At 61.4% G+C, this 52,511-nt stretch carries 69 protein-coding genes and 2 tRNA genes (1 of these 71 running past the window's edge); 23 read left to right on the forward strand and 48 right to left on the reverse strand.

Annotated features, from left to right (window positions below; all coding sequences use genetic code 11):
• Nucleotides 1–93 precede the first annotated feature (93 nt).
• A complete protein-coding gene (locus AC629_RS11200) occupies nt 94–735 on the forward strand; it encodes an O-antigen ligase family protein (protein WP_084804828.1) in 642 nt (213 codons plus the stop codon).
• A gap of 249 nt (nt 736–984) precedes the next feature.
• Complete coding sequence (locus AC629_RS11205; protein WP_084804829.1) at nt 985–2,757, forward strand: site-specific integrase; 1,773 nt, start codon at nt 985–987, stop codon at nt 2,755–2,757.
• Here AC629_RS11205 and AC629_RS11210 read toward each other — a convergent pair.
• From AC629_RS11210 to AC629_RS46680, 3 genes are all read right to left on the reverse strand, one after another.
• Nucleotides 2,741–3,544 carry a hypothetical protein gene (locus tag AC629_RS11210; protein WP_084804830.1) on the reverse strand — a complete coding sequence of 268 codons (804 nt, stop codon included), beginning with the start codon at nt 3,542–3,544 and terminating at the stop codon, nt 2,741–2,743. The genes AC629_RS11205 and AC629_RS11210 overlap by 17 nt on opposite strands.
• 265 nt (nt 3,545–3,809) lie before the next feature.
• Nucleotides 3,810–4,103, reverse strand: a complete 294-nt coding sequence (locus AC629_RS11215) for a hypothetical protein (protein ID WP_084804831.1) — start codon at nt 4,101–4,103, stop codon at nt 3,810–3,812.
• Between the two features lie 171 nt (nt 4,104–4,274).
• Nucleotides 4,275–4,439 (reverse strand): hypothetical protein, encoded by a 165-nt coding sequence (locus AC629_RS46680; protein WP_168195449.1) that lies wholly within the window; start codon nt 4,437–4,439, stop codon nt 4,275–4,277.
• A gap of 195 nt (nt 4,440–4,634) precedes the next feature.
• Between AC629_RS46680 and AC629_RS11220 the strand changes: the two genes are divergently transcribed.
• Nucleotides 4,635–4,946, forward strand: a complete 312-nt coding sequence (locus AC629_RS11220) for a hypothetical protein (protein WP_084804832.1) — start codon at nt 4,635–4,637, stop codon at nt 4,944–4,946.
• 351 nt (nt 4,947–5,297) lie between these two features.
• On the opposite strand, the gene AC629_RS11225 is transcribed toward AC629_RS11220, so the two are convergent.
• The 8 genes from AC629_RS11225 to AC629_RS11255 form a co-directional block, all read right to left on the reverse strand.
• Nucleotides 5,298–5,846 carry a hypothetical protein gene (locus AC629_RS11225; RefSeq protein ID WP_084804833.1) on the reverse strand — a complete coding sequence of 183 codons (549 nt, stop codon included), beginning with the start codon at nt 5,844–5,846 and terminating at the stop codon, nt 5,298–5,300.
• Nucleotides 5,847–6,024: 178 nt separating this feature from the next.
• Nucleotides 6,025–8,319, reverse strand: coding sequence for a hypothetical protein (locus AC629_RS11230; RefSeq protein ID WP_143199056.1), 2,295 nt, complete (start codon nt 8,317–8,319; stop codon nt 6,025–6,027).
• Complete coding sequence (locus AC629_RS11235) at nt 8,306–8,650, reverse strand: gene transfer agent family protein (RefSeq protein ID WP_084804835.1); 345 nt, start codon at nt 8,648–8,650, stop codon at nt 8,306–8,308. The genes AC629_RS11230 and AC629_RS11235 overlap by 14 nt, the downstream gene beginning before the upstream one ends.
• Nucleotides 8,643–9,050: an HK97-gp10 family putative phage morphogenesis protein gene (locus AC629_RS11240; RefSeq protein ID WP_084804836.1), complete on the reverse strand. Its 408-nt coding sequence runs from the start codon at nt 9,048–9,050 to the stop codon at nt 8,643–8,645. The genes AC629_RS11235 and AC629_RS11240 overlap by 8 nt, the downstream gene beginning before the upstream one ends.
• A gap of 3 nt (nt 9,051–9,053) precedes the next feature.
• Nucleotides 9,054–9,995 (reverse strand): terminase TerL endonuclease subunit, encoded by a 942-nt coding sequence (locus AC629_RS50135; RefSeq protein ID WP_349531100.1) that lies wholly within the window; start codon nt 9,993–9,995, stop codon nt 9,054–9,056.
• Complete coding sequence (locus AC629_RS50140) at nt 9,961–10,497, reverse strand: terminase large subunit domain-containing protein (protein WP_349531101.1); 537 nt, start codon at nt 10,495–10,497, stop codon at nt 9,961–9,963. The genes AC629_RS50135 and AC629_RS50140 overlap by 35 nt, the downstream gene beginning before the upstream one ends.
• A 127-nt stretch (nt 10,498–10,624) precedes the next feature.
• Complete coding sequence (locus tag AC629_RS11250) at nt 10,625–11,029, reverse strand: phage terminase small subunit P27 family (RefSeq protein ID WP_084804837.1); 405 nt, start codon at nt 11,027–11,029, stop codon at nt 10,625–10,627.
• The gene (locus AC629_RS11255; RefSeq protein WP_143199057.1) at nt 11,029–11,334 is read right to left on the reverse strand and encodes an HNH endonuclease; all 306 of its coding nucleotides are present in this window, start codon (nt 11,332–11,334) and stop codon (nt 11,029–11,031) included. The genes AC629_RS11250 and AC629_RS11255 overlap by 1 nt, the downstream gene beginning before the upstream one ends.
• 47 nt (nt 11,335–11,381) lie before the next feature.
• Between AC629_RS11255 and AC629_RS11260 the strand changes: the two genes are divergently transcribed.
• Complete coding sequence (locus AC629_RS11260; RefSeq protein ID WP_084804839.1) at nt 11,382–12,023, forward strand: BAR domain-containing protein; 642 nt, start codon at nt 11,382–11,384, stop codon at nt 12,021–12,023.
• A 2-nt stretch (nt 12,024–12,025) separates the two neighbouring features.
• Here the strand turns inward: AC629_RS11260 and AC629_RS11265 are convergent, their stop codons facing one another.
• The 14 genes from AC629_RS11265 to AC629_RS11340 all read right to left on the reverse strand — a co-directional run bounded on the left by AC629_RS11265 (nt 12,026) and on the right by AC629_RS11340 (nt 21,141).
• Entirely contained in the window at nt 12,026–12,343 is a 318-nt protein-coding gene (locus tag AC629_RS11265; protein WP_084804840.1) for a head-tail adaptor protein, read from the reverse strand.
• Nucleotides 12,340–12,762 carry a DUF3168 domain-containing protein gene (locus AC629_RS11270; RefSeq protein ID WP_084804841.1) on the reverse strand — a complete coding sequence of 141 codons (423 nt, stop codon included), beginning with the start codon at nt 12,760–12,762 and terminating at the stop codon, nt 12,340–12,342. Before AC629_RS11270 ends, AC629_RS11265 begins: the two co-directional genes overlap by 4 nt.
• A 1-nt stretch (nt 12,763) precedes the next feature.
• The gene (locus AC629_RS11275) at nt 12,764–13,051 is read right to left on the reverse strand and encodes a head-tail connector protein (protein WP_084804842.1); all 288 of its coding nucleotides are present in this window, start codon (nt 13,049–13,051) and stop codon (nt 12,764–12,766) included.
• Nucleotides 13,052–13,702: 651 nt separating this feature from the next.
• Nucleotides 13,703–14,278 carry a phage tail assembly chaperone gene (locus AC629_RS47650; RefSeq protein ID WP_210419021.1) on the reverse strand — a complete coding sequence of 192 codons (576 nt, stop codon included), beginning with the start codon at nt 14,276–14,278 and terminating at the stop codon, nt 13,703–13,705.
• Between the two features lie 12 nt (nt 14,279–14,290).
• Entirely contained in the window at nt 14,291–15,424 is a 1,134-nt protein-coding gene (locus AC629_RS11295; protein ID WP_084804846.1) for a phage major capsid protein, read from the reverse strand.
• Nucleotides 15,425–15,444: 20 nt separating this feature from the next.
• Nucleotides 15,445–15,939 (reverse strand): HK97 family phage prohead protease, encoded by a 495-nt coding sequence (locus AC629_RS11300; RefSeq protein ID WP_084804847.1) that lies wholly within the window; start codon nt 15,937–15,939, stop codon nt 15,445–15,447.
• Nucleotides 15,939–16,181: a hypothetical protein gene (locus AC629_RS11305; protein WP_084804848.1), complete on the reverse strand. Its 243-nt coding sequence runs from the start codon at nt 16,179–16,181 to the stop codon at nt 15,939–15,941. The genes AC629_RS11300 and AC629_RS11305 overlap by 1 nt, the downstream gene beginning before the upstream one ends.
• A complete protein-coding gene (locus AC629_RS11310; RefSeq protein WP_084804849.1) occupies nt 16,178–16,507 on the reverse strand; it encodes a gene transfer agent family protein in 330 nt (109 codons plus the stop codon). The genes AC629_RS11305 and AC629_RS11310 overlap by 4 nt, the downstream gene beginning before the upstream one ends.
• Complete coding sequence (locus tag AC629_RS11315; RefSeq protein WP_084804850.1) at nt 16,507–17,184, reverse strand: tail assembly protein; 678 nt, start codon at nt 17,182–17,184, stop codon at nt 16,507–16,509. Before AC629_RS11315 ends, AC629_RS11310 begins: the two co-directional genes overlap by 1 nt.
• Nucleotides 17,184–18,314 (reverse strand): phage portal protein, encoded by a 1,131-nt coding sequence (locus AC629_RS11320; protein ID WP_283846319.1) that lies wholly within the window; start codon nt 18,312–18,314, stop codon nt 17,184–17,186. The genes AC629_RS11315 and AC629_RS11320 overlap by 1 nt, the downstream gene beginning before the upstream one ends.
• A gap of 384 nt (nt 18,315–18,698) precedes the next feature.
• A tRNA-Pro gene (locus AC629_RS11325) sits at nt 18,699–18,775 on the reverse strand.
• 101 nt (nt 18,776–18,876) lie between these two features.
• Entirely contained in the window at nt 18,877–19,386 is a 510-nt protein-coding gene (locus AC629_RS11330; RefSeq protein WP_084804852.1) for a DUF192 domain-containing protein, read from the reverse strand.
• 125 nt (nt 19,387–19,511) lie between these two features.
• Nucleotides 19,512–20,171, reverse strand: coding sequence for a cold-shock protein (locus AC629_RS11335; RefSeq protein ID WP_084804853.1), 660 nt, complete (start codon nt 20,169–20,171; stop codon nt 19,512–19,514).
• A 208-nt stretch (nt 20,172–20,379) separates the two neighbouring features.
• Nucleotides 20,380–21,141 carry an SIR2 family NAD-dependent protein deacylase gene (locus AC629_RS11340; protein WP_084804854.1) on the reverse strand — a complete coding sequence of 254 codons (762 nt, stop codon included), beginning with the start codon at nt 21,139–21,141 and terminating at the stop codon, nt 20,380–20,382.
• 264 nt (nt 21,142–21,405) lie between these two features.
• Here AC629_RS11340 and AC629_RS46690 point away from each other — a divergent pair, with 264 nt between their 5' ends.
• Nucleotides 21,406–21,570, forward strand: a complete 165-nt coding sequence (locus AC629_RS46690) for a hypothetical protein (protein WP_168195450.1) — start codon at nt 21,406–21,408, stop codon at nt 21,568–21,570.
• A 90-nt stretch (nt 21,571–21,660) separates the two neighbouring features.
• Here the strand turns inward: AC629_RS46690 and AC629_RS11345 are convergent, their stop codons facing one another.
• A complete protein-coding gene (locus AC629_RS11345; protein ID WP_084804855.1) occupies nt 21,661–21,951 on the reverse strand; it encodes a hypothetical protein in 291 nt (96 codons plus the stop codon).
• Between the two features lie 542 nt (nt 21,952–22,493).
• Between AC629_RS11345 and AC629_RS49800 the strand changes: the two genes are divergently transcribed.
• Entirely contained in the window at nt 22,494–22,619 is a 126-nt protein-coding gene (locus AC629_RS49800; RefSeq protein ID WP_143199059.1) for a hypothetical protein, read from the forward strand.
• On the opposite strand, the gene AC629_RS11355 is transcribed toward AC629_RS49800, so the two are convergent.
• From AC629_RS11355 to AC629_RS11370, 5 genes are all read right to left on the reverse strand, one after another.
• Nucleotides 22,616–22,813 carry a hypothetical protein gene (locus AC629_RS11355; RefSeq protein WP_084804857.1) on the reverse strand — a complete coding sequence of 66 codons (198 nt, stop codon included), beginning with the start codon at nt 22,811–22,813 and terminating at the stop codon, nt 22,616–22,618. The genes AC629_RS49800 and AC629_RS11355 overlap by 4 nt on opposite strands.
• Nucleotides 22,814–22,963: 150 nt before the next feature.
• Complete coding sequence (locus tag AC629_RS11360) at nt 22,964–23,314, reverse strand: GrlR family regulatory protein (protein ID WP_084804858.1); 351 nt, start codon at nt 23,312–23,314, stop codon at nt 22,964–22,966.
• 859 nt (nt 23,315–24,173) lie between these two features.
• Nucleotides 24,174–24,311, reverse strand: a complete 138-nt coding sequence (locus AC629_RS46695) for a hypothetical protein (protein WP_168195451.1) — start codon at nt 24,309–24,311, stop codon at nt 24,174–24,176.
• Nucleotides 24,312–24,767: 456 nt separating this feature from the next.
• Nucleotides 24,768–24,965: a hypothetical protein gene (locus AC629_RS11365; protein ID WP_084804859.1), complete on the reverse strand. Its 198-nt coding sequence runs from the start codon at nt 24,963–24,965 to the stop codon at nt 24,768–24,770.
• Nucleotides 24,966–25,184: 219 nt separating this feature from the next.
• On the reverse strand, nt 25,185–25,481 hold the full coding sequence (locus AC629_RS11370; protein ID WP_018323108.1) for an HU family DNA-binding protein: 297 nt from the start codon (nt 25,479–25,481) through the stop codon (nt 25,185–25,187).
• A gap of 486 nt (nt 25,482–25,967) precedes the next feature.
• Here AC629_RS11370 and AC629_RS11375 point away from each other — a divergent pair, with 486 nt between their 5' ends.
• The gene (locus tag AC629_RS11375; RefSeq protein WP_084804860.1) at nt 25,968–26,270 is read left to right on the forward strand and encodes a hypothetical protein; all 303 of its coding nucleotides are present in this window, start codon (nt 25,968–25,970) and stop codon (nt 26,268–26,270) included.
• 403 nt (nt 26,271–26,673) lie between these two features.
• On the opposite strand, the gene AC629_RS11380 is transcribed toward AC629_RS11375, so the two are convergent.
• The 4 genes from AC629_RS11380 to AC629_RS11395 all read right to left on the reverse strand — a co-directional run bounded on the left by AC629_RS11380 (nt 26,674) and on the right by AC629_RS11395 (nt 28,700).
• Nucleotides 26,674–27,123, reverse strand: coding sequence for a hypothetical protein (locus tag AC629_RS11380; RefSeq protein WP_084804861.1), 450 nt, complete (start codon nt 27,121–27,123; stop codon nt 26,674–26,676).
• A 233-nt stretch (nt 27,124–27,356) separates the two neighbouring features.
• Complete coding sequence (locus tag AC629_RS11385; RefSeq protein WP_084804862.1) at nt 27,357–27,980, reverse strand: ATP-dependent Clp protease proteolytic subunit; 624 nt, start codon at nt 27,978–27,980, stop codon at nt 27,357–27,359.
• A 49-nt stretch (nt 27,981–28,029) separates the two neighbouring features.
• Complete coding sequence (locus tag AC629_RS11390) at nt 28,030–28,389, reverse strand: SRPBCC family protein (protein ID WP_084804863.1); 360 nt, start codon at nt 28,387–28,389, stop codon at nt 28,030–28,032.
• Nucleotides 28,386–28,700, reverse strand: a complete 315-nt coding sequence (locus tag AC629_RS11395) for an ArsR/SmtB family transcription factor (protein WP_084804864.1) — start codon at nt 28,698–28,700, stop codon at nt 28,386–28,388. The genes AC629_RS11390 and AC629_RS11395 overlap by 4 nt, the downstream gene beginning before the upstream one ends.
• Nucleotides 28,701–28,911: 211 nt before the next feature.
• On the opposite strand from AC629_RS11395, the gene AC629_RS11400 reads away from it, so the two are divergent.
• Nucleotides 28,912–29,970 carry a hypothetical protein gene (locus tag AC629_RS11400; RefSeq protein ID WP_084804865.1) on the forward strand — a complete coding sequence of 353 codons (1,059 nt, stop codon included), beginning with the start codon at nt 28,912–28,914 and terminating at the stop codon, nt 29,968–29,970.
• 96 nt (nt 29,971–30,066) lie between these two features.
• Here AC629_RS11400 and AC629_RS11405 read toward each other — a convergent pair whose 3' ends face one another.
• Nucleotides 30,067–30,864: a helix-turn-helix transcriptional regulator gene (locus AC629_RS11405; RefSeq protein WP_084804866.1), complete on the reverse strand. Its 798-nt coding sequence runs from the start codon at nt 30,862–30,864 to the stop codon at nt 30,067–30,069.
• A gap of 91 nt (nt 30,865–30,955) precedes the next feature.
• Here AC629_RS11405 and AC629_RS11410 point away from each other — a divergent pair, with 91 nt between their 5' ends.
• Together AC629_RS11410 and AC629_RS11415 are read left to right on the forward strand one after the other, a co-directional pair.
• Nucleotides 30,956–31,234, forward strand: coding sequence for a hypothetical protein (locus AC629_RS11410; protein ID WP_143199060.1), 279 nt, complete (start codon nt 30,956–30,958; stop codon nt 31,232–31,234).
• Nucleotides 31,235–31,337: 103 nt separating this feature from the next.
• Nucleotides 31,338–32,627: a hypothetical protein gene (locus tag AC629_RS11415; RefSeq protein WP_143199061.1), complete on the forward strand. Its 1,290-nt coding sequence runs from the start codon at nt 31,338–31,340 to the stop codon at nt 32,625–32,627.
• A gap of 627 nt (nt 32,628–33,254) precedes the next feature.
• On the opposite strand, the gene AC629_RS11425 is transcribed toward AC629_RS11415, so the two are convergent.
• On the reverse strand, nt 33,255–33,665 hold the full coding sequence (locus tag AC629_RS11425) for a hypothetical protein (protein WP_143199062.1): 411 nt from the start codon (nt 33,663–33,665) through the stop codon (nt 33,255–33,257).
• A 581-nt stretch (nt 33,666–34,246) separates the two neighbouring features.
• Between AC629_RS11425 and AC629_RS11430 the strand changes: the two genes are divergently transcribed.
• Nucleotides 34,247–35,026: a hypothetical protein gene (locus AC629_RS11430; protein WP_143199064.1), complete on the forward strand. Its 780-nt coding sequence runs from the start codon at nt 34,247–34,249 to the stop codon at nt 35,024–35,026.
• Nucleotides 35,027–35,177: 151 nt separating this feature from the next.
• Here the strand turns inward: AC629_RS11430 and AC629_RS45195 are convergent, their stop codons facing one another.
• A complete protein-coding gene (locus AC629_RS45195) occupies nt 35,178–35,393 on the reverse strand; it encodes a hypothetical protein (protein WP_210419022.1) in 216 nt (71 codons plus the stop codon).
• 307 nt (nt 35,394–35,700) lie between these two features.
• Here AC629_RS45195 and AC629_RS11435 point away from each other — a divergent pair, with 307 nt between their 5' ends.
• The 3 genes from AC629_RS11435 to AC629_RS11445 all read left to right on the forward strand — a co-directional run bounded on the left by AC629_RS11435 (nt 35,701) and on the right by AC629_RS11445 (nt 38,097).
• On the forward strand, nt 35,701–36,510 hold the full coding sequence (locus AC629_RS11435) for a hypothetical protein (protein ID WP_084804872.1): 810 nt from the start codon (nt 35,701–35,703) through the stop codon (nt 36,508–36,510).
• A 203-nt stretch (nt 36,511–36,713) separates the two neighbouring features.
• Nucleotides 36,714–37,166, forward strand: coding sequence for a VOC family protein (locus AC629_RS11440; protein ID WP_084804873.1), 453 nt, complete (start codon nt 36,714–36,716; stop codon nt 37,164–37,166).
• Nucleotides 37,167–37,458: 292 nt separating this feature from the next.
• Nucleotides 37,459–38,097: a glutathione S-transferase family protein gene (locus AC629_RS11445; RefSeq protein WP_084804874.1), complete on the forward strand. Its 639-nt coding sequence runs from the start codon at nt 37,459–37,461 to the stop codon at nt 38,095–38,097.
• 136 nt (nt 38,098–38,233) lie between these two features.
• Here the strand turns inward: AC629_RS11445 and AC629_RS45200 are convergent, their stop codons facing one another.
• From AC629_RS45200 to AC629_RS11455, 3 genes are read right to left on the reverse strand one after another with little or no spacing between them, the layout of a single operon-like run.
• The gene (locus AC629_RS45200) at nt 38,234–38,401 is read right to left on the reverse strand and encodes a hypothetical protein (protein WP_143199065.1); all 168 of its coding nucleotides are present in this window, start codon (nt 38,399–38,401) and stop codon (nt 38,234–38,236) included.
• Nucleotides 38,402–38,407: 6 nt separating this feature from the next.
• A complete protein-coding gene (locus AC629_RS11450; RefSeq protein WP_084804933.1) occupies nt 38,408–38,653 on the reverse strand; it encodes a hypothetical protein in 246 nt (81 codons plus the stop codon).
• A 57-nt stretch (nt 38,654–38,710) separates the two neighbouring features.
• Complete coding sequence (locus AC629_RS11455) at nt 38,711–38,965, reverse strand: PilZ domain-containing protein (protein WP_084804875.1); 255 nt, start codon at nt 38,963–38,965, stop codon at nt 38,711–38,713.
• A 226-nt stretch (nt 38,966–39,191) separates the two neighbouring features.
• Between AC629_RS11455 and AC629_RS11460 the strand changes: the two genes are divergently transcribed.
• Nucleotides 39,192–39,266: transfer RNA gene (locus tag AC629_RS11460), tRNA-Glu, on the forward strand.
• A gap of 177 nt (nt 39,267–39,443) precedes the next feature.
• Here AC629_RS11460 and AC629_RS11465 read toward each other — a convergent pair.
• On the reverse strand, nt 39,444–40,223 hold the full coding sequence (locus AC629_RS11465) for an outer membrane protein (protein ID WP_084804876.1): 780 nt from the start codon (nt 40,221–40,223) through the stop codon (nt 39,444–39,446).
• Nucleotides 40,224–41,018: 795 nt separating this feature from the next.
• Here AC629_RS11465 and AC629_RS11475 point away from each other — a divergent pair.
• From AC629_RS11475 to AC629_RS11495, 5 genes are all read left to right on the forward strand, one after another.
• Entirely contained in the window at nt 41,019–42,026 is a 1,008-nt protein-coding gene (locus tag AC629_RS11475; RefSeq protein ID WP_084804878.1) for an acyl-CoA desaturase, read from the forward strand.
• 140 nt (nt 42,027–42,166) lie between these two features.
• Nucleotides 42,167–42,409, forward strand: coding sequence for a hypothetical protein (locus AC629_RS46700; protein ID WP_084804879.1), 243 nt, complete (start codon nt 42,167–42,169; stop codon nt 42,407–42,409).
• A 297-nt stretch (nt 42,410–42,706) separates the two neighbouring features.
• Nucleotides 42,707–43,747: a PrsW family intramembrane metalloprotease gene (locus AC629_RS11485; protein WP_074121986.1), complete on the forward strand. Its 1,041-nt coding sequence runs from the start codon at nt 42,707–42,709 to the stop codon at nt 43,745–43,747.
• A gap of 69 nt (nt 43,748–43,816) precedes the next feature.
• A complete protein-coding gene (locus AC629_RS11490) occupies nt 43,817–44,395 on the forward strand; it encodes an HdeD family acid-resistance protein (protein WP_084804880.1) in 579 nt (192 codons plus the stop codon).
• 237 nt (nt 44,396–44,632) lie between these two features.
• Nucleotides 44,633–45,718: a 3-deoxy-7-phosphoheptulonate synthase gene (locus AC629_RS11495; protein WP_084804881.1), complete on the forward strand. Its 1,086-nt coding sequence runs from the start codon at nt 44,633–44,635 to the stop codon at nt 45,716–45,718.
• A gap of 54 nt (nt 45,719–45,772) precedes the next feature.
• On the opposite strand, the gene AC629_RS11500 is transcribed toward AC629_RS11495, so the two are convergent.
• Genes AC629_RS11500 through epmA form a run of 3 tightly spaced genes read right to left on the reverse strand, consistent with a single transcriptional unit; the run spans nt 45,773 to nt 48,241 of the window.
• On the reverse strand, nt 45,773–46,051 hold the full coding sequence (locus AC629_RS11500) for a hypothetical protein (protein ID WP_084804882.1): 279 nt from the start codon (nt 46,049–46,051) through the stop codon (nt 45,773–45,775).
• Nucleotides 46,052–46,097: 46 nt separating this feature from the next.
• Complete coding sequence (locus AC629_RS11505) at nt 46,098–47,192, reverse strand: lysine-2,3-aminomutase-like protein (RefSeq protein WP_084804883.1); 1,095 nt, start codon at nt 47,190–47,192, stop codon at nt 46,098–46,100.
• Nucleotides 47,189–48,241 carry an EF-P lysine aminoacylase EpmA gene (gene epmA, locus AC629_RS11510; protein WP_084804884.1) on the reverse strand — a complete coding sequence of 351 codons (1,053 nt, stop codon included), beginning with the start codon at nt 48,239–48,241 and terminating at the stop codon, nt 47,189–47,191. The genes AC629_RS11505 and epmA overlap by 4 nt, the downstream gene beginning before the upstream one ends.
• Nucleotides 48,242–48,403: 162 nt before the next feature.
• Between epmA and efp the strand changes: the two genes are divergently transcribed.
• Together efp and AC629_RS11520 are read left to right on the forward strand one after the other, a co-directional pair.
• On the forward strand, nt 48,404–48,970 hold the full coding sequence (efp, locus tag AC629_RS11515; RefSeq protein ID WP_084804885.1) for an elongation factor P: 567 nt from the start codon (nt 48,404–48,406) through the stop codon (nt 48,968–48,970).
• Between the two features lie 35 nt (nt 48,971–49,005).
• Nucleotides 49,006–50,607, forward strand: coding sequence for a peptidase M23 (locus AC629_RS11520; protein WP_084804886.1), 1,602 nt, complete (start codon nt 49,006–49,008; stop codon nt 50,605–50,607).
• Between the two features lie 104 nt (nt 50,608–50,711).
• On the opposite strand, the gene AC629_RS11525 is transcribed toward AC629_RS11520, so the two are convergent.
• A complete protein-coding gene (locus AC629_RS11525) occupies nt 50,712–51,215 on the reverse strand; it encodes a cupin domain-containing protein (RefSeq protein ID WP_084804887.1) in 504 nt (167 codons plus the stop codon).
• A 21-nt stretch (nt 51,216–51,236) separates the two neighbouring features.
• Entirely contained in the window at nt 51,237–51,716 is a 480-nt protein-coding gene (locus AC629_RS11530; RefSeq protein WP_084804888.1) for a carboxymuconolactone decarboxylase family protein, read from the reverse strand.
• Nucleotides 51,717–51,770: 54 nt separating this feature from the next.
• Between AC629_RS11530 and AC629_RS11535 the strand changes: the two genes are divergently transcribed.
• Nucleotides 51,771–52,301: a MarR family winged helix-turn-helix transcriptional regulator gene (locus tag AC629_RS11535; protein WP_084804889.1), complete on the forward strand. Its 531-nt coding sequence runs from the start codon at nt 51,771–51,773 to the stop codon at nt 52,299–52,301.
• Nucleotides 52,302–52,359: 58 nt separating this feature from the next.
• On the opposite strand, the gene AC629_RS11540 is transcribed toward AC629_RS11535, so the two are convergent.
• Nucleotides 52,360–52,511, reverse strand: partial view of a hypothetical protein gene (locus AC629_RS11540; RefSeq protein ID WP_084804890.1) — the 3' portion only. It continues 100 nt past the right edge of the window; the window shows 152 of its 252 coding nt (coding positions 101–252); its start codon lies off the right edge, out of view; its stop codon occupies nt 52,360–52,362.

The following is a 52,511-nucleotide window of genomic DNA, read 5'->3' on the forward strand; positions in this document are numbered from 1 at the left end:
CGCGATCGCCAAGCAGCTCAATGAAAGGCCACGAAAGACCTTGCTCTTTCAAACCCCAGCTGAGAAGTTCGCAGAATGTGTTGCGGCGATCAGTTGAACCCGCCCTTCATTGCGATTCCGGCGGCGCTTGTCGTGGTCGCGTGGTTCGCGCCGACGGCGAGCGAGCGAAAGACGGCCATCGCGTTCATCCTGCTCATGGTAGTCGGCGTTGGCGCCGGGGTCACCGCGCGCGGGCAGATGTCGGCGATGTTCCTCAATCTTGCGGCCGGTAAACTCGAGTCGCGGCCGGCTATTGGTACGGAGCCCGGCTGCACGAAGGTCGACCTGGACAATTCGGTCGCCATTCGCCGGCAGCTGTACACCGACGCCTTCCGGCTCCTGCCGGATGCCGGCCCCTTCGGCATCGGCCTCGATCAGTTCAGTGCACGCGCCTGTGTCAAAGGCATCCCGCCCCACAACGCCTTCCTTCAGGCCGCGCTCGAGTTCGGCTGGCCGGCTGGCGCTGCGCTGGTCCTTCTTGTGATCACCGCGGCCGGCCGGCGCTCCTTCGCGATGGCGCCCTTGTCCCGCGAGCACGTGTTTGCGATCGCGGCCCTGCTCTACGTCGTGATGCTCGCCATGGTGCACGGCCGGATCAGCCGCGAAACCACGCTGTTCCTCCTGCTAGGATACGCTGCCGAGCTGCGGGCGTCGGCTGGAAGCATGATGCGCGCCTGGCTTCTGCGCCCCTTGTGAGGAATCGAAAGGCAGACCTGGGCCGCCTTCTTCACCTGGGGGAAAAAAGGTCTCAGGCCGCCGCGGGCGCACACCGGCGTCGAAGTCGAAATACCGGGACGCGCGGGGAACGTCGGGAGTGGTCGGGGCAGCTGGACTGGTTCTGCCCCGACGAAAAATTCAACAAATTCAATAAATGCTTGAGTCTCAAAGGCTTGTTAGATACCGATAGCCCCGTCAACTGTTACGACTCCGTGTCGCGAGGGGGCCATGGGACTAGCGTCAAATATTCAGCGCCGGGGTGGTTCGGCGGTCTACTACGTGCGCCTCGCAGTCCCCAAAAAACTCCAGTCCATCGTCGGAAAGAAAGAGATCTGGAAGTCGACCGGTGTGCGGGATCCGAAGGCCGCGCGCCTCGCCGCACTGCCGATCCTGGCGAAGTATAGGGCGCAATTCGAGGAACTGGCCCAGCGCCAGGAACCAACGCCCGGCGACCTCCAGGCGGCCGTCTGGCGGCATTACGAAAGCCTCCTGGACCACGACCAGCGTGAGCGGGCCGCCATGCCCACGTCCGCAATGGTGCAGCAAGCCAAGGATCGTCTAACGCACGAGATCGGCGCCGGCTTGGTCGAATGGTCCGGCAATCCGCTTGTGCAGTTGAACGCCGCGCTCGACGTCATGGTGATGAAAGACGCCCCTGCCCTGGCCCGCGATCGGCGGGATATCAAGCTGGCCCAACTCCGGAAACATCTCGCAGTGGGTGAGACGGGGCCGATCGAATGGGCAGCGGATGACGTGATCCAACGGGACCGGCTGTTGATCGAGAAGGGATCGCCGGCCTATCGGGATCTGTGTCAGCGGCTACAGCGCGCGGAGATCCAAATGCTTGAACGCGCCGCTGAGCGCGACCAGGGCAATTGGTCCGGCGTGCCGAATGATCAAGCTGTAGCGCCAGCCGATCCTACTGCCGGCCGTAAGAAAGCAGCTCCAGGCGAGAGCCTGTGGGAGCTGTATGACCGTTTCGAGCGCGAGAAAAAGGCGTCGGTGTCGCTGGACACATGGACGCAGAACCGCGTCATCGTCGGGTTGTTCTTTGAGTTCATTGGCGAGACCTCGCACGTCTCCGCGATCACGAGGAAGGCCGTCCGCGACTGGAAACACGCCCTCGCCTCTTGGCCCGTGAAGGCAGTCAAGATCAAAGAATTCCAGGGGATGACCTTCCGAAAGATCATCGAAGCAAACAAGACAATCGGCAAGGCGACGATCAGCGAGAACACCACTAACCGCTACCTGTCGGCGATCGCGGGCTTCTGTGAATGGCTGCTCAACAATGAGTTTATCGACGCGGATGTGATCAGGGGCATGTTCTTGGCGATCGACAAGAAAAAGCAGAAGGTGTTCCCCTACTCCGACGATCAGTTGCGCAAGATTTTCACGTCGCCGCTGATGACGCGCTGTGCTGGCGACGACCAGGAGCACAAACCCGGTGACATCGAGATCAGGGATTGGCGCTATTGGTTGCCCTGGATCGCAATCCATACCGGCGCGCGCCTGGGCGAGCTGGCGCAGTTATTGACGGCGGACGTTCGGCAACTGCACGGCGTCTGGATTCTTCACGTCACCCGCGAGGGCTCGCGATTGAAGTCCACCAAAACGGATGGCAGCCAGCGCGTGGTCCCGGTTCATAGCGAGCTGATCAAGCTCGGCTTCCTCGACTATCATGCGGCAATGGTGGCACGCGGCGAAGTGCAGCTATTCCCCGACTTGAAGCCCGACACTCGCGGGTTTTTCTCTCGCACGCCGTCGCGGTTCTTTGCGGGTTACTTCAAGCTGATTGGCGTCAAGACTGACAAGCGCCACAACTTCCATTCGTTCCGGCATGGGGTTGCAGATGCATTCCGCGCGGCAGGCTTCCTCGACGAACAGCATGGCGTGCTGCTCGGACATACTCGGAGCACGACGACGGGCAGATACGGCATCATGCCAGAGGGACCGCTGCGGGACCGCGTCACGATGATCGAGGCCATTAGCTACTCGCTTTAGTTTGCCCGGCCCCCATGCTGTCCAATTTGTCTAGCTCTTCTTGGAGGACGGTGCGCCAGACCAACTGCGTTTGAACTAGCAGATGCCCAATGATGTATTTCGCAGCCTTCGCCGCGTCCTCGGCATTTTGAACCCACTGCTTTCGGGCCTCTCTAAAGGCAATCCGATGTAACAGCTTCCAAGGCCCCTCTTGCGCTTTCGGCTCGGGACCCATCATCATCAATTCAAGCGTTTCTATGCGCTTAATTTCCCTTGGAACGTAGGACTGCTGATGCACGTGAATGCCGCGTGCAGCCACCATTTTACCGAAGAAGCCTTTGTGCAACTTTATGACCAGCCGATTTACCGACGACAGGTCTACCTGAAACGAGCGTGAGGTTGCGCAAGCGATCAGGTGGTTCACAAAGGCCTTTAAACGCTCCTCCAGGATGTAAGTTTCGTTCACGATCAGATAGTAGCAATTCTCCATGTGCTGGGCGCGCGAGATCTTTCCTCCCCAGGGATAGAGCCTGACCATTGTTGCCATAGCGTCGAATCGGTTTGGCACCTGCATCAACTCCATAAGGCCGTGAAGCAATCGGACGACGGACTGGTCGACGGATGACACAGGCACCGGCAGAGGGGCATCACCGAGAAGATCAGCCATCAAGCTGTCGTTCACTGCCTTCATCCGCTCTGGGTCGTCGTCGATACGAGCGGAAACCAGTTTGATGCACAAGCCAAATGCTTCCGCATACTCGGCCGGCAACGGTCCATCGATCGCTCTAGGCTCGCTCTCGTCAGGCATGAAAAATCCCCCGCGCAATCTAAGCGCGAGGGATGATTCAGGGCAATAGGTTGCGAATGCTAACGGGGTTTCGCCGTGCCGAGTCTTATCGCCCTCGCTAACTCAGCGAGCATCCATTCCGCCGTTCCTTCCGGCGACTTGCCTGGAAGAAGTCTGCAAGGTGCGGTTTGGTATTGAGAATGCTCTAGGTAGACAAGCTGACCGTCGAAATACCAATCCGCTGTGAGGCCCGATTTCGGGCCGACCGTCCCCTCTCGGTCGTCGCTCATGCCGCCTCCTTCAGAAATTCGTGCGGCCCAAGCACGCCTTCGTCGCGGCACCACGCTTCGACGGCATCAATCTCACCGGTCGCGATGATGCAGTTGTTCTCTACAATGGCGTAGGACGCCTGAAGGCTGTTCGCTCCTCTCGGGCTCAGCTTGCAGATGCGCTGATGATGTTCGGACGCGCGATTGAAACGACGTCGGGCGGCGGAATACGTGACGGCGATGGAGCTGGGCTGCGGCGCCGCTTGGACGATTTTCAACAGTTCGGGCGACAAATTGCTTTTTGCGGGCATTCAATCTTCTCCTGTCATCAGTCGGAATGATCCTCTGAGACGAAACCAGCCGGCGGGTTGCGCCGGCTGGTAACGACATGGAGGAGCGAACGGCCCCGACTGTGAGTGCCTATCGCGCTGAGCCTGTAGTCAGCGCGATATGGGATCTCGCAGCGAATCTTTGCATGGGTGTTATGCGACTTCGCTGCTCTCCGGGTAGACGTCTGCGGCGCACAACGCGACTTGGACTTGGTTCTCGACCCAGGCGCGGCCCATCGCGACATAGTCGTCGGAGCCGGCATGGGCGTCGGTCAGCGCTTTCACGAGCGCGAAGTAACGGTCGTCGGCAATCAACATTGGTATTCCCTTTCAGCCCCACCATTAGCGGTATGTGGCGCCATAAGACTCATATTCGCGAAGTGGCGTCAATAAAATATTCTCGTTAAGATTGTAAGTCAGTGCTGACTTACAGCGTCGTGCGCGGGGCAACCCGTTGCAGTCTGACGAGTTGCTCAGTAACAGATCCGATTGCAACTATTGGAAGGAACGCCCGTGGCCAAACCACCGGACTTTGCGACAGAATTCTTTACGATCGAACGGACCGTCGAGGTCGTAGTGAATCTTAAGGTCTTTCGAATCGAGGTTATGCAATCGAGCGGCGGTGACAAACCGTTCAGCACGCGCACTTATGAGCGAGAGGATATTGTTGCCCAACCGGCCTATGCATCGGTCGGGAATCCCGAACGAAAGCCCGAGACCTACGCAGCGTGGAAGTCACTCGACCTTGGCTGGACTGCTAGGGAGACGGCCGAGGGGGCGCTCGACCAAGCCCTGGGGTTCCTGGGCGAACGATTTCGGGACTAGGACGTGAGCCGGCCGGAGGCCGGCGCATGGCCGGGAGCAGTCCAATCCCTGGGAAAGCCTCTCTTCATAACCGCGAGCATCACATCTCCGGAAATAGGTTTTAGAAGCCGGGCCTCTTGGCCCGGCGGGGGTCGAGGGGGCGGCAGCCCCCTCCTTCGACGATTCCTGTCACGCCGTTCCTCACTCTTTAAGTAACCTTTCTAGTAACTACTAAACTACTATAGAAAAATTCGTGACACGAAATCGATCCGGCCCGGATGCGAAAAACCCTGAAATTTTAGATGATTTTGGCGCGTTCGCCTGAAATCAGGGCCCAACAAAACGGGCTGAATTTTGTTGGACCCTGCCGGTTTAGCCGGCCCGCTTTGTTGGACCCTGCCGGACAAACCAGGGGCCGCCCTTTGCCTCCAAATGGAGGCAGATCGTCCGCCAGCGTATGGCTGTATCCCGACTGATGTTCTCGTCCCAGGCGTCGTTGTAAAGCTTCGCAAGCTTGGCACCGGATACCTTCATCCCGCTCTCCCTCGCCTCGCGCAACTCGCCGTAGAAGCGAGTGTAGGCGACCTCGTTTCCCCGGAGCTGTTCGAGCCTCTTGTCGTGGTTGGGGTTCGCGGTCGCGCGCATGAGCCGTTCCAGCGCTTTCTGGTTCTGAACGTCTTTGGACGCGCGGTGCTGGCGTTGCCGGTCGGCATCCTTTGCTCGCTTTCGGTCGGCGCGTATGCGGAGTTTGGCCTGTGCCTCGGCCTCGGCGAGTGCAAGGTCGCGTTCGCGGGTGCGCTCTTTCCTTACGAGCCGGCTCTGCCCCGCCAATCGCGCTAAACGTTTCCAGGCGGGATCTTCGGCCTGCTCTAGTGCTTCGATCGCGGCAACGTCGGCGGCGTCGAGCTTGCTCTCGTCCAAACTTTTTTTTGAAGTCGAGAGTGAGATTGTGTGCGTGATCGTCGATTATTTTGCTATTATTCACGTATCGAAACTTTCTGTCTGAGCAACGGCAAGGGTCGATCTTCTTTAAAGGCCACCCGTTTCGCCGGCGGGTGGCCTTTCAGCTATAGCGAGATCTTTCGGGATCGCGCCCTGTTTATCGACGCAGGATGCCGCCCGGCCGCATCTGTGTGCGGAATTCCTGGGCGATCAGGGTCAGAATGTGGTGCCGCGCTGCCTGGGCGATGTTCTCGCCCATGCGCTGATGATCTTGAGCGGATTGGCCGGGGCTGCCCTGCACATTGACGCTGATCTGCGGCGCGATCACATGCTGCGGGCCGATCATGGGCGCGGCCCCGCTGCCGGCGCCGCCGACTAAGCCGCCATCCGCAAATCGGGGAATGCGATCGGCGTTTATCGCCTGTAAGAGCGGCAGATGCTTGGCCGTCGCGCTCGCGCGCACCACGAATTCTCCATCGCTGAGGTGCGCCGCGATGCTATCTGACGTGCCCGTTCCTGGTCCCCGGATCAGGCCACCGTCCGCCTTTGCGACCGGGCCGATGAATGCGCCATCGCCGGGCATGGGCAGCGAGGATCCAACCAGCCCACCGTCGCTGAATCCGAACATCCCAGACAGCCCGCGCATGATCGGTGCGACGACAAGAGCCTTGATCATCGCTTCCTCAAGGGCGCGCACGATGGCCTTAGACATGCTCGCGAAGCCGTCGCTGACGCTCTTGGTGCCGTTCATGATGTCCGCGAGGCCGCTGGTAAGACTGCTGCTCATGGTGGTGCCGATCGAGCGCATGGCCTCGTTGGTCCGCATGGCCGATGCCTCAACCGAGTTCAAGGCGGTCGCGACGTCGGGATAGAGGCCCCTCAACTGCTCCGCGATGACGACGTCGCTGAAATCCAATAGCGAGGTCTGCCGGCCGCGCCGGATCGACTGGGCAACGGTGGCCTTCTCGATGGCCTCGGTGGCCTTCCCATAGGCCTCGGTGACCTCCTGGATACGCTGGCGCTGCTCTGCCGTCACAACCCCCTCGCCCTTCCCAGCCGCAGCGTTAGCCTGCATGGCGACGACCTGGAGCTGGGCCGCGATCTTGTTCTTCTCGCGCGCGGCGGTCGAGAGGTCGAGGCCAGCGGCCTCTTCCCTCAACGCGGCGGTGCGCTTCTCGATGCTGTCAGCGGCCGTTCCCAGCTTGTCCACATTGCCGCCCGTGTCGATCTTCGTCGGCGCTGGGCCGGTGCCGCGCGATTGACCAGGGACAGCCGGACCATACTGATCGCCGGTCCCTGTCAGCGCCGCGATTTCCTTTTGGAGGCGGTCGCGGTGGGCCAGAAGGTTTTCCTGGGTCGAGTTGGTCAGCTTGACGCCGCCGATCTCGATAGCAGGTAGATCGATGCTGCCAAACAACCCGCTCCCGGTCCCGTTCAAGCGGGCGTTGACCTGGGCGAGCGCGTCCCGCTTGGCGTCGAGGTCGGTGGAGCTCGCCGCCATGCCGGGAATGCGCGGCATCTTGTTCGACAATTCGACCGCCTTGGCGATGTAGCCGATCACGTCGGCCCAGGCGCCCTTGATATCCATCATGACGCTGGCGAGATCGTCCCAGGACGGTTTGAGCGCGGTCGAAAGGCGTTGATGGGCGAGCTTAAGCTGGTCGTCGACTTCCTTCGCGCGCTCGACCAGGGCGTTGCTAAAGATGCCGTCCGAGTTGGCGCTGGCTTCCTTGATCGTTGCCAGCATGCTCTCGGCACTGGTCTTGCCCTGTCGCATGCGATCGATGATCTGGGCACCGAACATCTTCTCGCCCAGGTCGAGGGAGGCGGCGTGCTGGCCGATTTGGTCGAGCTGAACCATGGCCGCGAGCACGGCCTTGATCTTGTCCTCCTGGGTCTTAGCGTCCCGGAAGAGAACCAAGCCCTGCAACTGCTGGCCGGCGGTCTTTGCGAGAGTTTCGTTGTAGACGCGCAAGGCCTTTTCGACCTCGGTGATCTTCTCTTCGCCGACGCTCCACTCGCCGATGTCGATCGGAGACCGATCCTTGGTCGCGTTGAACGCATGGTCGAGGGCGGATTCCAGCTCGCCGGCTTCGACCTTGAGCTTCGTCGCTTCCTTCGTAAAGGCCTGCAAGAACTGCGGGGACACACCGACATTGTTGGCTTTGTCCGCGATCTCGACCATTTGTTGCATCTGCTCGCGCGCGCCGCTGATCGCGGCCGTCATGAGCTTATAGGCGCCAACCGCGAGCGCGACCTTGCCGGCGAGTTCAACGACACCGCGCGCCATGGTCGCAAAGATCGCGTCTTTCGCGAGGTCTTTGTTCATGTCGAGGAACTGCTTCGCGATCTGGCGCGTAGCGGTGCCAGCCAGTGAGCTGGTCTGCTTCATCTGGTCGCGGAATTTCTCCAGATCCACGCTGATGGGGATCCTGAGACTAGGTGCGGGCATTGGCATCTCCGAAGAAACAGGCTGCCAAAACCTCGCTGGCGATCAGGACATTAGGCGCGAGTGGCTTGCCGCGCACATGGGCGTCGAGCAGTCGCTTCACCTCGCTCTCGGGCGTGCCGCCTCCAAGCAGACCGAACTCGATCACGCGCTCTACGTCGGTAGCCGAATAGTTGTTTGCCTCAAAGCGCCCCCAAATGGCCGAAATCGAGCTACCGCCTGGCCCGGGAATGCCCCGCCAAGACAAGACGCGCCTGACCCAGGGATGATTGAGATTGAACGTGTGCGTTCCGCCGACCCATGTGATTGTGCGTGCGCATTTGTCATCAGCCATTGGAAAGCTCCTCGTTTACAGCCTCGTTGATCACCCCCTGCATTTCCTCGCGCATGGTGTTGTAGGTCGAATAAAAGAACGGCCGCGCCGGCTGGCGGCTGGTCCCGAATTCGAAGCCCAGGCTGTAATCATACGCCACATTTGATCCTTGCCGGACTTCTTTTGTTGTCAACTCGCCGCCGGCCTGGACGATCCATTCCAGCTCATGGGCGCCGGCCACCACAACGCACGACTCTTCAAGGTGACCAGTCTCGTCCGGCGACTGCTCCAAAGCTTGCAAAGCCTCGCGCTGGGCCTGGGACAAGCGTTCGGCTTGCTCGCGGATGATCGATGATAGCCGCTCGGTGAGCTTGTCGGGCAGCGATTGAAGGTATGCGTCGAGATCGTCGTTATCGGCCATTGGTCACCACGAAAGAAGTTCTACAGCGTTGGGGAGATCATAGAGCGAGCGGTTGCTTTCGCCCGTCGAGGCGCGCGAAACCGCCATGGCGGTCGCAACGGCGCCGTCAATGGAAAGCCAGCGCTTGGACTTGTGGAAGCGCACCGCATGCTGTTGTTTGTTCCGCTCTACCTCAGCGTTAGCGAAGCAGAACCGCAACACCGGATGCCCACCATGCCGGAATCGGCGCGCAATGATCGCGCGTTCGAGTTCCGATAGCGCCGGCATCATGAGGCTGGGGACTTGCCGGAAATCGACGACCTGAAGGCCTTTCTCAAGCAGCCGGGCCTGCATCATGCGGGCCATATAAGGATCGAAAGCGATCTCCTGGACGTTGAAGCGGTCGCAAAGCTCCTCGATAGTCGCTTGGACTTTCTCGAAGTCGATCACATTGCCCTCGGTGGCCGTGATCAGGCCGTCGCGCTCCCACTGGACATAGGGCGCACTGGTCTTGTTCTCACGTTCGCGAAGGTTCGCAGATGGGCAGAAGAACCAGGGATGCACGTCATAGCCGCCATCGTCGTCGGGCCATGTAGCCGTGATGACTGACAGGTCGGTGTTGGAGGAAAGGTCGACCGCAAGCCAACACGGGCGCGAAGCAAGCGCGTCCAGGTCAACCGGAACGTTCCCCTCGTCATAGATCGACATTTCGACAAACGGGCTCGATGCCGCGTCGATCCATTGGTTCAGATTGTAGCAACAGAAGTCTTCACGATCGGCCGGCTTGTCGGCGGCCTCCGATGCCGCTTGCCGCATGCCCTTGAGATCGGGGAACCCGAACTTGAGACCTGGGTTTACGAGGTGCCACACCTTCTCGTCGCGCCAGTCGAATTTGGCCGGCGGCTCGAAGATGATCGGCAGATAGGCCGGGTTATCGATCTCGCCCGTCGCGACTTTTTTTTGCATAGCTGTATTCCTCGAAACCGAGATTGTCCTGCCCGCGCCCGGCCGTGGTGATGATCACTAGCAGCGTGTTCGGCACCTTGAGCAGGCCGCTCTTGAGCGCGCGCCACAGTCGGCGGTTTTTCCAAACGTGCAATTCGTCGATCAGGACGAAATAAGGGGTCTTGCCCTGCTGAACGTCGCCTTCGGCCGGGATTGCCTTCAAGGTCGAGCCGGACGCTACGTGCTCGAGCTCGAGCTCGGATTCGACCACATAGGTAGCTTTGCCGAGTGCCGGCGTCGCCTTGATGAAGGCGCGCGCCTCGTCAAAGGCAAGCTCGGCCTGATCCTCAGCGCTGGCGGCGAGAATACAGGCGCCGCCGGGCACCTTCTCATGGCCGCAAGAGTGCAAAAGGCTCAACGCGGCGCCGAACGTCGTTTTACGGGCGCCGCGCGGGATCTGAATGAAGACGGTTCGCACCTCGCGCTCGCCGGCCGCGTCGGAAGGCCCATAGATGCGCCGCAAGATGCGTTCCCAGAACGGCGCAAGCTCAAACGCATGCCGTGGGGCGGTCGATTTGGGATGCTTCAAGGCCCGGAAGAACTTCACAGCGCGTTCGCCGCGCCCGTGCGGGTCTGGGATGGGTGTCTTATCAAACACCCAGGTCGGATGCACTGTCATCGTCTTCCTGGTCGGTTCGGATTGAGGGGCGGTTACGGGACACGGGCGTCAAGCCAAGCTCAGCCGCCAGAAGCCGCGCGCGGGTCATGGCGTCGGCCTGGATACGGACGGCCGGATGCGCGCGAGGGCCGCGCTCTGTCATCACGACATAGCCCTCGCGGTTGATCGTCTTTTGCTGTTCCTGGACCGTGCCCGTGGCAGCGCAGTAATGCGCGAGCGTGGTCAGGTCGGTTTCCGCCAAGATGCGGCGGTCCATCAACAGCGGTGCAATGCGGCGCCATTCGGCGCGCGCGGCCTTTCCCAGCCATGACGGCGTTTTCGGCGCGTCGGTGATCGGGTTGCTGTCGGGGTTGATAATGGGCTTGCGGCCGCGCATCACTGGGCCCTCAGAGTAAGATTTGCCCATCGATTGTCGTCGAGAATGCCGTTGATGCGACGCACGCGAAATCCCGTGGGCCACGAACCGGTCATGTAGAGCCAGCAAAGGCGAGAGGCCTGATGGAAGTGTCCGTCGATGCAAATTCGACGATGGCCAACACTGTTGATGTTGCCAGCAACCTCGCCGCTCTTTGCGCGGCGAGAATTGGTGTTGGCCATCCAGCGGAAGATACCGGTGGCGGGATCGTAATGGAGTAGCTGCCGGAGGCGTTCTGCGGCAAGCTGTGGTTTCCGGTGGGTCATGCCGCAACCCTCTCGACAAACGGGAGAGCGCGCGGCAATTTGAAATAATGAAGAATCCCGAATGGCCCGGCATTGCTACGGCGGTTGCAATTATTCTGATTGTGATGATCGCTGCCGATCTCAGCAAATGGCAGACAATTGCATCCGCTCTCATAGCGTTCGGCGGTGGTGTTCTCGCCTATCGCGGTGCGATGGCGAAGGTCCGAGAAGATGCGGCAGAGCACAAACGGGAGTTTTTGCGAAGGCAGCTTGCCATCTATCTGAAGCTGGACTTGGCCACGCGAAGACTTCACCAAGATGCTCAAGAGCTCGATGGAATGATCACGTTCCGCGTCGCCGACGACAAAGACGTGTCCGCCTCGCATATCGTTATCAAAGAGCCTCCCGAAATTGCAGAAGCGTGGGACAATCTTGACGTTTTCCCTAGAAGGTTGATCCGGGAAATCGCGTCTATACGAGCCTCGATACAACGTATTCACGATTTGCTCGAAGGATTGGGGCCAACGCATAAGCTTTATGGAGGCACCCAAACGAGGCTCACCCTGATCCATGAGAACGTTTCTGCTATCGTGGGAGCATGCAAGATCGTCTTTGAAGGACTTGAACCTGAGATCGAACAGCTTGCGCCTAACATGCCAGAACGAGAGCGGATGCTCAGGGTTTATGGAGAGGTATGGGATGGCAAGTGATGTCATGGCCCAACCCGCCGACATGTGAGGTCCAGACCACGGCGGCGGCCGATCTCACTGATGCCGATGATCTCGAATTGCTGGCCCTGATAGGTGACCCGGTTTTCCAGCGTCACGCCGTGCAGAAACCACATGCGGAAGGTCAAGATGACGTCGGTGGTCTCCCCGCGCTGGCCTTCCTTGTTGTCGGTCGCGTTCTTCAGGAGCTGGGCGCGCATGGTCGCAAACGTGGTCCAGGTCTTTTCGGGCGCGCCGTAGAGGTCCAGGCCGGTGGTGGGGCGCTGAATTTCAATGAGGCGATCGAGGTTACCGGCCCTCATACCGCCCTCACATTCACGATCGCCGCGACCGAGACGATACCGTGGCTGAACGGGCCATGCGGGTCGCGGAGATAGCGCGTCTGTGTGGCCTGCATGTCGTGAACCGTGAAGCCGTCGATCGGCAGCACGCCGTCAACCTGGGCGTCGATCCGCAAGGCCGCGACGATGGCGGAGACGGCCTCTTTGCATCGGACCAAGCCGGGCTCAGCGAACCAAACATGGAGCGTGGTATAGGAAGTCGCATCCCAACGTCGCAGGATCGATTGCCCCTCGCCAATGTAGACAGCCGGCATGATCTCCGGTCGGCCGTTGGCGTCGATCACGTGATCGGCCGGCACCAGGGCCATCAGCTCCGGGCTCGCGATCAGGCGTGCGCGAATGGCCTTTTGGAGGGCGAGAGACGGGTCGGAAGTGGTCATTTCAGAAGCAAAACGCGCGGTAAGGGGCCAACAAATCAAGGAAACCGAACGGCAATTCGGTCGCGGTCACGCCAACCAGGGATGCTTCGCGGTTCTGGTAAAGGTGCGCGGTCAATTGCAGCACGGCCTCATTCACCGGGGCCGGTGTGCCGTCCGCGTCCACATTCGAGGCTGTATAGGCGCCAACCCACGCCTTTGCGGCCGCGAGCTTGTCGCTAACCAGGGCGTCGTCGGCGTCGATTGAGCCGAGATTGAGGTGGGCTTTCGCCTGATCGAGGGTGATTGGCACGGTCGAAAAAACTCCAATTAGGCGCTCTCTTGCGCGACCCGGGGGGACCGGTCGCAGCGACCGCTTGAGATATTCTCGGGTGCCCCCCGGGTATGTTGTGAGGCCGCAGCGTTGCGGTGCGCTTCGTCGCGCTGTGCAACCAAGTGCTGGTCGAGGCTGTGGCGTAGCTCAGCCATCTGCTCTTCCATCTGGCGCAGACACTGGCGCACCGAGCGTGTCATCTGCCGGTGTGCAGCGTGCATGTCGCGCTGGTAGTCCAGCAGCGCAGGCAGCGACTGTGTGAGTGAACGTTTGGGGTTGGGCCTAGTGGTCATCGTTGGCACTCTTGACGTTGTTTGCGGCTGGTGTGGCAGGGCGAACTAGCTAGCGGAGACCAATTCTTCCGGTCCCAAAAAAGCTTCATGTCGCCGCGATGGGGGATCTTGTGGTCAACGCAATCGGCGATGCGACCACAGCCACAGGCACAGAACCGGTTCTCGGGTCGAGCTAGGAATTCCTTGCTCTCGCGACGCCACTTGCTGTCATAGCCGCGATCGTTGGCATTGGGCCGAAGGCGATCCGTCTCGGCCTTGCGCTTAATCTGGCAGTCACAGAGATCGGTCGCGGCGATGATCTTGCCGCAGCGACATACCCGGCGCGGTTTCCAGGCCATTACGCTGCCCTCGTCTTGGTGAGGTCACCGATGTGGTTGAGGTCGGCCTTGAGGTTCGCCAGTGATCCATCCGCCACGTCTGCGGTCTGATCGTCTTTGCTGCCGAACAAGGCCTTGAGCATCTCTATTCGGCCCTTCTGGGCGTTCATGATCTCAGCCGGTGTCGCGTCCCACACGTCCTCGGGAGCCCAGCCAAGCCAGCCCGTGCCGATCTGGAAGAGATGGGTGAAGTATTCATCGAACGGGATCGGCTTGCCGGTGGTGTCTGCCTTGCCGCTGCTCTTGTCGGCGCCGGCGAGGACTAGGACGAATTCGATCAGATCGCTGGTTGCGGCCATGAGGTCGCGCACAATGCCGTTGCCTGCGAGGGCGTAAGCGGCCCATGCGGACTTGTCCGTCACGGTCGCGGTGATCAGGTCCGTTGCCGTGGTCAGGCTTCCTTCCGCGAGGTAGCGCGAGAGGTTATGGAAGCCGTCGTAACGTTCGTATAGGATGAATGCGGCTCGCAGCGACGGCTTCAAGTCGAAAGACTTGTCGCCGAGCTGGAGGGCAAAGGTATTCGCTGCGAGCCGCATGATCATGTCCTCTTAGGTCGCGGAGACCTTGAGCTTCACGAAGCGATCGGGATGGGTCACGTCGGCGCCGACGCGCTTGCGGGCGTGGAAGCGAACCTGCCCCTTCGTCGCAAGCGTGTAGGGATCGCGAAGCATGGAAAGGCCGATGCGATCGACGATGCGATAACCCTTCAGGTCACCGAAGATGATCGGGAAAGCGTTGGCGGTGATGTCGGGCATATCGATCGCTTCCACGATCGGACGGCCAAGCAGCGTGGTCGGCGCGCCATCCGAGATCGGGTCGAGAACGAGGTAGCGGCCCATACCGTCCTTCCACAGGCGGATCGCGCCGAGCGTGTTGCGGTTCATGAGCCACACGCCATTCTGGGCATGGACGCCGGGGAGCTTGTGGAACATGCCAATCAGCACGTCTGCCGGCGTGGAGGTCGGGAAGCCGCCAGCGTTGCCGGTGACGATCGTCTGAATGCCGCTGGCGCTCAGAAGACCCTTGGGCTTCTTGCTGCCGTTGCCGGTGACGAATGCCGTTCCTTCAGCGATACCGAAGCTCTCGCTCAGGTCGGAAGTCAATTCGCCTTCGAGATTGTAGGCGTTGTCTTCCAGGAGCTGGTTGGACACGTCGGTAAAGGTCGCCATCTCATAGGGTGTAATCGCGACCTGCTCATAGGACGGTTCGCTTTCGGTGCGGTCCTCGGTTTCATCAACCCAGGTCGCTGCCGTGCTGCCGGTGCGGCGCGGATATTCCACGACGGAGGCGCCGATCGTGCGAACGTTGGCATACTGCCGGATGGGCGAGAACTGGCGCAGAAGCTTTAGGATCTCGTTCCCGAACTCCGGCGGTGCGATCGCGTTGTTGTTGGTGACGACCAGCGACTTCTTTTCGAGGTCATCCATGCGCTCGGCGCCGCCGCGAAGGAACGCTTCGAACGCCTTGGTTTCGATCTTGGGCTCATTGTCGTTGGCGGCGCGATTGCCGGGCCGATTGACCTTGGCCTCGATGCGGTCCAGGCGCTCGGTGAGCTTGGTGTTGTCGTTGGCCGCCTTCGTTTCGAGGGCCGCCTTCAACTCCGCCAGTTCCTTGGCAACTCCGGCGATCGGGTCGTCAACCTCACCGGTGTCTCTAAATTCGAGTGCGTTCGCAGTCTTCATTGGGTAGTTCAAAGCTCCTGTTAGGCCTTTAGCGTTGCCGTGAAACGCTTGATGAGATCGGCCGCCGCGAGTGCGGCGTCATAGTTCTTCGCGCCCGTGATGCGAGCGCGGGGATGGGCGGGATTGCGCACGACGCTGATCTCGTAGAGATCGAGCGCCGCAATGACGCGGTTGCGTCCCTGTTGGGTCGAGGACTTTGTCTTGAAGCCGATCGACAAACCGGAGACCAAACCGCTCTTGACCATGCCGAGCACGGTGCGGGCGCGGTCGTGGCCGGTGTGGAGCTTGCCCTTCACGACCAGTCCGTCAGCGGTCTCCGCAGCGTCGGTCCAGGTGCCGATCAGGTCGGCGGGATTGTGCTGGAATAGAATCGGCAGTTCATTCGAGACGAAGTTGAAGGCGCCCTTGACGATGAGATCGCCAGTGGTGTCGGGCTCGCCAAATGGCCATGCCGTGCCGACGATCTCGCCGGCATCCGTGACACTCAGCGAAGCTTTGATCTCCAACCGGTCCATTAGGAGCGGACCCAGTTGGTGATGCTGGAGACGCGGCCGGCATCATAGGTTAACGTCTGCGTCCAGGTGTTTGCTCCATCCGTGAACGAAACCGTCGCGACGGTGCCGTCGACGTTGTAGGTGAAGCTTTGAGTGTAGTTGTCGGGGCTCACAGCTTGCCCGGTGTTGTCGAGCAACTGGCCGGCGACTCGAGTAGGTAGCGGATTGGCATCGCTGATAGGCGTGCCGGTGGCGAAGCTCACTTGTCATTTCCTTTCACTTGGGGATTGCCGAACAACGTCCGCTCCAGGATCTTCGCGGCGAGTTCGAATGTGTCGATCACGGAGCGCCCATCGACGTATGCGACGATCAGTTCATGCGCGCGCTTGGGCGTGGTGCCGCCGCCGATCAGCGCGAGGCGAATGGTTTCGTTGATGTCGGCCTGGGCGAAGTTGCGCGAGAACACGCGATTGGCGATTGAGCCGATACCGGATCCGCACTTGGTCTCCAGCTCGCGGACCAATTCAGGCGTGAGCGTGAACGCGTGCTCGCCGTCGCCGAAAAATGCCGTGCAGGAGAGATCAGCCATTAGCCGCGCTCCCCGAATGCGGTTTCGATCGAGCCCGCGCTGTCCGCATAGACGTCGATGTCCTCGACGTCGGACCAGGCCTCGATCGGCGTGGAGCCGACCATGGTCTCGCCATAGATCAGCGTGACCGCGTTCCCCTGCTGGCCGGAATTGCCGATGTTGCCGCCATTGATGTTGAGGGCGTTGGAGGCCTCCGTTGACGGGCTGGCGGGCTTGGAGAGCAACGTTGAGGCACCAGACAGTGCGAGGCCAAGGCCAAGCGCTGCAACGGTGCCGTAACTCATGCCACCGACGAGCGGAACGCCGCTGAGTGCGCTAATGGGTGCAGCGAGCATGCCGCCAGACAGGAAGATTGCGCCGCCGACAAGAGCAGCACCGAGCACGATCTTGGTGGTGCCTTTCGCTGTGCTTGATTTCGCGCCTTTTATGATAGGAATGAAGTGAAGATCAGCGAGGCCCAGGTTGAACTGGTTGACCAGATCGATGTCGAGCTGCATGCCGTTGCGCTTGTCGCCGCGAGCGATCTTATAGGCGCCTTGCTCGATCGCCTTCACGAAACGACCGGGGAATGCGCAGTTGAGCGCTCGCAGCGCTTCAGCGGCCGTCGCGACGTCGAAACGGTGTGACTTGCCGAAGTCGTTGCCGAGCTTGCCGTGCAAATGAATCGTGCGAAGCATTAGGCGGCCTCTTGGTTGTTGTCGTTGCCGGCATTGAGCGCGCCGCCGGCGTGTGCAGATGACGTGTTGAAGTTTTCGAACACGTCGCCGCCTTCATAAGCAGGCAGGCCGAAGCCGATCTGGCGCGCTTCGTTCGGGTTCAAAATGCGTGCGGATACCGTGGCGCTGAGCGCCTGGGCACGCGCGAGGAGATCGGCGCGGGCGAAGCCATCGATGTTGAATTCGATTGCATACTGACTGCGCTCTTCCGGCGTCAGAAGCTTCAACTCAAGCTCCTGCTCGAAAGACTTCAGCCTGGGCAACAGAGCTTGCGAGAGGAATTCTTGTCCGATCGATTCAATCGAGCGGGGTTGGGCGCGGTCGACCTGCATCAGCATGTGGAGCGGCACGCGAAACAGTCGCGCGATCTCTGCGACGGCATACGTCCGCATTTCGAGGAACTGGCTGTCGACGCTATTGAACGTGAGCGCTTGCCAGGATGCGTCGGCCGGAAGAACGGCGGTGCCGCCGGACTTGTCGCCGCCCTGCGATGCCTGCCAAGCGGCCTTCGCATTCTTGAGGGTGTCCTCCGTCATCGTGCCCTTGAGGCTCAGCACACCGGAGGGACGTGCGGCGTTGCCAAAGAGGCGCGATGCATGGCGCTCAAGCACCAGGGCGAGCGCGATTACGTCCCTGCCCTCACCGACTAGACCGCGCGAGGGGTCATAGGCCGGGGTCGGAATGTGGATGATCTCCGCCGCCGGGATCTCGCGGGCGGGATTCTTGCCATCGGCTTTAATTGCGTAGGCCGGCTCAAAATTCGAGTAGTCGACGACGATGGAAGACAGCCTGGGATCGAGCCGGAGCAGCTCATAGGGCTTGCCGTCAACGCGGACGATTTGCGCGAATCCGCCGTAAGGCTGCAACAGCGCGTCGGCCATGAGCTGGGTGCGGAACAGCGCTGCCGGCGCAAAATTGTTCGGGGCGTCGTGAAGCAGCGAATAGAGCGGATGGTCGGTGGCCTTCTCTTTGCCGCCGTCCGGGAGCCGCTTGTAAATGTGAAGGGGGAGCGAGCCAGCCGCCTCGGAGATCGAGCGCACCGCGCATGCGACGGGCGCGCACGTCATGGCCGTGTGGGGCGTGACGGTCACGCCGGCCAGTGTCGGGCTCGCGCCGAAGAGACCGAAATAGAAGCCGCTCGCGTCAGCGAGGCTGGGCGCGGCTTTGGTCTCGACTATGCCGAGAAGGGATTTGAGGCGGGTCGCGAAGGACAAAGGGGCACAAAACAGAGGTTGGCCCGCTGGTTAGGCGAGCTAGGGAAGCTTCTCTGTGCTGTGCTTGGGTCGGCGCTATGAGTTCTTTTCGAACAAAACAAGTCGCCAGATTGAAACAATCTACCAATACTCTGACGGTCAATTGTGGCGAAAATGAGTCAGACGCCCCGGTCAGGCGCCTCGATCGACTGTTACGAGTTGCACCATTTTCGCCTGACTGATTCGCCGTAACTATTTGAAATTATTGAATAATACATAAAATGGTCGGGGCAGCTGGATTCGAACCAACGACCTGCAGTACCCAAAACTGCCGCGCTACCAGGCTGCGCTATACCCCGAATGTCCGGCGAGCCCCGTCGATACACGCTTCCCAAGGCGCCAGCAAGCTTCTAAGGCGCCAGCAAGCTTCCTAAGGCTGGCAATGCCCTGCCTGGTCCCTCTATTTGCTGCCGAATAGCGGATGGGCCACGCGGTCGCCCGGGCGGATGCCGTATTTCTGCGCCGTTCCCGCCACCACTTCCAGAACGGCCCGGGCGGGCCCCTGGGATGAGATGATCTTGGTCGACAGCGGCTCGGTATTTTCGGCGATGCGCAGGATGCGGCCGTCGGCACGGATGAAGATCATGTCGAGCGGGACGTAGGTGTTCTTCATCCACATCGACACTTCCTGCTCGGGATTGAAGTCGAACAGCATGCCTTTGCCGTCGGCCAATTCCTTGCGGTACATCAGGCCGGTCTGCTTCTCCTGCTCGGTCGTCGCCATTTCCACCGAGAACACCTGCACGCCATTCTTGGTGGCGATCTCGAGCGGCTGGAAGCTGGCTGCGCCGGCGGGTGCGCAGGCGATCGCAAAGCCGACGATGACGAGGATGGCAGCGAGCCAGCCCCTCGTTGGGACGGACCAGGTCGCCTTTCGATCATGGTTGGCAAAGCGCAGGGCAAAACGCATGGGGCAGCACTCGAGGGCGTGGGGCTGGATCAGTCCTTACGCGGCGATCATGACAAATGCCAGAGGCGCGCGGCTTGGCCAGCGCACCTCTGCTCACGATTGCGGGAATTGGAGATCCGCGGCCGTCAGTGCGATTGCAATCCCGGCGAGCCAGTCTCCGGATGGATTTCGGCCGCCATCATGCCCTTGGAGCCGGGCCCGAAGCGGACCAGGACATATTGGCCGGGCCGCAACTCGGTCATGCCGAAGCGGCGCAGCGTCTCCATGTGCACGAAGATGTCGGGCGTACCCTCGCCGCAGGTCAGGAAGCCGAAGCCGCGCAGCCTATTGAACCATTTGACCTGGGCCCGTTCCAGCCCGCTGGTCGGGGTAACCGTGACGTGGGTCCGCGGCGGCAGCATCTGCGCCGGATGGATGGCGGTGGACTCGTCCATCGAGACCACGCGGAACGCCTGGTAGCCCTTGGCGCGCTGGATGCACTCGACGACGATGCGTGCGCCCTCGTAGGCGGTCTGGAAGCCGTCGCGCCTGAGCACGGTGACATGCAGGAGCACGTCGGCCCAGCCGTTGTCGGGAACGATGAAGCCGTAGCCCTTCGAGGCGTCGAACCATTTGATGACGCCGGTGACCTCGACGAGGTTGGCGCCGGCCTCACCCAGACCGGTGAAGGGGCTGAGTGCGCTGTCGCGGCCACCACCGTGTTCGCCCGAAGTCATCCGCCCCGGCGATGCGCCTGGTGCGGGAACTCCCACCTTCTTGGACTCAAATCCGTCCGACGACCCCATAACCCCGGACCCCACACATTCCATGCAACCCGCCTTATTGGCGGCGTCGAATCACGCGTCTTTAGAGAACCTTCAGAGAATCTTCTCAACTGACGCGATGCGAATCTTCCGACTCAAAAGATAACACTCCCGGTTGAGAGGCATAGATAAAAAAGAGATTAGCCGGAACCTATGAACAGCTTGCACAGCTGCGAATCAAATTGATGCCTCAATTGCCGACAAAGGGCCCGAGTGCTTCGCCGATGTCGTGGCGGATGACGAGGTCGGCGATGTCGTCCTGATCAGTCGGCTCGCGATTGATGATTACGAGTCGCGCACCGCAATTCTTCGCCATCATCGGAAAGCCCGCCGCAGGCCACACCACCAGCGAAGAACCGATTGCGATGAAGAGATCGCAGTGCTGCGATAACTCGGTTGCGCGCTGCATTTCATCATCGGGCATCATCTGACCGAAGGAGATCGTGGCCGTCTTCACCGGCTCATCGCACACGGTACAGTTGGGTGCGGCGCCCTCCTCCTCGAAACGGCGCTTCACCCAATCGAGCTGATAGGCCTTCCCGCATCCGATACATCTCGCATAAGTGGTATTGCCGTGAAGTTCAATCACGTGCTCGGCGGCGAAGCCCGAGGCCTGGTGCAGATTGTCGATGTTCTGGGTGATGAGCGCGGGAATCTTGCCTGCGCGGTAGAGCGAGGCGAGCGCGCGATGACCGCGGCCGGGCCTGGCCGCCGCGAAGACCTCCTCCATCGCAAAGCGCCGACGCCAGGATTCGTCGCGGGCCTCCCGGCTGGCGACGAATTCGTCGAACTGGATCGGACGGTAGCGCGTCCAAACTCCGCCCGGTGAGCGGAAGTCGGGGATGCCGCATTCGGTCGAGATGCCGGCGCCGGTGAAGGGCACGATGGTCTTCGCCTCGGCGATCATGTCGCCGAGCCGTTCAACGCCGCTGCGAAGATCTGATGCAATCATGGGCAAGCCATCCGTCGTTCCGGGCACGCCTCTATAGCATGCCCGCGCCGGTGGATAAGTGCGTCAACAGGCTTGTCGCTTGCGCGCTTTCGCCGGCGATTTTTGCAGACCTTCGCTTATCACAATCCTGCAATGCCTCCTCCCCATTGACGCCCCAATCAGAAGCGCCAATGCATGTGTTGAATGCGACTCAAGCGCAATGCGGCGGCACTGCTTGAGTTCAGTAGTGCACAGATGGTTCGAGTGTGAATCGAGGGGATGGACATGACCGAAGATGAAGAACGCAAAGCGCGCGAACGCGAAGAGATCGCCGCCCGTGTCGCCGCCTTCCGTGCCACGCAAGAGAAGTTCAAGCGCGAGCGCGAAGAGTATTTCGTCTCGACGCTCGAGAATGCCCGCAAGGTCGACCGGCCCTCGCTCTGGCCGTAGGACATCAGTTCATCGCGCAAGAAACGCGAACGAGAAACGGAACGAAAAAAAGCCCGGAGCATCGCTCCGGGCTTTTCGCTTGTTCAGCCGTTACCAGTGATGGCGGTAATAGTGGTGCCGGTAGTAGACCGGACCGCCGCCGCCGTAATAGGCATACGGGCCAGGCCCGTAATAATAGCTGGGACCGCCATAGTAGCCGTAGCCCGGACCATAATAGCCATACGGCTGGGACGCGGCGATCGCACCCGCCGTGATCGCGCCGGCGGCGAGGCCAAACGCGAGGCCCGGGCCGATGCCGCGCGCCTCTGCCGGCGCAGGCGCCGCTATCGCGGTCGCGCCGACGGCTGCAACGGTGGCCAGGACTGCCAGTGTCTTCTTCATGATCTTCTCCTTCGCGACTCGAAAACAACGCCGGCGCCGGGTGATGGTTGCGCGCGGCGCGGAACCGAAAGCGGTCGAATAAATTTCGACGCGAAGGGAACGAAATCGCCTCGCATGTATTGAACCCCCAAGTGCGGGAGCCTCCGCCATCCGGGTGAGGCGACAGCACGACGAACCCCGTCAGCGTCCATTCGATGCTGGCGGGGTTTCAGTTTCGTGGGAGCCAATGCAGCAGACAATTGTGGCTACCAACGGGGCGGATGGCAGGGAGGACAGATTGCCGATATCCGCGTTGCTGGCCCGTATCCGCAGGCTCGTTCCCAAATCCGGCAATCAGCATTACGACGAGATCGTTCGCTACTTCGGTGTTGATGGGCTGCGCCCGCCTCCGACAGCAATGAGCAAGTCCGTTGCGAACCTCGGCCGGCGGCTCGATCCCTCCTCCCCGCTTCTGACGCCAGGCTCAATAGCGGGAGCTCGAAAACCCGGAACTGGAGCCGCGCGAGCACGTTGACATCGTCCTCGCGCAGGAGAGACACGACATGCCCGCGTGGCTGGAAGTCTTGCTGAACCTGTCCGGCTATGCCGGCTTCGTCGCGCTCGCGACCCGCGGCACCACTTGCCGGGACGCGGCTGCCGACGATCACGTCAATAGCGACGAGCGCTAGTTCGTGTGCGACACCTGGCCCGCCGTACGCACCAGCCTGTCGGCCTTGACTGCGACACGCGTGTCCTCGAGCTGCGGCCGCAGCGAGAAGCTGATCACCACGAAAGCGAGACAGAACAGTGAGCCGACGACGGCGACACGCCGGTAGGTGTGCCGGTCGCCTTGATAAAAAGTCGGTTCTGAAAAAGGTGTCATGACAAAGCTGCTTCTTGGCAAAGTCGTTTCTTGCTTGTCTTTGCCAGACACCTATCCTAACTCGCGGCAAGCGCAACGCGATTGGGCTTTTAACCTAACCCAATTGGGTTATTGGCTTCCGTGCAAGCTTTCGTTAGGAGTTTGCGCGCCTCAGATCTCGACGAGTCGCTTCAGGGTCGCGCGGAAGCTGAGGCTGCGATGGCCCGCCACCAGCACGGTGCCGAACACCTCGGCTTCGTCGTCGCTGAACGTCCCGCAAAAGCCGCTCGTCACCTCCTGCCCGCCGAACAGCGGACGGACGAAGGCATCGTCGAACGGCGAATGCTGGTTGGTGGCAAGCTCGCCCTTCCAGGTGCCGTTGCCAACCGTGTAGGAGCCGCGCGACCAGAAATAAGGCCCGCCGCCAAGCAGCACGCCATCCCGCAAGATCAGCACGCCGCTGTCGCGGCCCCTCACGCCGTCGAGCATGTGGATGTGGATGGAATAGAGGCCGTTTTTCATGGTCCACCCGCCGTCGATACGACGATAGCGCCGGACAGGGCGAGCGTCGAGACGGTGACAAGAAGGTTCTGGCGCTCGGCCGATCGGCTTTGTTCCAGCTTCGACACCCTTTCGTTCTCGAAGAACGAATCGGAATCGCAGAAATCGGCGCGGATCGTCTCTTAACAAGTGGTATCGATCGCGCGAACGAATGCACGATCACAGCGAGCTTACATCAACATGCGCAGCCGCTTGTGCCGGTCGGCCTCGAAGACTTTGCGATCTCGACGATCATCTCGAGACATCAGCATGAATCCATGTCGCTCTCCCGTCGCTCGTTCCCTAGCTCGGGCACGAGGACAGGCCTGTGCGAAGCATCACGCTGTATCATTTTGACAAGCGCGTCCGCATCGAGATCGACTGGCCTCGACTTGTTCTGCATCCAACTCCATTTCGTTCTCAAGGAACGAATCGGAGTCGAGAAAATCAGGGCGGAGCGATTCCTAACGATCGATGAAGAGGCTCGCTGTAGCGTCTTCGACGGCAGGACGCTTTGCTGGCAGGAATTTCGAGACGACTGCGAACACGATGACGATCTCGCGGCAAGGTTCGCATCGAAAGCTATTGCTGGAGGTCGCCGTCATCGGCTTGGAGCATTGCGGACATGTCATGCTGCGCGAACGCTGATGGCAACGGTTTGTTCCTCGGCCATCGGCGGCAACCATACGTGAGCGCAACGAGGGCAACCACGACGGCTTCGGATTGACAACGTCGTTGCGCCTCGCGTGCAGCTCCTCGCAGCACACCGATCAAGCGCGCGCCACCAGAGTGAGAGCGCGCTTGCCGGCTGCCGCATGTCGTCGATATCAGCCGCCGCCTCTCAAGCCGCTCGCTTCGCGCCTGCCTTCTCCGAAAAGCATTCCAGGATCTGGATGCGGAGTTCTTCTGCGGCCGGGCCCTCGACCTTCCTGAGCTGATTCCAGAGCCTGATCACTTCGCGCTGTTTCTCGATGGTCATAAATCACCTCCAACGTGCAACGTGACTCACTAGAACAAAATGAGAACAGAAAGTCCAGCCCTGTTCCAGGATTTCCTGGGCACATCGCTTTGAACCTTTCCGGCGCCGCACGGACACATGAAGGCTGGGATTTCAGCGCCCGGTCACATGGCAGCGCCGCCTGACGAACATACTCCGTCACCGCGGCGCTGTTGATCTCTGGATTTTCAACCTTAAGTTAGAGGCACTGCTGGCGGCTAGGCGCTGAAATCCCATTGCCGTCGGCGAGAGAGCCCCGTGCGAAGGCGCGGGGTCTTTCTTTTGCGCTTCGGATTGCCTGGCGCGTCCTGGATCTCATGGGCGATACAGCCGCTTCCTGCCTTGATCCGGACATCGGCATGGGAACTCACAACTTTCCGGGCACGTGTGAGCTTGTTCATACGTCACCCGGATACGCAAAACTAAACTCGGCATTGTCTAACCGAGTTTGCGCCGATGGATGATGAGTTTTGCCGAGAACGCCTCAGGACGGTTCGGGACCTCGCCGAGAAGGCAGATCCCGTCATCAAGAAGCGGCTCCTTGAGTTGGCCCGCCACTACGAGCGGCGCCTCGCTATCGGCGCAAAGCACCCCAAAGACCGGGGCGGCAACCACGATCGCCGCGAGAATAGCCATCCTTGACCGACGGCGCGTCAGCGGCGCGGGAACGAATTTTCGTTCTGCATATTGTCCGACCGAATTCAGCCCTGCTGGCGGCCGTGCGGTGCGGCCGGTCAGCTCTGAAGAACCCCGCGCATGCGGGGTTTTTCGAGAGAGATTCCGTTTCCGGAAGCTCGCCGCGGCGGTCGTTGCGGTGCTCCGCTGAGGCGACCGCCGCAACGACGTCGCCAGCCCTTAGACAGCGTCCTTGGCAACCTTCAGCGGCGATGCCTTCACCGACTTGCTCGCCGGCTTTGCCGCAAACTGCATCGGCTCCTTCGTGAAGGGATTGACGCCCATCCGGGCTTCGGTCGCCGGCTTGTTCACGACCGACATCTTCACAAAGCCGGGAATGACGAACTCGCCGGACTCGTTGAGCTCCTTGTATCCGACAGTCGCCATGTACTCGATGACCGACTTCACGTCGTTCTTCGAAAGCTGCGTGCCCTCGGCAATTGCGTCGATCAATTGAGTCTTCGTCATCTTCGCCATGTCTGAATTCCTTTTGTGCGCGCGAGCAACTCTTGCTCAGGACGCGATTTGAACCACGCAGCGCGCTGCCGATTCATGCCCAACGGTCATGAAGTCACGGGGCTTAGAACCTATCGAGGCCCAAAACACAAGCCGCGGCTCGGCGGGGGTTCCGCACTTATGCCGGATTTTCTCTTTGAACCATTCTCCGGCTGGCGCGTCTAACTAAGGAAGTCTCTGAGCTTCGCCCCGTCAGAGAGCCCCGCTTCCCCCCAGGCGGGGCTTTCGCTTTCTTGATGCCGGTCACGGGCCCAGGCCGGACGACGATCCCTCGAAGATCCAGACTGAAGTCCGAGCGCGGTGCCCCGGGATGTCCCGCAGCCATCCTCGATACGGCGCCAGAGTCACCTCATCGTGAAACCTGTGGCTCGGCATGCGTCGTTCATACTTCGGTAACCCAACGCCTCCAAGCTTCCGTCAGTATCGTTGCGTTGGAGTAACCCCACAATGTTGGATTTTAACGAGCTGCGTGAACTCGCGGCTGATGTGCGCGTTTTCGTCGACATCGCCGAAGACAAGGCTGAAGCGCTTAGAACCGTCATCGCCGCTTATGACGTGGTGTTGGCGATCTTCCCTTCTGAAGAGGGCATGGGCCTCCACGTCATCAAAGGCCGTCAGATCCTGGACAAGATTGCAAAATCACGGACCAATACGCTTTACAGCCACACGGCCATCGCGGTGCCCGACCTCGAGCACGCCCAAATGCTCAAGTACCTGACGGCCCCCGTCGAACAGCGGATTGCAGCCTAGTTGCAGAGGGCAACTGTGTCGGCTCGGCCGTAGCCTCTGAAGTTGCTGAGCGCATCTTGAAGGAGCGGCTGGGAATGACAGAGACTGACGCTGGCGAAGGCTCTTCAGTGAGCGATCGGCGGAGCCTGTTTGCGACCTGCAGCGGGCGCGCCCACCTCGGTGGCCCAGCAAAAAGGCCGTGAATCCGATCGCGATAAAGCCGAGGCCGATGATAGCCGCCGCGAGTTCGACGGCGTTTTCCAAATCGAACAATTTTGCTATGGCGCCCCCTGCGGCGCTTAGGAGCGTTTCCACGATCGCGCTGAGCAGGCTTTGAAGCATTTCATTTGGTCGCACCCGGCTTCGTCGGGGTTCAACCGCGATAACGTCCCCGCTTTGGAGCGCGTCACGCAATGGCACGCAGCTAATTGAGCGCCGCCGTCAACATCTCAATTGAGCGCCGGTACTTGTCGTCACCGACCCGCTTTTCGGGCGGTAGCTTCGCCAAACGCTCCGGATCAAGATTGTCCTGATTGTCGGCCCTCTTCACCGCCATCGCCATTCGGTCACCCGACTCCACGATGGATTTGATGCAATCCAGGTATGGAATGCCTTTGGGCTTTGACAGGCGTTTTACGGAGTCCACAACGGTTTTGGGGTAGCCGAGGCGAAGGAGATCCTCGGCCGTATATCTGGTGTCCTCGATCAGGTCATGAAGTAACGCCACGAGCCTGCACTCGTCGGACGCATCCGGGCCAAGCCGGTTCATCACCGACACAGGGTGTTTCCAGTACTCAACGCCGCCTTTGTCGAGTTGATCCGCGTGGGCTGACTTGATGAAGGCAATCGTCTGTTCAATCGTGGGAGTGGTCATGATCGGCTATTCTACGCGGCGGGCTTTGCCTGGCAAGCGAGCACCTCTTGCATCCGCTTCTCGATCGTAGCGCTGGCTTTTGCCGCTGCCATGAAGCCAGAATTACAGTGACAGCGCACACGGGCGAGACGGGGCATGCCGCAGCATGCCTGCAAGCCCGGACATCAATTGAATGCACTGTCACCTGAATCCGTCGTCCCCAGGCGGCCGGCCGATGCTCTCCGCGGGCAGTCCTACTCGTGGCCCGTAGCGTCCCGTTCGTCCTGTCGAACCGGGAGAACGCGATCGACGAGACCCCACTCCACTGCTTCTTCGGGCGTCATGAAGCGATCCCGATCCATTGCGCGCTCGAACTCCTCGTAGCTCCGCTTGCAGTGTTCGGCATAGATCTGCGTCATGCGGTGCTTGGTCCGCTTGATATTTTCGGCATGAATGAGCATGTCGGAAGCCTGTCCCTGAAAGCCGCCCGACGGCTGATGGATCAGGATGCTGGCGTTGGGCAACGCGGCGCGATGGCCCGGTTCGCCAGCCATCAGCAGGAACGACCCCATCGAGCAAGCCGTCCCCATGCAGAGCGTATGCACCGGCGCGCGGATGTAGCGCATCGTGTCGTACATGGCGAAGCCGCTGGTCACGACGCCGCCAGGCGAATTGATGTACATGCTGATCGGCTTCCTGGGATTTTCCGCTTCCAGGAACAGCAATTGCGCGCAGACCAGCGCCGAAACCGTGTCGTTCACCTCCCCGTTAACGAAGACGATCCGTTCGCGCAGAAGGCGGGAATAGATGTCGAAGGACCGTTCCCCTCTGCTGGACTGCTCGATGACCACAGGGACGAGTTGCATCGCTTCGCGCATCGGCGAACTCCATTCGTCGGATCTTGTTTGTCGGTAGGCTGGTCGCGCGTCAGGCGGCGAGCATGACGGTCGGGCTGTTGTTGTTGGCCGCCGCCCTCGTCATCCGCGCGATCCGCATGTCGGTCGCTTCGTGGATGATCCGCAAGCTGGTCCCACCGGTTGCGTTGGGAGTGACCCTGAACGTCACCACGCTTTCGAGGAAGGGCGGCGCGTCGTCGCGCATCCTGTAGCTGACTTCCTTGCCTGGTGTAACGGAGGTCGCATCGGGATCGGCCAGCGCTTCCTGCGGCAACCAGCTGTTCCGAAACTCCGGGATGCTGATCGCACGCCAGACCTTTTCCGTGGGCTCGTCGAGTTGGTACTCGAGTTCGAAGCCGACTTTCCGATCGCAGCTGCTTTCGTCGTTCATTGGTCCATATCCTTCAGCAAGACCTTGAGAGCTTCGATGCGTGCGGGCCAATAGGCGCGATACTTCGCCAGCCACTGCGCGATCAGAGTGAGCCCGTCGGGATCGACCTCGTAGTTCACGAAACGCCCCTGCCGTTGCTCCCTGACGAGCCCGGCGCCCCGGAGAACCGCAAGATGCTGGGACATCGCCGGCTGGCTGATCTCCATACCCTCGCGCAAGGCACTGGCATTCATCCCGCCCGACGCCAGCTTCTCGAAAATCGCGAGCCGGGTCGGATCCGCCAGAGCCCGGAAGATGTCATTCTGGATCATGACGACACATAAGCATACACTTATGTGATTTGCAATCGATGATTTCGCTTTTCTGCGGAAAAGCGACGCTGTTACTTTGGCCAGGGTTGAACGAATTCGCATTTTGAGAAGAGAAATGTTTGGGGGCTGAATGCAAGTCGGGAGATCTTTGCTGACGTCTTGTGCCGATCGAGAACCATTGCTCGGAAAGACGCGTAGAAAACTCGTTCTGATGTTTGAACTGCTGTTCGTCGCAGTCGCGTTTCAAGGCGCTACAGTCTCCGCTCAATCCGAGTTTCCGAAACCCAATTCGATATACAAGTCCGGTAGCTTTCCATTGGCTTCCTGCAAGTCATGGAATGGCACAATCACAGAGATCGGCGGAGCCAACACCAGCAAAGCGAGCATGTCGGGGGTCGTCACCAGGGAGGATGTTCTGGAGTATTGCTCTCGAATGCAGGGTGACGATGAAGCCAAGCAAGCAGCATGCCTGAAGGAAGAAGCCACGCGATTGAGAGGTGAGTTTTCGCTGACGTCGACGGCTGACTGCAGCGTTGGCCGGATAAAAACGACCGACGAGAAGGAATACCAACTACGCGGCCTGGGGGGCCTTTGGTTGAACGGGGGTTATTCCCTCAACTGGCAGCATGTCCGGTCGGGCAAATTCCTCGACGGAAGTTGTGCGTCAGGAGCCCTTCCCATCACGGAACAATTCAAGCTGCTCTGCCCGGCGGCTGTCGAACGCCTCGTGGCCCCGTTACGCAGCTATCTGGACGAGTCGTATTGGGCAAAATTCTGGCGAGTGGATCAGCGCGGAATCTACGACACAAATCAGAAGAAGCTCGTGTTTTCCATCCAGGAGCCGGAAGAAGGTCTTAAGTCCGCCCGCGCCGTATTCGCCGAGCGAAAGGTGACAACGGCGCAGGAGGAATCGACCAGGCCAATTCTCACCTACAACATGATCTTCAAATTCAACGGCAAAGACATCTACTACCTGGAGGTTGATCAGTCTGATCGGCGCCGAGGCGCCAGGATAACGAAGCTGACGGTGAGCTCTCCCAACATCAGCGACGCTGCGGGCGTCAGCGTTGGGAGCCGATTGATCGACGTTGCGGGATACAATTGGAGAAAGCTCTGCGAAGAATACGAGGCGCGAGTCAACTGCCGCTCATCCTATTCGAGCAAGGTCACCTACATTCTGGACGACGACGTCGTAACAGGACGGACCTTAATCCAAAGCATCTTGAGCAAATCAAGAGTTAAGGCGATAGAGGTCGAGGCTCCGTTCTAGGGCACAGACCTCGCTGTCGACGCTGAAGCAGACATCGCCCAAACTGACACTCCTGAGGGCCCGGGCCTTGCCGCGGGAGACGGCGCCTGCGGTTCGCTATCGCAACTTGCCGAGCCACAGCGCGGCGAGTGCTGAGCGATTCCGGACGCCGAATTTGGCGTAAATCGACTTGATGTGGAAATGCGTCGTGTTCGGACTTTGGTCGAGCTTCTGCGCGATCTGCTTTTCCGTATATCCGTCGAGCAGCCCCAGCAGCACCCTTCGCTCGGCCGACGTCAGGGGCGCGTTGGCGATGAGCAGGCCGTGGCTGAGCAGCTGCTGCCGGTAGAACCATCTCAGCCCACGCATCACGAAGCCCAGAAGCTCGCTGTCCGGCGCAGAGAAGCGCGGTGCCCGCACATCGCGAAACACGAAGAGATGAATCCGCACATCGTCGTTGAGCGCGCAACGCACCGAGATGCTGTCGCCGTGTCCGACTTCGAGGTAGTGGCGCCGATAGTGCTCACCTTCGAACCATTCGGGTGGCAGTGCTTCGAAGAGCAAACGCGTCCGGAACGGCTCGTCCCCTGACGCGGCCAGGATCTGCGACAGGTCGACGTTGGAAGACCAGAGCGTATCGAACTGCTCCTGCACGGAAGCGGCCACCGCCGGTACCGGATGCAGGAGCCGAACCAGGCGTGGGCGCCAGCCGAACAAAGGATCCTTTGGCGCGGGCGAAGGCAATCGCACAACAACGCCCCAAAGCGCATTCTGTGCCGCGACCATGGCACAGAGCGTGGTTAGCAAATGGGTCAGTGCAGCATCACCGTCACCAGCGGAGAACTCGGCCAGCCGATCCCAGAGTGCATAGACGTCGTCGATTGGTGGATTGGTGGAATCCACAGATGGATGCATGTCGTCCCCAAAAGAGTGTGCAGATCACCGATCTTCGGTGAGCATAAGAGAGATGGGACCACCTTTCTAGGTAGTACCCAAGCGCATCAAGGTGCCCGATATTCATGTCCGCGGCGCCTCAGCCGCGACCGTCATCGGCTGGAATTTCGGATTGCTGTGGGACGGAATTTCGAAAAGGAATCAGATGTACTATCGATTGATGATCGCGGCGGCGTTGCTCGTGACGGCCGGCGCGGCCCCGGCTATGGCTTACACACAAGCTCCATCGCTGAGCAGCATGCAAGCGGCAAAGCAGAAGAATATTCCGCCCGCTCAAAAGCCTGCCACTCCACCCAAGCCGCCTGCCCCCGCTCCCGCAAAGAAGCCGTAACCGGCGTTTTCATTTCGAGCTGGACAGCGAGGTCGTCGCAGATCCGGCGGCCTCGCTGTGACTTCGTTGCCTTCAGACTTTTTGTGTGTCGTTTAAGCTCATTATGTACGTGCGCCTCTGCCTTTATTTTCGAGACGGATGGGAATGCGTTTCATCGCAGCGGTCAGGCGCGTCATCGATCAATCGCTTGCTCCGGTCGCTAACGCTGGCGATCACGTGTGCGGCGATCGTTTCGCTGGATGCAAACGCTGCCGAACCCGCCCTGTCGAACTGGTCGCTGGGTGCTGATCAGGAACTGCGATATTCCAGCTGGAGCGGAACGAGGGGTTACCCTGCCAGCGGCTCGTCGGCGCCAGGCGCCGGTGCACAGTTTTATGCATTGTCGACCATTCAGGCGACCGGGCAGCCGTTTGAAAACATGAAAGTGGAGCTGTTCGGCAAGGGTGGCTATGTTTGGTCACAGCAGTCAACGCCGGGACTGACCGGTACGGTGGCGACCACCACCGATACGGTCGTATCGGGCACAGTGACCTATCTCGGCACCCCCGGCATTCAGCCCTTCATTGCCATGAACGCGAACCTTCCCACCGGGACGACAGCGCTCTTTGGCAGCGCGGCAAATGCGCGGATGGATCCTGACATCGTCGATCTCGCGACATTCGGCGAGGGATTGAACATTGGGCCGACCGTTGGCGTCAACATACCCATCGGTGACGCGCTGCTGCTGACGTTCAGCTCTGGCTATACATGGCGCGGCGCCTATCGAACCGAGGCGCAGCTCGCCCCCACAACTGCGGAGCAGGCAACCACATTGGTGGAGCCGGCAAGGGTCGCGACGCAGAGTGCGTCGCTCGGTTACCAGCTGGAAAAGCTGACCCTGCTGGCTTCGGCCTCTTACGCCCACGAAACCACAACCTACCTGGATCATGTTGCGTCGTATGTGCTCGGCGACCGTTACACTTTGTTCGGCGTGGCAGGATACGCATGGACGCCATCGTCAAGCACGACATTTACAGCGACATGGACGAATGCCGAAAAGAACAGTGTTCTCGATCCGGTCTTGTTGGCCCTTATCCCCGAGTCATTCCGTTCCAACAGCGCCGTTTATCGATACCGCCTCGAGCAAAGCTTCACGAACGGCCGCTGGACGGTCGCGCCAATGGTGAACTACATGCGGCGCGATCAAAACTCCTACAATCCGATCACCCTTCAATTCATTCCGGCAAAGACACGCATCGGCACCGGAGGCTCCGCGCAGTACGTGATCGGCGAAGGGATGTCTCTGAAAGCGAGTTTGGAGCACTTCTGGATGAATGAAGACCCCACCGCGCGGTCGCCTGACAATCGCACTCTGGGGTGGATAGCGATGCTTGGCGGGAATGTGAAATTTTGACGCGCACCATCATCAGATTGAGCTGTTTTGCTCTCGCTGCAGCATTCGTCGGCGGCTTGTCGATGTCCGCTCAGGCGCTGGCGCAAACGGCATGCACCGAGGGCAGAACTGCCGGTGGCGCATGTGTCAACGGCGGGCTTGCGAGGTCGATGCGTAATCGCGCGCTCATCCTCACGCAGCCCAAATTGTCCTACACGGGCGCGCCGGCTTCGCAGAGCCGTGGCGAGCGCCAGGACACGGGCACGCCAAGATTGATTGAGGGGGCTTATGACAAGTACGGCCCTCCTCCACCGCAGCCCGTGCCGGCTGTCATTGGGGGATTCCCTCTCCCGGGGGGATTCCCTTGAATTTTTTGAAGACGTCGGCGTTGCCCACCTTGAGCCGGTAGGCTTGGGGTGCTGTTTCCACAAAAGAGAGCAACGCTGTGACGAGAGATATCACACCGGCTGGTTCGCCCGGAGTTACGGTGACAGTGCATCAAATTCATTCGCCGTCGTCAAAGAACGTGCCTACCCGGCCATTGCCGCGCTGGGTGACATGATGACGACACGGACGAGACGATCATGCCGCCGCATGTCCGCTAGCGCAGACAGCGTCAATTGAATGCACAGTCGTCGTAATCCCCGCTCACTTCGTCTTCGCCTGATCTTTCCTCATCGCACAGATTTTCACGAAGACCGGAAACTCGGTGCCGGTCCCATGCTCATACAAGTTGAAAATGTAACGACCCGGCTTGTCTGTGTGGATAAATGGATCATTGGGGTTAGACTCGCGGTTTCCGTCTCTAAAGTAGCCATTTGGGCCATTCACCCAAACCTGCTCCCCATTGTAGGCAATCGCCTTCATTCCGGCGTGCTCCGTCGATTGTTGTTCCACAACCGCAACCGTCAGAGCCTGCCCTCCCAAAAAGTTGCCGTAAAATCTCGTGTCACGCCCCTGGTACGACCAGCATTGCGATCCCGGCGGCATACTGATTTGAACATCAGCTCCCGACGAGAGCGCGATTGTTGAGGCAAGGGTTATGAGCAGCTTCTTCATCTTTATCTCGGGCATCACAAACGAGTCGCTTGAAGCGAACGATTTTGGTTGATGGTTAGTTAGGTCACCGGACCACACCCACACGCGCAACCTACCAGAACTTGATTAAGCGAAACGCCCTGCATTACGGTGACGGTGCAATAAATTCAGTCACCACCACCAATCTGCTTGCCTTGGGGCTTCGGTCCGCGCTTGGCTGGCTTCAGAAGCCGCCTGGTCAGTCAATTCTTCGAGCGGCCGGCCGATACTCTCCGCAGCGCAGCCGTGCAAACAGGCTCGCCTCCGGCGAGTCGTCGAGCAGGCCGCGATCGAGCGGTTAGTCGCGTTGTCGAGGAACGCACGCGCCCGGCCATTGCCGCGCTGGGCGACATGTTGCGGATAATCAAGGACGGCGACACGGGCGAGACGGGTCATGCTGCGGCGTCCCTGCAAGCCCAGACAGAGTCAATTGAGTGCGCAACCATAATTCAGAGGGCTTTTGTTTAAGTTGAGCTTCTGAAATAGTACACGCGTTGCCCCAGTCCCTTTGGGGCTTCTTTATAGGGTTTAGCATGGCGCGATTGCCTCCGACTCCGAGTACAGTGAAGCGACTTTTCGCCTACACCGGCAATCAGTGCGCGATGCCTGCCTGCAAGGAATTGATTGTAGATCCCTCCGGTACTGTACTGGGAAAAATTGCTCATATTTGCTCGGTAGAGCCTGGAGGTGCTCGTCACGCTAGCACAATGAGTGATGAAGACCTCCGCCACGAAGACAACTTGATCATAATTTGCGGAAAGCATCACGATCTTATCGACGATAGGAAGAATGAGGCGCAGTGGCCCGCTGAATTGCGACGTCAGCATAAGCGCGATCACGAAAATCGATTCAGGAGTGCGGAACGGCAGTTGATTGCCCAATTTGTCGATTCGACCCAAGCAACACAGCCAACCTACCCAAAGACTCTGAAGGCATTAGCAAAAGCATCAAACTGGGAATCTATGTTTAATGACCCCGACCAGATAATGGGAATTACCTCATTCATAGATAAGCTCAAAGAGCTGCCGCTATCTGAGCGAGAGTTTGCTTGGCGACTTGCAGAACGGATGAAGAGGCGCGGCCTTGACGTGCTACCCACCGATGACGTGGAAGGTGCCTTCAATATTGACTCGGAAGAGCTGAAGCGTCGCATGGGAGTTTTGGAACACCATGCCTTGGGAAGCGTGGATGACGGCACTGGATACAGAGAATGGAACGTCTCGTTGTGGAGTCGGAAACATGGCAACAACCCATGGATCGAGATCTTAGAATTTTGTGAAGTCACACGGGCTGACCCTGCCGAGTTCATTCACGACCTAAATTTTGGCTCATACGACGGCTGACTTAGTTTCGTTCTCGCTCTTGCTCCGTTCCAGTTTCAAAGAACGAATCGAAGTTGGCAATTGCGGTGACAGTCCACTAAATCATTCGCCATCGCCCCCCCCTCGCCTTGCGGCTTCGGTCCGCGCTTGGCTGGCTTCAGAATCCGCCCGGTCAGTCGCTCGAGGCGGCGATGAAGCGGTCGTCTCCGAGCGGCCGGTCGATGCTCTCCGCGGCACGCAGCCGGGCGAACAGTTCTGCCTGCGGCGAACTGTCGAGCGGGTCGGCGAAACGCGGAAAGCGCTCCCTGATTGGCACCAGCGCGGTTACCCCCGTCGTCCTTGCCTCGTAGATGCGCGCGCGTGCTCGACCAGCGCTAATCCTGCGCACGCTGCACCAGCCGGGCGCGCACCGGGTTGAGCGACACGTGGCGCAACGTCGCCGCGAGATGTTCTCGCCCTACGGCTTCGCTCCGCCTTGGCTGGTTTCAGTGCCGCTCCTGTTCATAAAGCCATTGACTTAGAAGTAACGCTCCACCGGGCCTGGCTCTGGATTACCGGAAACTCCTAGTTGAAGCGGCTTACCGACAGACATAACGTCTGATTCCTTCGTCGCCCCTGCTTTTCCTCTTCACTCCCTGATTACGCACACAGCAATTGCCGATGCTGGCAAGCAGATCACTTCTCTGGGATTTTAGATGACTCCGCGACCGTTCATCGAAAAGGAGTTTCGCCGCTTTAGGGCCATGCCAAGGACGTTATGGGTTGTGCTGGTCGCTGGGGTCGTATTCCTCCTCGCTAACATGATCAGTCTGCTCTCAATCGGTGGCCTAAAGATTGATCCAGGTACGGCAACACTGTTCGGCGCAGTGATTGGCTTGTGCGTTGTTGCTTGGCAAACCAGCAAAGGCTTTCAAAACCTCATCAGGTCACAGGAGAATCAGTCCCGCCTTGAAAGGCAGGCTAGGCTGCACCGGCACGAGCTTGAACGCACAAGTGCTGAGGATGAAGAGAACCGAGAGAGGCAATTGCTGCTGTCCGGTCTCCGCGCAGAAATGATCTCGCTCCATTCCACTGCATATGGCAGCGCCACCACCCAACATCAGTTTGCCCTCCTCTACAAAGCCATGCATGAACATGGCGCTCCCGCCACGATGAAGGAGTTCACCATCAGTGGGTACAAAGCCGCGTTCTACAAAGAGAACATCAGCAAGCTGGGATTGATCAACGTCAGCCTCGCCGCGGATATCATCCGGGTCTACTCGATGGTGTTCGATGACCGCAAAGTGGTCTGGGAAAAAGCGGCTCCCAATTCAGTGGTAGCGGTCGCGTATGCCACTGGAGCCGTGCTGGCTTATAGATTCAACGCTGACTTATACCACGTAGCCATGCGCATTAGGTCGTTAGAGGAAGGAAGTGCCGACCCTGGCACCCTGCAAGAGACTGAAGCCCAACGGCATGCCAAGCTGCCCAAGCTGGAAGACATGGTGCCGGAGAAAATGGTCTGACCTCCAGAGACCTTGCCCTACGGACCGCACCTCTTCTCAAACCGTGACGCATTTTCCTCCATCGCGCGCGAACAGCGCGCCCCAGGATGAACACGCACACGCCAGGCCGCCCCCCTGCCCCTCATCCTATTTTCCTGCTATCTCTCGCTCCCGCCGTCCCGGCCCAAAGCAAAACCCTCCATCCGTCCAAGGGAGCAAGAAACATGCGTTACCTCCACACCATGCTGCGCGTGCGCAATCTCGATGTCGCGCTGAAGTTTTACCAGGATGCGCTGGGGCTGAAGGAGGTTCGGCGGATCGAGAACGACAAGGGGCGCTTCACGCTGGTGTTCCTGTGCTCGGCGGACGATCTCGACGCGCTGAAGAAGCAGCCGCAAACGCGCGGCGCGCCGCTGGTCGAGCTCACCTGGAATTGGGACGAGGAGAAATACGGCGAGGACCGCTTCTTCGGCCATCTCGCCTATGAGGTCGACGACATCTACGCCACCTGCGAAAAGCTGATGAAGGCCGGCGTCACCATCAACCGGCCGCCGCGCGACGGCAACATGGCCTTCGTCCGCTCGCCGGACCTGCACTCGATCGAGCTGCTGCAGAAGGGCGAGCCGAAAGCGCCCCAGGAACCCTGGCTGTCGATGCCCAACACCGGCCACTGGTAAAGCTCAAGGCCGTAGGAACAAGCCCTCGGGGCCGGCGTTCCCCGTCCGACAATGCGATTGGAGGAGGACGCATGGGACGAGGAATATTGCTGTGGGTGCTGGGCGTGCCGATCCCGGTCATCATTCTGTTGTGGCTGCTTTTCAGCCACTGATCATCAGGCTCACTTTGCAATGAAGGCTCCGCCGATGGCGGAGCTTTTTGCATGAGGGGCGCACCGCAATCGCGGCTCGCTCGCCCCAGGGAATTCCGCTATCACCCGCGCGAAAGCAACAACGCCGCGGGAGGAGCTTCATGCCTGATGCCAAGCTGACGATCTGGGGCCGCGCCAATTCGGTCAACGTGCAAAAGGTGCTGTGGTGCCTGACCGAGCTCGACCTGCCCTATGAGCGCATCGACGCCGGCATGAGTTACGGCAAGACCCGCGAGCCCGAATATCTGGCGATGAACCCCAATGCGCGGATCCCGACGCTGGTCGAGGGCGACTTCGTGCTGTGGGAATCCAACTCAATTATGCGCTATCTCTGCCTCGCGCATGGGCGCGGCACGCCGATCTATCCGGAGGCGCCGAAGCTGCGCAGCTCGGTCGACCGCTGGCTCGACTGGACGCTGTCGATGGTGCAGCCGGCCGACCGTCCGGTGTTCTGGGGCATCGTGCGCACGCCGCCCGCCGAGCGCGACATGGTCGAGGTGCAGAAGGATGCCGATGCGGCCGCCGAGGTCTGGGCCATCGCCGACCGCCTGCTCGCCACGCGCCGCTTCATGGAGGGCGACCAGTTTACGCTCGCCGACATCGCTATCGGCTGCTATGCGCGGCGCTGGCTCGGCGTCGAGGGCATCACCCGGCCGGCGCAGCCGCATCTGACGCGCTGGCTGGCCGAGCTCGGCCGGCGGCCCGGATTCGCGCACCACGTCGCCCCGCCGATGTCCTGAGCCGCTGGCGCAGCTTAAGGCCCGATGAAAGCGGGATGAATCGCGATTCTGGCGCGTTCGTCCGGCGTCATCGGAACACTTGACGGCTACTGTGCATGGGGTTGTTTTCGCGTTTTTGCTTTGGGCGCGATCAGGCCTAACGCCAGCCGCGCTCGACCAGCACCACGACGGCGATGAGGGCCAGCGTGACAGCTACGGTGGCAAGCCATACCCTCCAGCTCAGGCGGCGGCCGACCCACCACAGCAACGCGCAATACGCCAGCACGGGGACGAAGATGTCGAGCCGCAACAGATCCGGCGGCATCGGCTTTTAGCGCCGGACCGTGGCGTCGACGCTGATCGAGCCACCGATCTTCACGCAGGTCCCGGTGCTCTCGACCATGTAGAAGCCTCGGCCATAAGACGCGCACGAGTTCGCCTTCGCCGTCCCGGCCGCGCCCTTCAGCGGCAGGGTCTTGCCGGCCTGCGGTCGCTCGGCGGGGGGAAGACGCAGAGCTTCGGCCGCAGCCGCGGTCGTGGCTAGCAACGAGAGGAGGATGAGGAGCGGCGCACGCATGCCGGCTTTGTAGCCCGGAGGCGCCTTGCGCGCCATCCGGGAGAGGCGCCGCTCGTGTCAGAGGAACTTGATGCCGGCCGATTTGCCGCGGCGCCAGACTACCTGGCAGTTCCGCCCGGTGCGGGCGTCGCGCGCGAAGGCCATCCGAATCACGCCCGGCAGCTGGCTCGCATCGTCATCCAGCGTGATCTTTGCGCCCGTAACAGAGATGTCCTGGACCACGCAATGCCGCGCGGCAAACCCGCCGTCGAGCGTGATCCAGGCGTGCTGCGACAGCATTTTGCGGGCTGCGCGCTTCTTGGGCGGTGGCATTGCTGAAAACTCTCCCGTTCCAGCGCTATCGCAGGGAACCCTAAGAAACCGTTGAAATCGGCCCCGAATGATCCCCGGGGCGGCGCTGTCCACCGACCCCAAAAGACCGTTCCGAACGGCTTGCCCGCGGGCGCAAAGGCCACTATACGTTCGCCCGCTGCAAGCCGCCGGGCACGACTCGGGCGGCGGCGGCCGTGCCGCCCAAAAGCGGCGGGGCTCTGCGTTTGCTCCCTTCGTCTATCGGTTAGGACGCCACCCTTTCACGGTGGAGAGAGCGGTTCGATTCCGCTAGGGAGCGCCAGCGATATCAGTCGCTGATCCCCCCCTTGCTTTGTCTCATGCGATCGCTTCGTCGATGTCGAGCTGACAGCCGTCTGCTGCCAGCGCGCCGGCGTGTTGCCGGTCGCCCTTGAGCCAAAGAAAAAAGCCCGACCTAGCGGCCGGGCTCAGTTTCGACTGGAACAGTAGTTTCAGAAGATCAGTAGCGCGCGACGACCGGGCCGCCGAACTTGTAGTTCAGACCGACCTTAGCAATCGACAGCTTGTTCTTGATATCGACATTCGCAACCGCCGTGCCCGTGGGGGCCCGCAACGCCGACGAGAAATCGATGCCGACGCTCTTTTTGTCGAAGTCGATGTAATCGTACTCGATGAAGGCGCTCCAGTTGTGGTCGAAGGCATATTCGGCGCCGAGACCGAGCAACCAGCCGAAGGCGTTGCTGCTGGAGCTTGCTGAAAATGCGGTCGGTCCGAAGAGGCCGGCAGGTGTGCTGAACGTATGGTCAGTGTGCATCCATGCCGCGCCGCCCTTCACGTAGATCAGGGTGCGATCGGCAACCACGCCACCGAAGCGGCCGGTCACGGTCGCGAGCCAATCGCTCTTTGCGGTACAAGAAGCAAAAGCAACAGCAAGGCACGGCGTGGTGCCCTTCACGTCCATTCCGGCGATGTCACCCTGGACACCGAACACGGCCCATCCGCTCTGCCAGTTGTAGCCCACCTGACCACCACCGAGAAAACCGCTGCGGTTGTTCTGGGCAATCGCGAAGCTTGTGCCGGGCGGCAACAAGCCAGCGAACCCGGTCAGCGTGGATTCCGTGGTTCCCCAGCCGGCGCCGGCGTGGGCACCGAGATAGAATCCGGTCCAGGACCACACGGCGGCGGGAGCGTAGAGCGGCGCCTTGGTGGCCAGATCAGCCGCGAAGCTCAGGCTGGTTGAAGCAAGAAGAAGGGCGGCGGCGGCCAGTTTAGTCTTCATGATTTTCTCACTCGATCCGAAAATTCTGATGAATGGTCTTCAATACTCAGCACTTGTACGGGCCGGGGAACCGGGCTGCCTAGTGCAGGAATGCAACAGTTCCATGCTTGGGAACCGCTTCCGGCGCTGTTTTTGGACTACCGCGTCAATTTGGGCTCGCCCAACCTGCTAAATCGGGCCGAACCGCCCGATTACGTGCGCCAAGGCATGAACCTCCCAATCGGAACCGGGGCAGGCCCATGGAGCAGCGCGAATCCCCCTCGGACGGCTAGTCCGGCGTGAGCTCGCCGGTTTGGGGCGCGCCATGGATGCCCCCCCGACCTATCTAGGTCCTCCATTGCCGGAATCGCAGTTGCGTTCGCTACCGTCGGAGCAGTTGCGGCCGCGACGATGCGGCGTGCATCGCCCTGCTTCGGAGTGGAGATCAGGCGGGACAGTCTGACCTGGGCGACGATCAAGCTGCTCATTGCCATCGGGGTGCTGGCTCTGCAGGCGCTGCTCGGGGCTCACTGAACGCACCGTTCGGGTCGCGCCAAGCCACGCTCGCCATGACTACGCCGTGAGATTGCGCGCCTCGCAATAAAGATCATCGACGTCTCCACGGCCGGCTCGCGGTATCGTGCAAAATGCGACCCGCCTGATCGTGCACGCGGCCGTGCCGCAGCCGGCCTGAACCGGCCGGACCAATTTTAACTCAATTTTAACTAAATGCTGGAGGTGGAGACCCTCGCGCGATAGGGTGTGGCCCAGCATGTCCGCAATCACTGCGGGCTCCGAGTATTGGAAGTCCCTGGAATGTCCATCGCTGACGCCGAGTTCACCCCGGCAGAGATCGCCCAGAGCACCCCCGCCACCGCCAAGCCGCAGCTTCCCCCCGGTGTCCTCACCGAAGGCCCCCTCGTGCAGGCGAAGCTGCGCGAGAGCTATCTCCTGCTCGGTATTCTTTATGTCGGCGCTGTCGCGGGCATCGTTTGGGCTGTCACGCAAGGCCTCGGTCGGGTCGAACTGTTTGCGTTTGCCTGGATGTTCGCGCTGACGACTTTCGGCATCGGTGCTGGAATGCACCGTCTGTTCGTTCATCGCAGCTTCCGCTGCGGCCCGATCATGCGCACTTTCTTCTGCGCCATCGCCCAGATGGCGGTGCAGGGCTCGATCGCCAAATGGGTCGCCAACCACCGCCGCCACCACCTCTATGCTGATGACGTCGGCGACCCCCACAGCCCGCAGTTTGATGGCTTCGGCAATCGCTATGTCAGCGTGTTCAAGGGCTTCATGCACGCCCAAGGTGGCTGGGTGTTCGACCAGGCGACCACCGACAATGAATACTACGCCAAGGACATCCTGGCCGATCCGATCGCGATGTTCTTCGTGCGAACACGCTGGGTCTGGTACGGGATGTCGGCAGTCTTCATACCCGGCGTGATCGGCTACGTTTTCGGCGGGCTGCATACGATGATCGGCTGCATCCTGTTCTCCGGCCTGTTCCGCGCTTATCTGCTCATCCTCGTCAGCCAGCTCACAGGCTCGGTCTGCCACGCTTACGGCTATCGCCGCTTCGAGGTCGACGATGCCTCGACCAACGAGTTCGTGACCACGATCCTCACCTTCGGCGAGGGTCTGCATAACAACCATCACCGCTTCCCGCGGGACGCCTATATCTCGCACGCCTGGTGGGAGATCGACCTCAACGGCCTCATCATCCTGGGGCTCGAGAAGATCGGCCTCGTCCACGACGTCTTCCACGCCTCGCACCGTCAGTTGGAGCGGGCGGCGGAAGCGCAGACGGCCTCGACGGCGCGCTGACTCGCGGTCGGCGGCGCGGCCCACTGCGGCCGACTTGCCTCCGCATCGCCGCCCTATCGCGGCCCCATTGCGGGATCAGCTTTTGAGGGTCCGTGCCTCGTGCCGGACTTCATTTGCAGACTTGCGATCGGGGGGACCGAATGGCAGTCAACAAGATTACCTGGGACGGGGTCGGCCGGGTTACGGAGCCCGGACGCTACATGTACACGTTCGGCTGGCTCACCATCACCGCCGGCGATCTCGCGGTCTGGCAGCAATATCCGCAAGCGGCCTTCACGCTCCTCGCGCAACATTCCGAACCGGGCGCGTTCGCCGGAGAGGAATTCCATCTCGGCACCTTCGACATCGCCCCCGACGCGCGGCCGCCGTTCACCGCGCACTGAAGGCGGCAAACGGAGCTTCTTCCTGTGAGGTGCCGCTGCGAAGCGTGGTTCGCACGGCCTTGCGCTGTCCGGCGAATGCATGCCCCTGGACTCGCCACCGGGACACATGCATCGTGAATCGAGGAAGTCCGCGCATTGCCTTGATCTGACTTGCCAATCGCAATCCCACACGTTCGGTGGCGGCGGCCCGATGAATGCTAGCTGCGCGCTTGTTAGCGGCAGGACAGCAAGCGCATGACAGATGGTCGCATCGGTGGACGTAGCAAAGCCGGGCAAGGGAACCTATTTTCGACGCCCATGTACCTGATTGAAGCGTTACCCACTGTCATCGGAACTGCCGCCATCGCGCCGGCGCTGCTGATGCTGTGGCTTGTCATTGCCGCCGAGGAGCGCCCGGGACCGCCGGCCCAGGTCTGGACCGCGTTCCTGCTTGGCGCTGCCAGCATTTCGCTGCTCGGCCTCGCCCGTGCCCCCTTCGCCAAGATGGTCGCCGCCCCCGACAACCCCTGGGCCGCACTGGCCATGCATTCAATCTTCGGGGTCGCCCTGCCGGAGGAAGCCGTCAAGGTGATCGCCATCGTGCTGATCTCCTCGACCAAGCGGCGGACCTTCGCCAATCCGATGGACACCGTGGTTTATGGCGCCGCGGTCGGCCTCGGCTTCGCCGCTTACGAGAACCTCGCTTATCTCGTCCAACACGCCGAGATGTGGCGCTCACTCGCTGCCCTGCGCAGTGTCCTGACCGTGCCGTTCCACGGCGCTCTCGGTATCATTGCCGGCGCTTACCTCACGATCGCCCGCGCCGGCACGGCGCTGGGTGCGAACCGCCATCATCGCGACTGGGCCCGTCTTTCCAGCCGCCTTCTAATGCTCGCAGGGCCGCTGGCGCTGCATGCGGCTTTCGACTTCCCGCTGCTGACCTTGCAACGCATGCCGGACCTGGATCCGACGCTCCGGATGTGGCTGGGCGCGGCGAGTCTGCTGATCGGCTTCAGTTCGATTGCCTTCGCCATCCGCCTGGTCCGGCGGGTCGCGCGCCATCACGCGCCCCGAACCGACGTCGCACGCGAACGACTTAGCCAGTTGCGCCGGATGTGGGCATTGTGGCTCGCCGGTGGCGGCGTCGGCTTTCTCGGCCTCGCCTTCGTGCTGACCTCGATCCACCACTGGCTCATCAACCCCGAGCGCAACCTGACGCTGGCCTTGATCCCGATCGGTTTTGTCTCGATCCTGCTCGGCCTTGCGCTACTGGTTGTCACCACGGCGATCTACATTCTCGGCCGCAACCGCATTCGCACCAGTGGCGAGGGTTTCTCATCAGCGCACGGCGGCGGCTGAGCCGCGGGATGGCAAGCGCGCTACGCGCGTACTAGATTTGGCCTCGTCTGCTTCCGATGAGGGATCACCATGACATCGCCCGAGGATTTTTCACGGCTGCAATCCGCAATGAGCCAGGCGGTCAAGGCGCATTGGAAAGCCTTCCTGTTCGAAGGCATCCTGCTCGCCGTTCTCGGCGTCGCCGCGCTGATCCTGCCGCCGCTCGCGAGCCTTGCGATCACGATCTTTCTCGGCTGGATGTTCCTGATCAGCGGTATCGGCGGACTGATCGTGACCTATTGGGCGCGCAGCATGCCGGGCTTCTGGTGGTCACTGATCTCGGCCGCGCTGGCCGTGCTCGCCGGCATGCTCCTGCTGGCCCGGCCGATGCAGGCCGTGCTGACGCTGACCATCGTGCTCGGCGCCTACTTCCTGGCCGAGGGTGTCGCCACGATCATGTACGCGCTCGAGCACCGCCGCGAGCTGAGCAGCCGCTGGTCGTGGCTCCTGATCTCCGGCCTCCTCGACATCGCGATCTCCTTCATGGTGATCACGGGACTGCCGAGCTCTGCGGAATGGGCCATCGGCATCCTCGTCGGCATCAACCTGTTGTTCGGCGGCTCTACCCTGATCGGCATGGCGCTGGCGGCGCGCAAGAGCAACACCTGAGGCGCCCCGTCGCCTGCCAAGCCGATTTGGGGGGTGACAACCCGCCAATGGCGCGCTATATGGCCATCCATGATCACCGTCGCCACCAGCTATTTTTGGTACTTTAGCTACGACAGCTCGCTGGCGGCAGGAGGATCGCGCTCAATCTGACACATTGCAGCAAAACGTCCGAACAAGCCGCCAGACCTGGCGGCTTTTTTATTGGCCGGCAGGTTCTAAAACAGACAGGAGCCCGCCGTGCTGAGCACGACCGACGATCTTCGTATCCGCGAACTGAAAGAACTGAGCACGCCGGAAGAGGTGATGCGGGAAGTCCCGCGCACGCTCACCGCGACGCGTGTGGTGATGGCGGCGCGCAACGCCGTCCATGCCATCCTCAACGGCCAGGACGACCGCCTGCTGGTCGTGGTCGGCCCCTGCTCGGTGCATGACCCCAAGGCTGCGCTCGACTATGCCGAGCGCCTGGCAAAGCTGCGCGAGGACCTCGCCGATCAGCTCGAGATCGTGATGCGGGTCTATTTCGAGAAGCCGCGCACCACGGTCGGCTGGAAGGGCCTGATCAACGATCCCGATCTCGACGGCAGCTTCGACATCAACAAGGGCCTGCGGCTGGCGCGCAACGTGCTATCGGCGATCAACAATCTCGGCCTGCCCGCCGGCACCGAATTTCTCGACATGACGACGCCGCAATACATCGCTGACCTCGTGTCATGGGCCGCGATTGGCGCGCGCACGACCGAGAGCCAGATCCATCGCGAGCTAGCCTCGGGGCTGTCCTGCCCCGTCGGCTTCAAGAACGGCACCGACGGCAATGTACGGATCGCGGCGGACGCGGTGAAGTCTGCCTCGCATCCGCATCATTTCATGGCGGTGACGAAGCTCGGCCGCTCGGCGATCGCCTCGACCGCGGGCAACGAGGACTGCCACATCATCCTGCGCGGCGGCAGCAAGCCGAACTACGATGCGACCAGCGTCGCGGCGGCCTGCAACGAGCTGGCCAAATCCGGCGTCGCGCCGCTTGTGATGGTGGACGCGAGCCACGCCAATTCGAGCAAGAAGCCGGAAAATCAGCCACTGGTGATGGCCGACATCGCCGGCCAGATTTCCGGCGGCGAGAACCGCATCATGGGTGTGATGATCGAGAGCAATCTCGTCGCCGGCCGCCAGGACGTGGTGGCAGGCACGCCTCTCGTCTACGGTCAGAGCATCACGGACGGCTGCATCGACTGGGCGACCACGGCGACCGTGCTCGAGCAGCTCGCCGACGCGGTCGAGATCCGACGCAACACCCAGCGCGCAGGGCTGCACGAGCGCTCGGCCTGACCGGCAAACGCGGGCGGGGCGAGCTGTCGCGCCCTGCCCGCCATCGGCCCCGGCTTAGCAGCCGCGGCAGATGCTCTTGATCTTCTTGTCGAGCGCCGCGTCTTCCTTGTTCGCGGGATTGTTCGGATCGCTCAGGCTCTTCTCGCTGGGCACCTCGTCTGCACGCGGCTGACGATGACCAACCGGCGCGGGCAGCACGGTGCCGGAGATGCCCCCGCCTGATCCTGATCCGGATCCTGATCCCGCCCCCGTCCCCTTAGTGCCGCCGGTCTGTGCGACCGCGGTGCCACCGAGCAAGACCAGCAGCGACATCGTCACGACGATCTTTCTCATTTCGCTCCTCCATTCCTCAAACCGGCGTCTCTTCGCATCGCGGCACTCAGGCCCCGGGCGGGTAGAGATGAACCTCGCCGCAATAATCCACGATACGATAGCGCGTTTCCGATGCCACATCACGCGCGTCCGGTGCAGTATTTTGCGCCGCCAACACGTAATTCGGCCCCACCGGCGATTTGCCGGCGCCGCCGGGAATGTCGATGACATAGTCAGGCTGACATAGTCCGGATATCCGCCCGCGCAACCGCCGCATCAGCTCCCGCCCTTCCGCCAGCGTGGTGCGCAGATGCGCAGTACCCGGCGCGAGATCACCGTGATGCAGGTAGTAAGGCTTGATCCGGCATTCGACGAAAGCTCGCATCAAATCCGACAAGGCCGCGATGGTATCATTGACCCCGCGCAAGAGCACGGACTGGCTCACCAGGGGAATGCCGGCATCGACAAGCCGCGCGCAAGCCGCACGTGCCGGGCCGGTCAGTTCACGCGCATGGTTGGCATGCACGGCAACCCACGTGGTCGCGCCCTCGACCTTCAGCGCGGCGACCATCTCGCCACTGATGCGTGCCGGATCTGCCACTGGCACCCGGGTGTGAAGGCGGATGACCTTGACGTGATCGATCGCGGCGAGATCGGTCATGATCTCGCTCATCCGCCGCGGCGACAGCACCATGGGGTCGCCGCCGGTCAGGATGACCTCCCAGATCTCGCTATGCGACCGGATATAGTTGATCGCCGCGCGATACGCGTCGTCCGAGAGCGCGCTATCCTTGCCGGGACCGACCATCTCGCGGCGGAAGCAAAATCGGCAATAGACCGCGCAGACGTGAACGAGCTTGAACAGGACGCGGTCGGGATAGCGATGCACGATGCCTGGGACCGGCGAGTGTGGGTGATCGCCGATGGGATCGGCGTTCTCGCCCGGCTGCACATTGAGCTCCGCGGCGGTCGGAACGAACTGGCGCGCTATGGGGTCATCGGGATCGGAATTGTCGATCAGCTCGACCAGCGCCGGCGTGATCGCGACCGCGTAGCGCGCGGCGACACGTTCGAGCGCGGGCAGCGCCGTGGCGGGCGCAAGGTGCTCGGCAACTAGCTCGCTCGGCTCGCGCAATGTGCGTGCAAGATTGGTCTTCGTCATGTCTCACCTGCAGGCGGTGTCCAGACCACCTGATCAATTCGCGATGCACCGCTCGCCAGCATCACCAGCCGGTCGAAGCCGAGCGCGACGCCGCTGGCCTCCGGCATTGCGGCGACTGCGGCGAGAAAGTCCTCATCCAGCGGATAGGCCTCGCCATAGCGGCGCTGCTTCTCCCCCATTGACTCCACGAAACGCTTGCGCTGCTCCTCGGCGTCGGTGAGTTCACCGAAGCCGTTGGCGAGCTCGACACCGCAGGCGTAGACCTCGAACCGCTCCGCGACGCGCGGATCGTCCGTCTTCACCCGCGCCAGCGCCGCCTCTGGAGATGGGTATTCGAACAGAATGGTCAAACGACCCTGCCCCAAATGCGGCTCGACATGCTCGACCAAAACCTTGCTGAAGAGGTCGGACCAGGTGTCGTCCTCGGCCACACGGACCTTGCCGCCGGCCGCCCGCGCGAGCGCGGCACGATTACCCTCGTCACCCGAGATTGTCGACAGCAGGTCGATGCCGGCGAACCGCTCGAAGGCGCCGGCGACCGTCAAAAGCTCCGGTTCGGCGAAGGGGTCGCAGGTCCGGTTCCGGAACGAGAATGTCCGGATCCCGGTCGCCTGCGCGGCGCGGGCGATGACGACGACGGTGTCGGCCATGATGGCATCATAGGGGGCGCCCGCCCGGTACCACTCCAGCATGGTGAATTCGGGCAGATGCAGGTCGCCGCGCTCACGGTCGCGGAACACCCGGGCGAGCTCGAAAATCCGCTCTTCGCCCGCCGCCAGCAGCTTCTTGCAGGCGAATTCCGGCGAGGTCCGCAGGTAGCGGCTGGCGCGGCTGCCGTCTGGCCGCAGGATCTCGGTTCGGGGGGCGTGCAGATGGGTCTCATTGCCCGGGGAGACCTGGAGGACCGAGGTTTCGACCTCGACGAAACCCTGCTCGGCGAAAAAGCCCCGTATTGCTCCGGTCACCGCCCCCCTCGCCTGGAGGAAAGGCCTCCGGTCGAGGTGCCGCCCGGGCGACCAGAACGGCGAAATCGGCTTGTCCCCAGTCATTAACCGACCGCCCCCACCTTGAGCAAAATGCTGGCATCGAACCGCAAAATCAGTATGTTGCGCCCCGAAACGGGCGCCAAGGTCCGACTTGAGGCCCCCAGCCCCCCATCCATTTGACCACGTCCTGGCCGGTGCCGGGCCAAGCAAGCAGGAAATATAGCTTTGAGAGTCATCGCCAGTTCTATTCGCAAAGGCAACGTGATCGAGCAAGACGGCAAGCTCTATGTCGTCGTGAGCGCCGAGAACATCCATCCCGGCAAGGGCACCCCGGTCAGCCAGATCGAAATGCGCCGAATCTCGGACGGGGTAAAGATCTCCGAGCGGTACAAGACCACCGACCAGGTCGAGAAGGCCACGATCGAAGAACGCAATTACACCTTCCTGTATGAAGATGGCGACGGCTTCCACTTCATGAACCCGGAGACCTACGACCAGGTCCAGGTCTCCAAGGACGTCGTCGGCGACGCGGCCGCGTATCTTCAGGAGAGCATGACGGTCAAGCTGTCCATGCACGACGCCAACCCGGTGTCGATGGCGCTGCCGCAGCGTGTGACGCTGGAAGTGGTCGAGACCGAGCCGGTGACCAAGGGCCAGACCGCGTCCTCCTCGTACAAGCCCGCAGTGCTCTCCAATGGCGTGCGCACCACCGTGCCGCCGCACATCTCGGTCGGCACCCGCATCGTCGTGATGACCGAAGACGGCTCCTACTCCGAGCGCGCCAAGGACTAAGCGAGAGTCGAGGATAGCCGCCGGAGGGCGAGACCGTGGTTGGGAAGAGTTTCCGCTTCGTCTCGCTGCTTCTGGCGTCGCTTTCGCTCCTCGCCGCGACGCCGCTCGCTGCGGATGAAATCCGCAGCCCTTCACTCACGGCCCTGCGCGTCGATTGGCGCGCAGCACTTGACCAGCTCCGCACCGAAATCAACAGCCGTCCCCAGATCGCGGGCGACTTCATCTTCGTACCCCGCCGTTCGGTGCCGCGCCACGATCCGCGCGCGATGCCGGCGCTGGTGCAGCTCAACGCGGTCTCCTCGCAATTCTTCACCGGCATCGCCCGCAGCTCGGTGCCCGTGCTGCTGCCATTCGACGCCGCGGCGTATCTCGAGGCACAGCGCAACGGTGCTGCGGCGCCCCCTGCGCAGTCCCGCTACCAGGCCGACTTCAATCCCGTCGACGTGTTCGACGCCGGCCCCGCCGGCTACAGCGCGACCTTCTCATTCGAGCCGGGGGCCGGCGATGGCATGCCGAGCCGCGTGTTCGCGAGGCCGGTCGAGGTGCAGATCACCGGTTCGGCCCTCGTGTACGACGTCGCCGATCCCGCCGGCGGCAAAGGTGAGCAGGTCAAGACGCTCACAGCGCTCTATCCGGACCTGCGCCGATTCATCCGGGAAGGCTATGTGCGCTACGCCTTCACCCGTTTCGGCGCCGCCTATGTGGTGTCGATCCAGTGTCTCGACAGCGTCGCCAAGCCGCGGCGGCTCGCCTGCAAGGAAGCCTATCCCGTTGCCGAGCGCTTCCTGAAGGCCCTGCGCATCGCGGGCGGCCAGCGCATGCGGCCGCTGATGGACGTCGCCTCCAACATCATGGATCGTCCCGCGGAGCGTTCGCCGGATTTCAACTACCGGCCGAGCGGCGACATCATCCCGAACACCGGCTATCGCAAGCAAGGCGGCCATCCCGACGCGATCGCCTATGCGCAGATCCGCTTCCCCCTCGAAAAGGCGCCTGCATTCGTCCACTCACAATCCCACGGCAAACGCGACAAGAGCGACAGCCCGACCACCTATCCCTGGCGCGACAATTTCTGCGAGTCGCGCAGCTTCCAAGTCTGGCAGTGCGCAAGCGGTTACGGCCACCAGGGCGAAGACATTCGCGCTGCGGACTGCCCGCCGCCCGGCGAAGGCCGCGAGCCCTGCGATCCTAAGCAGCGCAGTGTCGTTGCCGTCCGCGATGCCATGGTGATCCGCAATACCAGGGACCAGGCCGCGACGCTCGAGGTCAACAGCCGCACCGAGCACATCCGCTTCCGCTACATGCACATGAACCCGCAGGCGTTGAACGCAGACGGCGTGCTCAACGGCCGCATCGTTACCGAAGGCGAGAAGATCGGCGTGGTCTCAAACTATCTCGACCATCCCGCCGGCACGTCGATGCACCTGCATTTCGATGTCCAGGTGTTCACCCGCGACGGCTGGATTTGGGTGAGCCCCTACGTCACGCTGGTGTCGGCGTATGAGCGCCTGATCGGCGCCCGCGGCCGCGAGGTGGGTCCGGAGATCGCGGTCACGGCGCAGCCGGTGGTGCATGCGGTGCCGGAGGACGTCATCAGGCCGGACCTGCGCGAAGGAGCGAGCAGCGAGGAGAATTGAGGGCGAGCGGATCGTAGCCCCGATGAGCGAAGCGATATCCGGGGATCGGCCGCGATTGATCCCGGGTATCGCTCCGCTCACCGGGGCTACGCCGTCGCTATCAGCTACTCGAGATACGTCGTGAGCTGCGTGCCCTCGTCCGCAACGAACACCGCGATCAATTCCGCGGGCTCTGTGGCGCTGGCGTTGGCCGAGACCAGGTGCGTCGCGCCCGGCGGCTCGAAGAAGGACTGGCCGACCCCGAACGTCTCGACCGGGCCGCCGCCGAGCTGGGAGCGGATTTCGCCCTTGGTGATGTAGGCGGTGACCGAGCCGGCATGGCGATGTGGCCGCGAAAATCCGCCGGGACCATAGAAGACACGCACGATGGTCACGCGCTTGCCCGGCACGTTGGGCAGAGGATAGGACGCGATCGGCTCGACCTTGTCGAGCGGCGAACTCTCGGCAGCGGTGGCGCAGAGCGGCGCCAGCGCGCCGGACACGCTGTCCATCGCCACCGGCAGCACCTTTCCGATCGCAAGCGCACAGGCAAGCCCGCCGACGACGGCCAGCGCCATCGAGCGCGATGGCACTGGACGCTGCGTGGTGGCCACGCTCATTGCGGTCATGACAACCTCCCCTCGTTGCAATCACGAAGCCGCGGCATTCGCGGCCACGGGCCGCGCCGCGGGCGTCCAGCGATAGGCCGCGCCAAAGCGGTTCCAGACATTGATCGAGGCGACCGCCGAGGTCAGGTACATCAGCTCCGTCTCGGAGAATTCACGGGACGCTTCGGCGTAAACCTCCTCGCTGACGCCGTCGGGCAGGAAGGTCAGCGCCTCGGCCCACGCAAGCGCCGCGCGCTCGCGGGCGGAAAAGATCGGCGCCTCGCGCCAGACCGCGACCAGGTTGAGCTTGTCCACGGGAACGCCGATCCGTTCCGATAACAGGATGTGATGCTGCACGCAGAAGGCGCAGCCATTGATCTGCGAAGCCCGCAGCTTGACCAGTTCGAGAAGCTGCTTGTCGAGGCCGGCCTTGCCCGCAACCTGTCCCAGCGCCAGTACCAGATCATACGCATCGGGCGCGATCTTCTTGAAATCTTCGTATTCGCTGCGGGCGTGAGACATTGCCGTTCACCTCGTGTCATTGTAAGAGTGCTTATACTGTATAAGAGCTCTTACATGGCACGCAAGTCCGCTGACATCAAAAGACCGAAAACCGCGGGCAAGACGCCCGCGCATGCCGACGACGGCGCCGTTCGCTTGCCCGCGCCCGGCGAAGGCAAGCGCGGCGAGCAAGGCTATCTCGGATACCTCCTGCGCCAGGCCCATGCCGCAGTCCGGCTGACGATGGAGCGAACGCTCGCCGACCTCGGCGTGACGTCACCGCAATTCGCGGTGCTGACCATGCTCAATGCCTATCCAGGCCTGTCCGGTGCCGACGTCGCCCGCCTCACCTTCCTGACCCCCCAGACCGTTGGCGTGATCATCCGCAACCTCGAACGCGATGGTGCAATCGAGATGACGCCTCATCCGGTCCATGGCCGCATCCAGCAATGGACGCTGACGCCGCGAGGCACGACGCTGCTGAAGGCGTGCCGGGAACGCGTGATCGCATTGGAGAAGCGCCTCGCCCGAGGCCTGGACGCGAAGGCGGAGACTACGATCCGGCGCTGGCTCGCCGGCATCGCGGCCGAGTTGCAGGACGACTAAGCGGGCAACGCTAGTCGCCGCGGCGGCGCCTAAAATTGGAGTCTCATCCGCGGAAGGCCTACCCGTCCTTCAACGCTTTCTTGACCTCACCGTCAGGCCAGGTCTCGCCCACCGCGATCACCCGGACGCGGCTTTGATCGGCGCCGTTCACCAGCACATGCGAACTCACCCGGTCGCCGCTCGGCTCAAGGCGCAGATCGGTTTCGGGCT

This window comes from Bradyrhizobium sp. NAS80.1 (assembly GCF_001908205.1).
Classification (GTDB): Bacteria; Pseudomonadota; Alphaproteobacteria; order Rhizobiales; family Xanthobacteraceae; genus Bradyrhizobium.

What these genes read in the sequence shown, in the direction of transcription:
- AC629_RS11205 (WP_084804829.1), top strand. Translation starts at nt 985, where the DNA reads ATGGGACTAGCGTCAAATATTCAGCGCCGGGGTGGTTCGGCGGTCTAC.
- AC629_RS11210 (WP_084804830.1), bottom strand. Translation starts at nt 3,544, where the DNA reads ATGCCTGACGAGAGCGAGCCTAGAGCGATCGATGGACCGTTGCCGGCC.
- AC629_RS11215 (WP_084804831.1), bottom strand. Translation starts at nt 4,103, where the DNA reads ATGCCCGCAAAAAGCAATTTGTCGCCCGAACTGTTGAAAATCGTCCAA.
- AC629_RS46680 (WP_168195449.1), bottom strand. Translation starts at nt 4,439, where the DNA reads ATGTTGATTGCCGACGACCGTTACTTCGCGCTCGTGAAAGCGCTGACC.
- AC629_RS11230 (WP_143199056.1), bottom strand. Translation starts at nt 8,319, where the DNA reads ATGCCCGCACCTAGTCTCAGGATCCCCATCAGCGTGGATCTGGAGAAA.
- AC629_RS11235 (WP_084804835.1), bottom strand. Translation starts at nt 8,650, where the DNA reads ATGGCTGATGACAAATGCGCACGCACAATCACATGGGTCGGCGGAACG.
- AC629_RS11240 (WP_084804836.1), bottom strand. Translation starts at nt 9,050, where the DNA reads ATGGCCGATAACGACGATCTCGACGCATACCTTCAATCGCTGCCCGAC.
- AC629_RS50135 (WP_349531100.1), bottom strand. Translation starts at nt 9,995, where the DNA reads ATGCAAAAAAAAGTCGCGACGGGCGAGATCGATAACCCGGCCTATCTG.
- AC629_RS11250 (WP_084804837.1), bottom strand. Translation starts at nt 11,029, where the DNA reads ATGCGCGGCCGCAAGCCCATTATCAACCCCGACAGCAACCCGATCACC.
- AC629_RS11255 (WP_143199057.1), bottom strand. Translation starts at nt 11,334, where the DNA reads ATGACCCACCGGAAACCACAGCTTGCCGCAGAACGCCTCCGGCAGCTA.
- AC629_RS11260 (WP_084804839.1), top strand. Translation starts at nt 11,382, where the DNA reads ATGAAGAATCCCGAATGGCCCGGCATTGCTACGGCGGTTGCAATTATT.
- AC629_RS11265 (WP_084804840.1), bottom strand. Translation starts at nt 12,343, where the DNA reads ATGAGGGCCGGTAACCTCGATCGCCTCATTGAAATTCAGCGCCCCACC.
- AC629_RS11270 (WP_084804841.1), bottom strand. Translation starts at nt 12,762, where the DNA reads ATGACCACTTCCGACCCGTCTCTCGCCCTCCAAAAGGCCATTCGCGCA.
- AC629_RS47650 (WP_210419021.1), bottom strand. Translation starts at nt 14,278, where the DNA reads ATGCGGCTCGCAGCGAATACCTTTGCCCTCCAGCTCGGCGACAAGTCT.
- AC629_RS11295 (WP_084804846.1), bottom strand. Translation starts at nt 15,424, where the DNA reads ATGAAGACTGCGAACGCACTCGAATTTAGAGACACCGGTGAGGTTGAC.
- AC629_RS11300 (WP_084804847.1), bottom strand. Translation starts at nt 15,939, where the DNA reads ATGGACCGGTTGGAGATCAAAGCTTCGCTGAGTGTCACGGATGCCGGC.
- AC629_RS11310 (WP_084804849.1), bottom strand. Translation starts at nt 16,507, where the DNA reads ATGGCTGATCTCTCCTGCACGGCATTTTTCGGCGACGGCGAGCACGCG.
- AC629_RS11315 (WP_084804850.1), bottom strand. Translation starts at nt 17,184, where the DNA reads ATGCTTCGCACGATTCATTTGCACGGCAAGCTCGGCAACGACTTCGGC.
- AC629_RS11330 (WP_084804852.1), bottom strand. Translation starts at nt 19,386, where the DNA reads ATGCGTTTTGCCCTGCGCTTTGCCAACCATGATCGAAAGGCGACCTGG.
- AC629_RS11335 (WP_084804853.1), bottom strand. Translation starts at nt 20,171, where the DNA reads ATGGGGTCGTCGGACGGATTTGAGTCCAAGAAGGTGGGAGTTCCCGCA.
- AC629_RS11340 (WP_084804854.1), bottom strand. Translation starts at nt 21,141, where the DNA reads ATGATTGCATCAGATCTTCGCAGCGGCGTTGAACGGCTCGGCGACATG.
- AC629_RS46690 (WP_168195450.1), top strand. Translation starts at nt 21,406, where the DNA reads ATGACCGAAGATGAAGAACGCAAAGCGCGCGAACGCGAAGAGATCGCC.
- AC629_RS11345 (WP_084804855.1), bottom strand. Translation starts at nt 21,951, where the DNA reads ATGAAGAAGACACTGGCAGTCCTGGCCACCGTTGCAGCCGTCGGCGCG.
- AC629_RS49800 (WP_143199059.1), top strand. Translation starts at nt 22,494, where the DNA reads ATGCCCGCGTGGCTGGAAGTCTTGCTGAACCTGTCCGGCTATGCCGGC.
- AC629_RS11355 (WP_084804857.1), bottom strand. Translation starts at nt 22,813, where the DNA reads ATGACACCTTTTTCAGAACCGACTTTTTATCAAGGCGACCGGCACACC.
- AC629_RS11360 (WP_084804858.1), bottom strand. Translation starts at nt 23,314, where the DNA reads ATGAAAAACGGCCTCTATTCCATCCACATCCACATGCTCGACGGCGTG.
- AC629_RS46695 (WP_168195451.1), bottom strand. Translation starts at nt 24,311, where the DNA reads ATGACCATCGAGAAACAGCGCGAAGTGATCAGGCTCTGGAATCAGCTC.
- AC629_RS11365 (WP_084804859.1), bottom strand. Translation starts at nt 24,965, where the DNA reads ATGGCTATTCTCGCGGCGATCGTGGTTGCCGCCCCGGTCTTTGGGGTG.
- AC629_RS11370 (WP_018323108.1), bottom strand. Translation starts at nt 25,481, where the DNA reads ATGGCGAAGATGACGAAGACTCAATTGATCGACGCAATTGCCGAGGGC.
- AC629_RS11375 (WP_084804860.1), top strand. Translation starts at nt 25,968, where the DNA reads ATGTTGGATTTTAACGAGCTGCGTGAACTCGCGGCTGATGTGCGCGTT.
- AC629_RS11380 (WP_084804861.1), bottom strand. Translation starts at nt 27,123, where the DNA reads ATGACCACTCCCACGATTGAACAGACGATTGCCTTCATCAAGTCAGCC.
- AC629_RS11385 (WP_084804862.1), bottom strand. Translation starts at nt 27,980, where the DNA reads ATGCGCGAAGCGATGCAACTCGTCCCTGTGGTCATCGAGCAGTCCAGC.
- AC629_RS11390 (WP_084804863.1), bottom strand. Translation starts at nt 28,389, where the DNA reads ATGAACGACGAAAGCAGCTGCGATCGGAAAGTCGGCTTCGAACTCGAG.
- AC629_RS11395 (WP_084804864.1), bottom strand. Translation starts at nt 28,700, where the DNA reads ATGATCCAGAATGACATCTTCCGGGCTCTGGCGGATCCGACCCGGCTC.
- AC629_RS11400 (WP_084804865.1), top strand. Translation starts at nt 28,912, where the DNA reads ATGTTTGAACTGCTGTTCGTCGCAGTCGCGTTTCAAGGCGCTACAGTC.
- AC629_RS11405 (WP_084804866.1), bottom strand. Translation starts at nt 30,864, where the DNA reads ATGCATCCATCTGTGGATTCCACCAATCCACCAATCGACGACGTCTAT.
- AC629_RS11415 (WP_143199061.1), top strand. Translation starts at nt 31,338, where the DNA reads ATGTACGTGCGCCTCTGCCTTTATTTTCGAGACGGATGGGAATGCGTT.
- AC629_RS11425 (WP_143199062.1), bottom strand. Translation starts at nt 33,665, where the DNA reads ATGAAGAAGCTGCTCATAACCCTTGCCTCAACAATCGCGCTCTCGTCG.
- AC629_RS11435 (WP_084804872.1), top strand. Translation starts at nt 35,701, where the DNA reads ATGACTCCGCGACCGTTCATCGAAAAGGAGTTTCGCCGCTTTAGGGCC.
- AC629_RS11440 (WP_084804873.1), top strand. Translation starts at nt 36,714, where the DNA reads ATGCGTTACCTCCACACCATGCTGCGCGTGCGCAATCTCGATGTCGCG.
- AC629_RS11445 (WP_084804874.1), top strand. Translation starts at nt 37,459, where the DNA reads ATGCCTGATGCCAAGCTGACGATCTGGGGCCGCGCCAATTCGGTCAAC.
- AC629_RS45200 (WP_143199065.1), bottom strand. Translation starts at nt 38,401, where the DNA reads ATGCCGCCGGATCTGTTGCGGCTCGACATCTTCGTCCCCGTGCTGGCG.
- AC629_RS11450 (WP_084804933.1), bottom strand. Translation starts at nt 38,653, where the DNA reads ATGCGTGCGCCGCTCCTCATCCTCCTCTCGTTGCTAGCCACGACCGCG.
- AC629_RS11455 (WP_084804875.1), bottom strand. Translation starts at nt 38,965, where the DNA reads ATGCCACCGCCCAAGAAGCGCGCAGCCCGCAAAATGCTGTCGCAGCAC.
- AC629_RS11465 (WP_084804876.1), bottom strand. Translation starts at nt 40,223, where the DNA reads ATGAAGACTAAACTGGCCGCCGCCGCCCTTCTTCTTGCTTCAACCAGC.
- AC629_RS11475 (WP_084804878.1), top strand. Translation starts at nt 41,019, where the DNA reads ATGTCCATCGCTGACGCCGAGTTCACCCCGGCAGAGATCGCCCAGAGC.
- AC629_RS46700 (WP_084804879.1), top strand. Translation starts at nt 42,167, where the DNA reads ATGGCAGTCAACAAGATTACCTGGGACGGGGTCGGCCGGGTTACGGAG.
- AC629_RS11485 (WP_074121986.1), top strand. Translation starts at nt 42,707, where the DNA reads ATGTACCTGATTGAAGCGTTACCCACTGTCATCGGAACTGCCGCCATC.
- AC629_RS11490 (WP_084804880.1), top strand. Translation starts at nt 43,817, where the DNA reads ATGACATCGCCCGAGGATTTTTCACGGCTGCAATCCGCAATGAGCCAG.
- AC629_RS11500 (WP_084804882.1), bottom strand. Translation starts at nt 46,051, where the DNA reads ATGAGAAAGATCGTCGTGACGATGTCGCTGCTGGTCTTGCTCGGTGGC.
- AC629_RS11505 (WP_084804883.1), bottom strand. Translation starts at nt 47,192, where the DNA reads ATGACGAAGACCAATCTTGCACGCACATTGCGCGAGCCGAGCGAGCTA.
- epmA (WP_084804884.1), bottom strand. Translation starts at nt 48,241, where the DNA reads ATGACTGGGGACAAGCCGATTTCGCCGTTCTGGTCGCCCGGGCGGCAC.
- AC629_RS11525 (WP_084804887.1), bottom strand. Translation starts at nt 51,215, where the DNA reads ATGACCGCAATGAGCGTGGCCACCACGCAGCGTCCAGTGCCATCGCGC.
- AC629_RS11530 (WP_084804888.1), bottom strand. Translation starts at nt 51,716, where the DNA reads ATGTCTCACGCCCGCAGCGAATACGAAGATTTCAAGAAGATCGCGCCC.
- AC629_RS11535 (WP_084804889.1), top strand. Translation starts at nt 51,771, where the DNA reads ATGGCACGCAAGTCCGCTGACATCAAAAGACCGAAAACCGCGGGCAAG.